Here is a 57,077-nt window from a genome sequence, read left to right as displayed (position 1 = left end):
GGCCGCGCCACATCCAGAACAACAGCCCAGGCACTGGCGCGTAGACGACAAAGACGATCCAGAGCATTTTTCGCTCCGCTCGCCGTTCACTACCGATGATGTTCCAGATCGCCCAGATTTCCAGGGCGATGACCACAGCGGCGACAATGATCCAGATCGTTCCGATTTCCATAAGCGTCCTCCCGTGAGCATGTAATGCTTTGGTCCCGCAGAGGGCGCAAGGGTTCATTCCGATTCAGCCCGTCTCAGGGCTTCGTCACCTGATCCAGCGCACTTTGCAGCGCCTTGGCATCGCTGAACTGCTGTTGTGCTACCACGCGATTGTGATCCAGTTGCAACCAGAGCACCTGGCCTTCCTGCCCAGGGTAACGGCTGGCGACTTCACCTTGACGATCAAGCATGACCCGGTAGCTGTAGTCACGCATGGCTGGAATGGCGAACAGCTTGCTGATTATAGATGGCATACGCTGGATATCCGCGACGAACACTGCCTGCCGCGCCTCCAGATACCCCTTGGGCTGCTCGGCGATGGCCGCCTTGACCAGCTTGGCGCCGTCCATGTCGCGGGCCACAAGCAGAATGCGCGTGTCGCCATCCAGAGTGTAGCTCTGGTCATGCTGATCCTGCAGGGTCCAGGGCGCGAGTTGATCGCCAACTGCAACGGCATTGGCCACGAGCGGCAGGCAGGCAAGTAACAGGGCGGCGGCGAGTTTCATCTGGATTACTCGGATTGACGGCCCGCCAGCATAGAGCATGTCGCCAATAACGACCTCAACTACCACCCCAGCGCCGCCTCTGTTGTCTTTGCCCGGCGCCGGCAGCACACTCACCGCGTCAGCCAGGAAGCGGAGCCGGCAGTGGCCACACCTCGTCAATTCAGCAAGAAGACCAGCACCAGCAACATGTTCCGGACCAAGTCCGCAGATGCCAGTGTGCAGAAGCCCTACCAGGTCGATTTCGTCTTGCTCGAACACTTCTCGATGGCCAGTTTCACCGTGGCCATGGACGTCCTGGTCACGGCCAACCTGCTGCGCGCCGACAGCTTCGGCTTCACCCCGCTGTCGCTGGATGGCGAACGCGTGCAAAGCGACCTGGGCCTAGAGCTGATCGCCACCGATCTGGATCCGGCAACCCTCAAACAGGCTGATCTGTTGATCATCTGCGGCGGTTTGCGCACTCCACTCAAGTACCCGGCGCTGGATCGGCTACTGCAGGATTGCAACCATCATGGCCTGGCCTTGGGCGGACTGTGGAACGGTGCGTGGTTTCTCGGGCGGGCCGGAGTTTTGAGTGACTATGGCTGCAGCGTTCACCCCGAACAGCGTGCCAGCCTGGCAGAGCGCAGCCCGCAAACGCGGATCACCCCGGCAAGCTTTACCCTTGACCGTGATCGACTGACAGCAGCCAGCCCCAATGGCGCGATGGAATTGATGCTTGGGCTGGTACGGCGCTTGTACGGTGACGCCCTGGCCGAAGGCGTCGAGGAGATTCTATCGTTTTCCGGGGCGCGCTATCGCCAGGTTGGACCTGGCGCGAAAAAATCCATGAGCCTGCACCTGCGCACCATTGTCGAACTGATGGAAAACAACCTCGAAGAGACCCTCAGCCTGGACCAGCTGGCCGCTTACAGTGACCGCTCGCGGCGCCAGATCGACCGCCTGTTCCAGGCGCAACTGGGCACCTCGCCGCGGCGCTACTACATGGAGCTGCGCATCACCAAGAGCCGGCGCCTGCTGCAATACTCGGACCTGTCGGTGATGGAAGTCGCCGTCGCCTGTGGGTTTGTCTCGGTGTCGCACTTCAGCAAGTGCTATGCAGCCTACTTTGGCTATCCGCCGTCGCGCGAGCAACGCCTGGGCGAATAGTCCGGTTCAGGCACGGATATAGCGCAGCACGACGTCGCCGATCATCTGTTTGTGGCGCTGCTTGACCTGGTCATCGGTCATGTCGATCTGGAAGATCTCGCTGAAGGTGTGCCGGTTGGAGACCCGGTAGAAGCAGAACGAGCTCATCAGCATGTGCAGGTCGATGACTTCGATACCCTCGCGGAACACGCCCTCGGCAACGCCGCGTTCGAGCGTGTGACCCAGTGTCTCCAGCACCACGCTGCTCATCTCGCGGATGACCGGTGATTGCTTGACGTATTCGCCATAGTGGATGTTTTCAGTCGAGACGATACGTACGAAGTCGACGTTGTGGTCGTGGTGGTCGAAGGTGAACTCCACCAGCCGGCGGATGGCCTGCTCTGGCGGCAAGGTCTCCAGATCAAGGCTGCGCTCGGTCTTGCGAATGTCGCCATAGAGCTTGACCAGGCACTCGACGTAGAGCTGCTCCTTGCTGCCGAAGTAGTAATAGATCATGCGCTTGGAGGTGGCAGTACGCTCGGCGATGGCGTCGACGCGGGCGCCGGCCAGGCCTTGCTGAACGAACTCGCCAATGGCGGCCTGGAGGATGTCCTCGCGGGTCTTCTCCGGGTTGTTCTTGCGCGATTTGCGCGCCCCTTCCAGGGCGGGCTCGCCGAGGCTGACTACGGAATCACTCATACCCACTCACAGGCTAATTATTGGAATTGGAGGGATTATCCGTGACTGCTGCGACGCAGGGAAGCGCGCAGATGGTCGCATTGGTCAGGTTTTGTGACAGGTGCGCCGGCCGCTGGGCCGGCGCTTGCCTTACAACACTGGTTTGCGTGCTGCCCCGCTGCGGGCCTTGGCCATGGCCGCCAGGCGAACCGCGACGTTGGCTGCGCCGTAACCGGCATACCCACCCTTGCGCTGGATGATTTCGAAGAAGAAACGCTCTTCGAACGGTTCGGTGTACACGTGGAACAGCTCGCCGCCTTGGGCGTCACGGTCGTACAGCACGTTGTAGTAGGCCAGCTCACTGAGGAACTCGTCGTCGAAATCAAACCGCGCAGCGAGATCGTCGTAGTAGTTCAGGGGGATTTCCAGCAGCGGCACACCGGCGTTTTTTGCCCGCGCCACTTCACTGAAGATGCCGGCACAGTCAAAGGCGATGTGGTGGACGCCCGAGCCACGATAGCTGGACAACGCGTGGGCAATCGCAGTGTTGCGGTTCTCCGAGATATTCAGCGGCAAGCGCAGGGTGCCACACTGGCTGCGCAAGGCACGGCTCTTGACCAGGCCGTAGGGGTCGGGCAAGACCACCTCGTCGTCGGCCTCGAAGTCGAACAGGCTCTTGTAGAACAGCACCCAGCTGTCCAGCGATTCGGCCGGCAGGGCCAGGGCCATGTGGTCGATGCGTTGCAGGCCACCACTGGCGCCGCTGGAGGCATCCAGACGGAAGTCGCTATCGTAGATGGTATGGCCGGCACCGGCCTGCTCGACCAGGTAGATCAGGCTGCCATCCGGCGCACGCACGGCCGGGATCTCGCGCTCGTTGGGCCCGACCAGGCCACGGAATGGCTGGCCACGGTAGGCGGTGGCACGCTGCAAGGCAGCCTGGCCGTCCTTGACCCGCAGTGCGGTGGCGCACAACGAAGGGCCATGGGCTTCGAAGAAGTTGTGCGCGAATGAATAGGGCTCAGCGTTGAGCACGATGTTGATATCGCCTTGGCGCAGCAGCCGGACACCCTTGCTGCGGTGTGCACCCGCCTCGACAAAGCCCAGGCGCTTGAGCCAACCACTCAGACGCGCCCCTACCGCTTCATCGACGGCAAACTCAAGGAACTCGACGCCGTCATAGGTACTGGCTGGCGCCGGGTCAAACAGTACCTCAGGCTCGATCGGCTGGGCCTCTCGCTGCAATTGCAGGCGAGTTTTTTCTTCCAGGTACAACAGCGAACGCAGGCCATCGGCAGCGTTCTGCCGGGTAGGTGCAGCGCGGAAGCCATCGTTGAAGATCTCCAGCGACAACGGCCCGCGGTAACCGGTCTGCAGAATCGGCGCGAGGAAACCGGCCAGGTCCATTTCGCCCTGCCCCGGGAAGCAGCGGAAGTGGCGACTCCACTCCAGCACGTCCATGGCCAGGATCGGCGCATCAGCCATTTGCACGAAGAAAATCTTGTCGCCCGGAATCTGCCGGATTGCACTAGGGTCGCCCTTGAGCGACAGGGTGTGGAAGCTGTCGAGGATCACCCCCAGCGCCGGGTGATCGGCCTGGCGTACCAGGTTCCAGACCTGCTGGTAGGTATTGACGTGACGGCCCCAGGCCAAGGCTTCGTAGCCAATGCGCAGGCCGCGGGCACCAGCATGTTCGGCCAGCAGGCGCAGGTCGTCGACCAGGATCTGCTCATCGCTCAGCGCGTCCGCCTGCACGTTGCTGCACACCAGCACCAAATCCGTTCCCAGCTCCTGCATCAGGTCGAACTTGCGCTCGGCGCGGTCGAGGTTTTTCTGCAGACGGTCGCGGCGGCAGCCTTCGAAGTCACGAAATGGCTGGAACAGGGTGATGGCGATGCCCAGATCGGCGCACATCTGGCGGATCTCGCGTGGGCTGCCGGCGTAATAGAGCAGGTCATTTTCGAAAATCTCGACGCCGTCAAAGCCGGCTGCGGCGATGGCTTCGAGTTTTTCTGGCAGAGTGCCGCTCAAGGACACGGTGGCAATCGAACGCTGCATGCTGGAGTTCCTTGTTATTTGAGAAGCGTCAGCCGAAAAACCCTTGCAGGTGCTTGGCAGAATCGATTATTCGCGGGTAAAGTCCTGCCATCAATGACTTTTGTACGAAACAGTTAGTTTTTGTTCGATTACCGAACAAAAGCGAATTTGGCGAATTGATTCGGTGCTCGAGCCTGGGCAACCATGAATCCAGTTACAGACCATTCGAACTCCTCACTGCCCTGCGAACGTTCAGCGGACCCTGTACCGACAAGCCCAGCGTCACGACATAATAAGTTCAATAACAAGAACAACGGAGACAACAATGGCTCACTCCAGCTCTCAAGCCAAGAAAGCGACCGCCAGTGGGTGGATAGGCTCGGCCCTCGAGTACTACGACTTTTTCATCTACGCCCAAGCCGCAGCACTGATCTTCCCGCAGATCTTCTTCCCGTCGATGGACCCGAAAATGGCCATCATCGCCTCGCTGGCGACTTACGGTGTCGGTTACCTGGCCCGTCCGGTGGGTGCCGTTGTCCTCGGTCACTGGGGTGATACCCGCGGCCGCAAAAACGTTCTGCTGCTGTGCATGTTCCTCATGGGTATCTCGACCATGGCCGTTGGCCTGCTGCCGACCTACCATGACATTGGCATCATTGCCCCGATCATTCTTGTGCTGCTGCGCCTGGTTCAGGGCTTTGCGGTCGCCGGTGAGATCTCCGGTGCCAGCTCGATGATCATGGAGCATGCGCCGTTCGGACGCCGAGGTTACTTCGCCAGCTTCACCCTGCAAGGGGTTCAGGCAGGTCAGGTACTGGCTGCGGCGGTGTTCCTGCCACTGGCCTACTTCATGCCAAGCGAAGCCTTCAATGAGTGGGGCTGGCGCATTCCGTTCCTGCTCAGCGCATTCGTCCTGGTAGCCGGTTTCATCATCCGTAGGGAAGTTCACGAGACCCCGGCCTTCGTCAAGGAAGAACAGAAAGACAAGATCGCCCGCTCGCCAGTCAAGGAAGCGTTCAAGTACAGCTGGAAGCACATGGTCCTGGTTATGTTCATGGCCCTGATGAACGTGATTCCAGTCGTTGCTACCGTGTTCGGTGCAGCCTATGCGGTGCAGCCGGCTTACGGCATCGGCTTCGACAAGAGCGTGTACCTGTGGATCCCGGTAGTCGGCAACATCGTCGCAGTGCTGGTGATCCCGTTCGTTGGCAACCTGTCTGACAAGATCGGCCGCCGTCCAACCATGATTGCTGGCTGCCTGGGCTCGGGCCTGCTGGCCTTCGGTTACCTGTATGCGATCAGCATCCAGAACGTGCCGCTGGCCTTCTGCGCATCGATCCTGATGTGGGGCATGGTTTACCAGGGCTACAACGCGGTATTCCCAAGCTTCTACCCAGAGCTGTTCCAAACCCGCTACCGCGTCTCGGCCATGGCTATCGCGCAGAACATCGGCACCATGTTCACTGCCATGCTGCCAGCGGTATTCGCTGCCATCGCGCCGCCAGGCTCGGAAAACATCTGGCTGGTGGTAGGTGGCTCGGCGTTCTTCATCACCTGCATCTGCGCCCTGGCTGCCTACGTGGCTCCCGAGACGCACCGTCTGGCGATGGAAGACCTCGGCAACCCGAACGCCAAACCGATGGACAAAGATACCTACGAAGCTACCCGCAAAGGCAGCCTCAACACTGCTGCAACTCAGTAAAAACTGCCTGGGGCTGCATGCAGCCCCAGCCGTTTCAAGCGCTGACCACCGCCTGCAAGTTGGCCCACAAGCGTTCGACATGCTCACGCTCGGTGGGCAGCGCCCCTACCGATACCCGCACCATCCACTGCCCTTCCAGCGTTGCCGGCGTGACGTACGCCAACCCCGAACCATTGAGTCGATCGGCCCAGGCCCGGGTATGCGCATCCAGCCCCGCACCTTCCAGCCCGTCCGGGCAATGACGAATACACAACGTCTGCAACTGCACCGGGGCCAGTACCTGCCAATCTTCTGCGGCCTCGACCTGAGCGGCCAGCCAGCGAGCGTTGTCCAGATCGCGGCGCAAGCGCTGCTGCAAGGCCTCCACCCCTTCGCTGCGCAGCATCAGCCATAGCTTCAGCGCACGGAAGCGCCGCCCCAGCGGAATGCCCCAGTCACGCAGGTTCTTCACCTCGCCGTCGACCGCCGACTGCAAGTAACTCGGGTTGGTACTCATCACCCGAATCAGGTGCTGCGGGTCGCGCACGTAGTAAATCGAGCAATCGAAGGCCACCCCCAGCCACTTGTGCGCGTTGACCACGACCGAGTCGGCCAGCTCGATACCGTCCCACATCCAGCGACACTCAGGCAGGATCATCGCCGAGCCAGCCATGGCCGAGTCGACATGCAGCCATAGTTGGTGCGCCTGGCTGATAGCGCCGATCGCTGCCAGCGGGTCCAGCGCAGTGGTGGTCGTGGTGCCGGTGGTGGCGACTATCGCGCACGGTTGATTACCCGCCGCCAGGTCAGCCTCGATGGCCGCCTGCAACGCCGCTGGCTGCATGGCGAATTGCTCGTCGGTGGCGATCAGGCGGATGTTCTCGCGACCGAACCCTGCCAGCAAAGCCGCTTTGTCCACCGAGCTGTGGGCGTGGGCGCTGGCATATACGATCAGCGGCTTGGGCTGGCCCTGCAAACCACCACGGGTCAGGGCAAAGTCACTGGCGCGCTCGCGCGCGCAGATCAACGCCACCAGGGTGCTGGTCGATGCAGTGTCCTGGATCACCCCGCTCCATTGGGTAGACAAACCCAGCAATTGTCGCAGCCAGTCGAGGGTGGTTTCTTCCAGCTCGCTCAGGGCCGGACTGGATTGCCAGGACAAGCCGAGCACGCCCAGGCCGGTACTGAGAAAGTCGCCCAAAACTGACGACAGGGTGCCGTTGGAGGGGAAGTAGCCATAGAAGTCTGGATGCTGCCAGTGCGACAGGCCGGGCATGACCAGCTTGTTGAAATCGTCGAGGATGGCTTCGAAGGGCTCGCCTTGATGCGGCGCAGCTACAGGCAAGGCGGCTTTCAAATAGCCGGGCTCGACCTGCGCCATGACCGGGCGCTCGGCGATGGTCTGGCGATAGTCGGCAATCAGGTCGATCAGTTGGTGGCCGTGTTGGCGAAATTGTTCGGGGGTCACGCGCGGGCTCCTTGCGGGCTGAGAATGGGCTGCTGTTGCTGCCGCCCAGTCTAGGCGCGTGGCCGTCGCGCAATAACCCCGCCTGGTGCATAGGTACTATGGCGAAGGCGCATGCCCGCCGTACACGCCGAACTGCGATTGGCGCCACACTTCATAGACCCGGTTGCGCAGCCAGCGGTGCTCGGCCGACGCCTGCAAGCGCTGATGCCAGACCACCCAGTAGCGCTGGCTGTGCTCGACAAAGGCCAATGGCCGCCAGGCCAGGCCGTGCAACCGGGCCAGCTGCCGAGCAATGTGCTCCGGCACCGTCACCAGCGCCTGGCTGTTGCCAACCACCTGTACGGTAGCCGAAAAGAACGGCAGCTCCAGGCTGATCCGGCGCTGCAAACCCTGTGCCCGCAGATGGCGATCAATGAAGCTGTCCTTGTCACCGCCGCCACTGATGCGCACATGCTTGAAGGCCAGATAATCATCCTGACTCAAAAGCTCACGGGCGGTCAGTGGGTGATCAGCGCGCATCAGGCATACGGCGCGGTCTTCGCCGAGCAGGCGGCCATGAAGGTTGGCCGGCGACTCGTCGAACAGCGTCGTGGCCAGATCGATCTCACCGCTGGCGAGCTGCGCATACTGCCCTGCCTGCCAGGTACGAAAATCCAGCGACACCCCTGGTGCCTCAACTTCAAGCGCCGCCACCAGCAACGGCAACATATGCTCTGCAACGTAATCCGACGCAGCCAGACAAAAGCGCCGCTCGCACCTCGCTGGGTCGAACGCAGCCGGCTCGCGCAGCGCCTGCAAGGCTTCGAGCACCTGGCGCAGCGGCTCGACCAGCGCCTCGGCATGCTCGCTGAGCACGTAACCACGGCCCTGACGGACCAGCAATGGATCATCGAACGCCTCGCGCAAGCTGGCCAACTGGCGGCTCAAAGCCGACTGGCTGACGCCCAGGCGCGCACCGGCATGGCTGAGGTTTTTCAGCTCAAGCAGGCAATCGAGGGTCCGAAGATGGGAGAGACTGAGCGAGGCGAAGACAGGATGCATGACGTACCACACAAAATCAGCGTTGCGCCGCGGAAGGGCCGCAGTGCGGCCCCATGCACTGATCAGTCAGTCAGGCCGACGTAGACGTTCTGCACGTCATCGTTGTCGTTGATCGCTTCGAGGAACGCTTCAACTTCAGCCAGTGCCTCGGCACTGAGGCTGGCAGCACTTACCGGGTTTTTCGGGGTGTAGCCGATTTTTGCCGAAATCACGGTAAAGCCCTGCGCTGGCAACGCCTTCTGTACAGCGTCGACGTCGGTCGTGTCGGTGATGAACAGGATCGCGCCCTCCTCTTCACCTTCTTCGAAGTCCTGCGCGCCGGCCTCGATGGCAGCCATTTCCGGATCGGCGTCAGCGCTGTCCGGGGTGGCTTCAATCAGGCCAACATGGTTGAAGTCCCAGGCGACCGAACCGCTGGCGCCCAACTGGCCCTTGCGGAACAGCACGCGGATCTGGGCGACGGTGCGGTTGACGTTGTCGGTCAGGCACTCGACGATCAGCGGCACCTGATGCGGCGCGAAGCCTTCGTAGCTGACGGCGGTGTACTGCACCGCGTCGCCATCCAGGCCTGCGCCCTTGCGGATCGCCCGTTCGAGTGTCTCGCGGGTCATCGAAGCCTTTTTGGCCTGTTCTATCGCCAGACGCAGACGCGAGTTGGAGTCAGGGTCGGCGCCGGATTTGGCAGCGATCTGAATTTCCTTGGCCAGCTTGCCCATGATCTTGCCTTTGGCATTGGCTGCGGTTTCTCTGTGCTTGGCTTTCCACTGTGCGCCCATGTCGACTCTCTACGTTTCAGCGGGCCGGTTCAGGAAGCGACCGGCCAAAGTGGCAGCAGTTTATACGGCCCTCGGCAAAAAATCTCGCGCCTGCACCGCCAGCCGGCACTGAGGCTTGATCAATATCAGCCTTTGTCGGCTTTGCCGGCGGCTGCGGCATACCTGGCCAGGCGCACGTCCAGCCGCCGCGGCCGCATGCCGCGGTCTTCTGCCCGCTCCTTGCGGCGGATCGCATCGCGCACCAGCAGCGAGCCCAGATAACGAATCGGCTCCGGCGGAAACTGCCCCAGCGGGCCTTTGACCAGCCCTGATCGGGTCCAGGGATTGTCCAGCCCCAAGGCCAGTGAAGAGAGAATCTGCCCGCCCATATGACACGGGCCGACGCCACTGCCTGAATAGCCGAAGCCGTAAAAGACATTGCCCTGCCCGTCCAACCGCCCGAAGAAGGGCAAGCCGGTTACCGAACGGTCCGACGGCCCGTTCCAGCTCGCCGCAATCGGCACCTCGGCCAGCGCCGGGAAGAAGTCGTTGAGCGTCTGGCGCAGCAGCGGCTGGTACGGCGAAGGCTGGTCAAACACCGGCAGCATGCGCCCGCCGTAGGCAAAGGTATTGCCGCCCTTGCCGAGCATCAGCCGGCCGTCGCTGGTGTTGTGGTAGTAATGCACGAAGATGCGCGAGTCGAGCACGCTGATGCCGCTGTCCAGGCCGATTTTATCGAGCAGCTCAGGGCACGGCTCGGTGATCACCATATCGCTGGAGACGATCGCCACGCTGCGCTCGAACTGCTGGAACGCCCGCGCCATCCAGGCATTGATGCCCAGCACCACTCGATCAGCACGGACCGTTGCATGAGCAGTGCGCACCTGTACCGGAGCGCCATGCTCAAGGCTGGTCATGGCCGTGCCTTCGTATATGCGCACCCCGCGCTGCAACGCAACGCGGCGCAAACCACGCACCAGCCGGCCCGGCTGCACTGTAGCGGCTGCCGGCGAGAACCAGCCTTCTAGATGGCGCGCAGAGCCCGCCCGCTGCTGCACCTGCTCAAGCGCCAGTCGCTCGAAAGAATTGATGCCCTGACGCGCCAAGGCGGCAATCACCGCATCGGTGCCGCCCAGTTGCGCGGCGTTGCTGGCGGTATACAGGGTGCCATCCATGCGGTAGTCGCAATAGATGCCGTTGGCTGCGCAATAGTCGCCGATGGCTGCAATACTGCGCTCCGATTCGCGCACCAGGCGCACCGCTTCGGCCGCGCCGAACAAGCGCTCGAGGGTGAAGTACTTGGCCGACCAGGACAACGCACAACCGCCGTTGCGGCCACTGGCCCCGGCGCCGCAGATATCGGCTTCGATCAGCACCACCTCCAGCTGCGGCGCCTGCTCCTTGATCATCAATGCCGTCCACAAGCCGGTATAACCACCACCGACGATGCAAACATCACAGCGGATGTCGGCGCTCAGCGGCGGGCACAGTGTGTCCTGCTCCTGATCCAGGGCTTGTTGCAGCCAGAAGGGTCTCATCGCTTGGGCTTTCCTTTAACTGCGCAGTGGCTTGATTGCCATGCTGGTGTTGGGGGCAACGTCGACCACCTGTTCGGCGGCGACCGGTCGGCTGTTCCAGTGCGGTAGCAGCACCAACGCGGAGAACAGCGCGCAGCCAGCAAACACGATAAATACCGTGACGCTGTCGAAGTAGCCCGGCAGCAAGCCGCCCAGCACCGCGCCCACCGAGCCGCAACCGTTGACGAAGCCTGCGGCGGTAGCACCGGCCTTGGCGCTGCCAAAGTCAATTGCAGCGGCGCCGCTGATCATTGAATCGGGGCCGTACAAGGTCAGGCCCATGACAAACAGCAGGCCCACCACCAGGGCAATGCTGCCGCTGTTCATCGCTGCCATGAACAACGCCAGGGTCACCGTCAACAGCAGCAGGCTGATCACGCAGGCGGGCATGCGCCGGGCCCCGAACAGCTTGTCCGACGCCAGCCCGATGATGATCGGCCCGAGCAGCCCGGCCAGCTCGAATGCGGTGGGAATGATTGCAGCACCCACCTTGCCCACCGACGGCATATGTTCAAACACGATCACCGGGCCCCAGAGCAAGATGGCGTAGCGCGCTGGCTTTAACAGAAAGTAGGCCAGGCCCAGTGTCAGCACCGTGCGATTACGCAGGATCTCACGCAGCGGTTGCCATACGCTGCACAGGTTTGGCCCTGGAGCCATGCTCTGCGGCTCTGGCTCGACCGCCGGCAGGCCGACGTCTTCAGGCTTGTTGCGTTGCAGAAAGAAGAACAACACCGCCACCAGTGCCACCACCACCGCACTGGAGAAAAACGCCGCGTGCCAGGTGCCGATCAAGGTATACGCCCACCAACCGGCAAACGGTGATGCCACCAGGCCGCCGAAGGCGTAGCACGAGCTCCATAGCCCCAACACCCGGCCACGCTGCGACGATGGGAAGAAGCTGCCAAGGTTCTTGCACAACCCCGCCCAACCGGTCGACTGCGCCAGGCCCTGAATCAACATGCAGGTGGCGAAGATCGGGAAGGTTGCGTAGCTGCCCATCACCACCGCCGCCGCCGCTGAAATCAGCAACCCGCCGAGCACTACCACGCGCGGCCCGAAACGGTCGGCAAGCATGCCCCAGGTGAACTGGCCGACTGCGTAGGCAGCCAGATAGATGGCATCGAGGTTGGCCATTGCCGCCTTGTCGAGCATGAAGCTTGGGTCTTCGCCGATGCCCAGCTTGGCCACCGAGAAGGCCTTGCGGGTGAAATAGAAGCCAGCGTAGGCCAGCCAGGTAATGGCGAAAATCTGGATACGCCACCGTTTGATGGTGGCAAGGGTTTGGTTCATGGGAGTCTGACCTCTCGCTCAAGTGTGCCGGCAGAATGTGAAAAAACGCCTGTCTTGTTGTTTTGAGTCGCACTACATGACGGTGGCCATCGTCGGGTCAGATAACAGGGCGGGCTGACATGACCGCGCCGCTGCTATGGCCACCAGCGCGCTGCGTCTTGCTGCGCACTGGAGCTGTCGATCATAGAAACAGTTACTGACTGATAACAAAAATCGATTTATCGTATTTCACACATAAGCTCAGCTTGTAAGTGGAGGCGGTATGTCGGTGTCTCAGGCACAGCTCAAGGCGTTTCATGCGGTCGCTCAACACGGTAGCTTCACGCGCGCGGCGCAAAAACTGTTTCTCACTCAGCCAGCAGTGTCCGACCAGGTGCGCAAGCTCGAAGAGCGCTTTGGCGTGCTGCTGTTTCATCGCAACAAACGCTCGGTGCAACTGACCGACCTCGGCGAGCGACTGCTGGGCGTGACCCAGCGCCTGTTCGCCTGCGAAGCCGAAGCCGTCGAGTTGCTACAGGATTCGCGTGCATTGCACACCGGCAGCCTGGTGTTGGCGGTGGATGCGCCGGTGCATGTGTTGCCGCAGATCGCCCGCTTCTGCCAGCGTTACCCCGGCATTCAGGTCAAGATCGAGACTGGCAACACCGATGAATCACTGGCGCGCCTGTTCAGCTACCAGGCCGACCTCGCCCTGCTCGGCCGCGATGTCGATGACGAGCGCCTGTACTGCGTGCCAATGCGCCGCGACCCGATGGTGGCGTTCGTGTCGCACAACCACCCCTGGGCCAGTCGCGCCTCGATCAGCCTGGCTGATCTGGACGACACGCCGCTGGTGCTGCGTGAACCAGGCTCGGTGACGCGGCAGACGCTGGAAGAGGAAATGCACCGGGCAGGGCTGCGCATCCGCGCGGCAATTCAGGTCGAAGGCCGCGAAGCTGCGCGCGAGGCGGTGGTAGTAGGGATTGGCGTTGGCGTGGTGTCGGCTGCCGAGTTTGGCGCCGACGCTCGGGTATGTGCGCTGCCGATCGTGGACTGCCAGCGGCATTTGACTGAAACACTGGTCTGCCTCAGCGAGCAACGTACCCGCCGGGTGGTAGCGACCTTTTTGCAGCTGGTCCAGGAGGAGCTTTGAGCCCTGCCTGCCTACCTGAGCTGGCGCTGGTTTCGCAGTTAGCGAGTAGCAACCACAAACAAGCGCGGGAACGGCAGCAGCAGCTTGCCGTCGCTGGACGGTGGGTAGTCATGCTCCATCGCCTGCAGATACAACTGCAGGAAGTCCGCCTGTTCTGCTTCGTTCAGACGATCCAGGTAAGGTCGCAGTGCCGAGCCTTTGAACCATTCAACCACCGCCTGCGCACCGCCGGCCAAGGGGTGATGGTAAGTCGTGCGCCAGACGTCGACGCGGCTGCACAGCGGGCTGAGCAAGTCGTAGTAGAACCCTGCGGTATGCCGCGGCGGCAGCGAGAAGTCAGCGAACTTGTCGGCCCATGGCCCGCGCTTGGCGATCTCGCGAATCTGTCGGTGGGCCGGTTCGTCGATGTTGTCCGGAGTCTGCACGGCAAGGCTGGCGCCTTCGCTGAGCTGGCGGACCAGGTGCGGATAAAGCGTGGCGTGCTCAGGGAGCCATTGCAGCGAAGCGTTGGCGAGGATCAAGTCCTGTGGTTCGGCTGCTTGCCAAATCGCGATGTCGGCAATCTTGCAGCTTACCCTCGGCACACTCAAACGCGGTCGTTTATTGGCCTTGTCGATCATGTCCGGATCACTGTCGAGCGCTGTCACCTGAGCGTCCGGGCAGCGTTGCAACAACACTTCGGTGGAGTTGCCCGGCCCACAGCCAAGGTCGGTAGCGTGACGCACGGGACGCGGCGGCACCGCCGCCAGCAGATCGCGCACGGGGCGGCTGCGTTCGTCTTCAAACAGCGAATATTGGTTGGCAGACCAGGCCATGGGCGGCTCCTGTAGGCGGCTGAGCGCCTAGCATAAGCCATGTCGAGGGCTTCGCGGTGAGACCCGCACAAACAAACGCGGCCGGCCCCTTGCGGGAACCGGCCGACATCATACAGCGCGTTGCTTAGTGCAGTTTTTTCGCCGAACGGATCTGGTGCACAACACCCATCGCCACCACCACACAGGCAGCAATACCGGTCGAAACCACCAGAATCTGGTAGTCAGGCATGAACGCCATGGTCACCAGCGCAGCAACGATAAACGCAATCACCAGGTAGGTCAGCCAAGGGAACAGCCACATCTGCAGGCGGATCTCCTTGCCTTCGGCAATCAACTTGCGGCGCATACGCAGCTGGGAGAAGGCGATCACCAGGTACACCAGCAAAGCGATCATGCCCGTGGTGTTCATCAAGGTGTCGAGCACGTCCTTGGGCCGCAGCGTCTCGCTGAAGTTGATCAGCGCGCACACCACTGCCACCGCGCACGAACCGACGATCGCGAACACCGGTACGCCAGTGCCGGCGCGGGTGATCTTGAAGAACGACGGCGCGTCGCCACGCTGAGCCAGCGAGAACAGCATGCGCGAGGCAGTGTAATGGCCCGAGATCAGGCAGCTGCTCACCGAGGTCAACACGACGAAGTTCATTAGCAGCTCGGCATATGGCACGCCCAGCAGTTCCAGCGTACGGCGATAAGCGCCATAGCCCGACTCACCCAGGTGCGGGTCATTCCACGGCACCAGGCAGACGATCAGGAAGATCGAGCCGACATAGAACAGGCACACCCGCCAGACCACCGAGTTGGTCGCCTTGACGATCTGCCCGGCCGGGTCTTTCGACTCGGAGGCAGCGATGGTCACGATCTCCGCACCGAGGAAGGCGAACATCACCCCAAGCAGCGCACCAATCACCGTGGTAAAGCCGTTCGGCATGAAGCCTTCGGCAGTCAGGTGAGTGATCCCGCGGACCTCACCGAACTGCCAGATATTCAACACCGCCGAGCCACACACGATCAGGAAGCAGACGATCGCGATCACCTTGATCAAGGCAAACCAGAACTCGAACTCGCCGTAGTGCTTGACGTTGAAGAAGTTGACGGTGATCAGCACCAGGGTCGTCGCCAGGACGAACACATTAGTGCTCACCCCCGGGAAGAAGCCGTGCAGGATCTTGCCCGCCACGTACGCTTCCCAGGCCATCAGGATGACCCAGTACCACCAGTACAACCAACCGATGGTGAAGCCTGCCCAACGGCCAATGGCACGGTCGGCGTAGGTCGAGAACGAGCCGGTGTCTGGCGAAGACGTCGCCATTTCACCGAGCATGCGCATGATCAGCACCACCAGGATGCCGCCAGCCAGATAAGCCAGCACCGCAGCTGGGCCGGCGCTGTGAATGACACTGCCGGAGCCGACGAACAGTGCGCCGCCGATGACCCCGGCGATCGACATCATCGTCAGGTGGCGCGACTTGAGCGAAGCATTCAGCTTGCTCTCCGGCGCCCCTTTTTCGGATGCGGTAGTTGTAGATGTTGCGTCCATCAGTTGTGTCCCCGTGCTTCTTTTTATCTAAGGAATTGCGTGAAACCCCGATGGCAAGCGGTTTCACCTGTACATCGATACTGATGCGCGCAGGCGCTGTGCGAGGGCACGAGCAGGCCTTCCGTGGCGGCCTGTGGCTCGCTCGAGGCGGGCCTCGAACGAACTGAAACAAAAGGTGTCTGGCGATCTCAGACACCTAATGTAAAAATGTCGCGCTGATAGAGCCATGCACAGTGGCATGAAAGTCGCACTGCACTGTACAGGCCGCCCATGCAATACACCGCGCGACACCCGGCAGATGCCCCGCGTCTGCACACCTGAAGGCACACCCATGCTCGTACTACATCCAGACTCCGCCACCCCGCTGGTCAACCAGATCATCGACGGCTTGCGCGAGTTGATCGACAGCCAGGCGCTCAAACCCGGTGCCAAGGTCCCGTCGATCCGCGCCTTTGCCGCCACCTACTCGGTGAGCACCTTCACCGTGGTCGAAGCGTACGACCGCCTGGTTGCGCAAGGGCTGCTGGTCAGCCGCGGCAACACCGGCTTCTTCGTCAATCGCGCGGCCAGCGAGCAACTCGACAGACCGGCCCACGGCGCCGACAACAGCCGGCCGTCGTTCAATGCCGAGTGGTACCTGCAGCAGATTTTCGAAACCCGTCAGTTGCCGTTCAAACCCGGCTGTGGCTGGCTGCCCAACGACTGGATGTACGAAGATGGCCTGCGCCGTGGCATGCGTCAGGTCGCCGGTAGCCCGTTGGAGCTGTCCGGCTATGGCGAGCCGATGGGCCTGCCGGAGCTGCGCACGCTGACCGCGCAGAACCTGCAGCAAGAGCTGTCGATCGTGGTCAACCCGGCGCAGCTGATGCTCACCCACGGCGCCAGCCAGGCGCTGGACCTGGCGGTACGCACGCTGGTGCGCCCCGGTGACGTAGTGTTGGTCGACGACCCGGGCTACCCCAACCTGATGAGCATTCTGCGGTTTCAGGGCGCTACCCTGATCGGCGTGCCGCGCACCCCGGCCGGCTACGACCTCGATCGCCTGGAGCAACTGCTCAGCGAACACCGCCCAAGTGTCTTCTTCACCCAGCCGCACCTGCACAGCCCGACCTGCTCGCGTACGCCGTTGCCGCAACTGCACCGCTTGCTGCAGCTGGCCAGCCAGCATGGCTTCCGGCTGGTGGAAAACAACTTGTACGCCGACATGATCGCGGAGCCGCAGCCGTGCCTGGCCAGCCTCGATCACCTGCAGCAAGTCGTATACGTCGGCAGCTATTCAAAAAGCATTTCGCCGAACGTGCGGGTTGGTTACCTGTTCGCCAACCCGGAACTGATGCAGCAGTTGCTGCGCCTGAAAATGCGCTCTGGGCTGACCACCTCCCAAGTGATGGAACGGGTGGTCTACGCGGCGATCATCGATGGCCGCTGGCGCAAGCACCTCAAACGCCTGCGCCAGCGCCTGGCCGAAGCACACCAAGAAGTGGGCCGGCATTTGCACCGGCTGGGCTTCGAGCTGTTCACCGAATCGGACGAAGGCATGTACGTCTGGGCGCGGCACCGGGCCATCCCGGACAGCGCGGCCCTGCTGGATGACGCGCTGGAGCAAGGCATCATGCTCGGCCCCGGGCAGTTGTTCATGGTCGACGCCCAGGCGACTGGGTGGATGCGCTTCAACGTCGCGTTCAGCACCGACCCGGCGATGTGGGAGCTGTTGGAGAAGATCCTGGTCAAGCAGGTGCGCCGCTCGGCCATCTAGTGCCAGCGACTGCAGGTGACGATACCCGCTGTGACAATCTGCCCACAGCGGGCAGTCACAAATGATAATGACTCGTAGTAATATTGCGCCCTGCCCCCACATCACGCGCGATAGCCAATGCCAGCTGAACAACCCACGCCCGCGCCGCGAGTGCTGGTGGTCGACGACCACCGCAAGATCCGCGACCCGCTGGCGACCTACCTGCGCCGCCATGGTTTCGAGGTGCGCACCGCCGCCGACGCGGCCGGACTCTGGCAATTGCTCAAGCAGCAGGCGTTCGACGTGGCCGTGCTCGACGTCATGCTGCCCGACGGCGATGGCTTCGAGCTGTGCCAGCAACTGCACCGGCGCTGCAACCTGCCGGTGATCCTGCTGACCGCCCGCGACACCACTGCAGACCGCATTCGCGGCCTCGACTTGGGCGCCGATGACTACCTGACCAAGCCGTTCGAGCCGCGTGAGCTGGTCGCGCGCCTGAACAGCGTGCTGCGCCGGCATCAGGCAACCCAAGCGCGACTCCACGCGGCGCCTGCTGCTACTCCCGCAGTTCGCCGCTATCGCTTCGCCGGTTGGCACTTCTGCGCCAGCAGCGCCTCGCTCAGCCGCGAAGGTGCCGAGTCAGTTCAGTTGAGCACCGCCGAGGGCAAGCTGCTGCAGGTGTTTCTGGCCCACCCGCATCGCAGCCTGACCCGGCAACGGCTGGTCGACCTGACGGCAGCGCACGACAGCGACATCAGCGAACGCGCCATCGACCGCCAGGTCAGCCGCCTGCGGCGCAAGCTCAGCCACGACGGGCAAACCGCCGAGCTGCTGCGCACCCTGTGGGGCAGCGGCTACTTGCTGGCCGCCGATGTCGAGCTTGAATAGCCTGCGCCGGCTGTGGCCGCAGCGCTTGCTGCACCAGTTACTGCTGCTGCTGTGCCTGGCGCTGCTGGCCTCGCACTTGATCGGCATCGTTCTGCTGCACCGCCACGGCAGCCTGCTTCATCCGCTGTCCCGGGCAGCCAGCCTGGAGCGCCTGGCAACTGCGTTCAACCTGGCACGCGACCTGCCCGCAGCGCAGGCCAACAGGATGCTGGCCAAGATGGCCAACCCGGAAACCCGCTTCTGGATCGCGGCAACCCCCGAGGTCAGTGCTTTCGCCGCTCGCTCTGAAGAACAGCGGCTGACCCGCGACCTGCGCCAGCGCCTGCAGCTATCCCCGCAACACTCGCTGATCGTGCAACTGGAGCGGGTCAACGGCACCGACGCCCGCGCTTATCCGTTCAGTCCTGGCGGTTGGGCGCCACTACGCTTGCGCAGCAGCCTGGCGCTGGGCAACGGCCAGTATCTGAATGCCGAGCAGCACCCCAGCGGAGCTTATCAGTGGGGCACTGTACTGGCTTACAGTTTGCCAATGACCACCCTGCCGGTCTTGCTGGTGATGATGTTCGGCTTTGCCCGCGTGCTGCGCCCGATCAAGGCCCTGGCCAAAGCCACCGAGCGGGTCAGCCGTGGTGAGTGGATTGCGCCGCTGCCGTTAACCGGCCCGCACGAAGCACGCGAGTTGACCCATGCTTTCAACACGATGCAGGCCAACCTGGCCCGGCATGTCGAAGGCCGCACCCGCTTGCTGGCAGCGATCAGCCATGACCTCAACACGCCGCTGACCGAATTGCGTTTGCAGGTTGAGCTGCTGGACCCCGGCGCCGCCCGCGACGACTTGCTGGAAAGCCTGGGCGAGCTGACGGCGATGGTCGGAGAAACTCTGGAGTTCGTGCGCGGCGATGCAGTGCAGGAGGCGACCTGTCAGTTGCGCCTGAACGACTTGCTTGACGAGCTGGACCGACGTTATCGCCTGCTTGGGCAACCGTTGACCTGGGATGTGCAGCAACAGGCCTGGCTAAGCTGCCGACCTTTGGCGCTCAAACGTGCCCTGACCAACCTGATCGACAACGCCTTGAAGCATGGCGGTGCGACCCACGTGACGCTCAGCCAGGCTGACGGCCAGGTGCGCCTGGAGATCACTGATCAAGGTCCGGGGCTGCCTGAGCAGTGGTTGGAAAAAGTCTTTGAACCCTTTGTCCAGCTCGGCCGCGGTGGTGCCGACGCCCGCAGCGGTGGCGGCCTCGGTCTGGGCTTGGCGATCGCCCGTGCCTGCATTCAGGCCCATGGCGGTGAACTGCTGTTGGAAAACAGCAAACCACGCGGGCTGTGCGCGCTGGTGCGGCTGCCGGTCGGCCAAGGCTGACAAGCGCAAACGCAAACCGGGCCGATGTACGGCCCCGTTTGCAACTGCTCTGATCAGAAGTTGTAGGTCGCGCCCATCCACAGCGTGCGGCCATAGTTCACCGTGCCGTAGGTCGCGTCGTCCAGACGCTTGTCGGTAATGTTGTTCAGCGAGGCATTCACAGTCAGCGCATGGGTCAGGTCATACGAGCCGCCGATGTCGGCAGTGGTGTAGCCGGGCGCCGATTCGGCAGTGATGGTGTTGCCTGTTTCTTCGCCGTAGTAGCTGAGCGCGGCCCAGGCTTGGGCACGGTCATTGACCTGCCATTCGCCGCGCAGGTTGGCTTTCTGTTTCGGCGTCAGGGCAAGCGGCGCACCGGCGTTGGCACCGGTCTTCTGCTCGGAGTCGGTGTAGCTGTAGTTGCCTTTGATCAGCAAGTCGGCGCGGATGTCCCACTGGCCGGTCAGCTCGACGCCACGAATAACAGCCTTGTCGACATTGACGCGGTCCATGACGATGTAGCCGTTCCAGCGCCGGTCGGTGGTTACGGTCGAGAGCTTGTCCTGAAAGTCGTTGTAGAAAAGCGTCACGCCTGCCGACAGGTCATTGCGGTTGGACCACAGCGCCGACACTTCGTAATTGGTGCTGGTCTCGGGCTTGAGGTCAGGGTTGCCGAGCATGACGAACCGGTTGCGGCGCAGGTAGGCGTAGCCTTCAACCACGGCGCGCAGCTCAGGGGTCTTGAAGCCGCGGGCAACGCCGCCTTTGAGCGTCCACTGATCCGTCGCGCGCCAGACCCCATACAGGCGTGGGCTGAAGTGGTTGCCGTATTCTTCGTGGTTGTCCAGCCGCAGCCCGCCGGTCAAGGCGAAGGTGTCGGTGACCGACCATTCGTTTTCGGCAAACAGCGCTTTTTGCTGGACCGAGAACTCGTAATCAACCTTGTCACCCAAGCCCTGGTTCCAGTCGGTAACCTGGTTTTTCTGCCATTGCAGGCCAACCGTGCTGACGTTGTAGGTGGTCGGCACGACCAACTTGGCGTCGAGCACGCGGTTGCGGATTTCAGGCTTGCGCCCGTAGATGTCGGTCTGGTCTGGCGTCGCCTTGCCTTCGCGGCTGGTGGTTTCCTGATAGAGAGCGACGTCAGAGGTAGCCCAGCCCCAGCGACCCTGGTGCGACAACGACCAATGATCACGGTTGTTCTCTTGCTCGCGGGTGGCCCAGTTGGCACTGACGCCATCACCGTTTTTCAGGCGCGTAACGCCGGCTTCGAGGAGGATGTCGTGGTCGATAGTGGGCGTGAAGGCCAGGCGGGTGGTCAGGTCGCGGTGATCGGCCTTGCTGTGGCCGTTGGTCTGTTCCAGGTCAGCATCGGCCTGGCGGTCCAGGTAGCGGCCCCAAACCTGCAGGCCAAGCAGGTCTTCCTTGAGCGGACCGCTCAAGTAGAAAGTGGTTTGCCCGGCGTCGCCCTCTGCGCTGTGCTGACGCGCCGAATAGTCGTAACCGATCGAGCCGCCCCACTCGGGCGAGACCTTGCGGGTAATGACGTTGATTACCCCCCCGATAGCGTCCGAGCCATACAGCGACGACATCGGCCCGCGCACCACTTCAATCCGCTCGATGGCGGCTGCTGGCGGAACAAAGCTCTGCTCGTAACCGGCGTTGCCGTTGACTCTTGATTCACGGGCGCTCTGGCGTTTGCCATCGACCAGAATCAAGGTGTAGTCGCCCGGCATGCCGCGCATCGAGATGTCGCTTTCGTTGGCGCCGCCGTTGACGGTAACACCCTCGACATCACGCACTGCGTCACCGAGGTCGCGGTTCGACTTGCGACGCAGGTCTTCGCCGTCGATGACGGTGATCGACGCGGGCGCGTCCTCAACCCGCTGCTCGAAGCCCGAGGCAGTCACAACCACATCTTCAAGGGTCAATGGGACGGGTTCTGGAGGGTTTGTCTGCGCGTGCGCGGCACCCGCCAGAAGTACGGCCAACGTGGAGGAACGGCTGAAAATACGACGTGGTGCGCGCATGCAAGTGACCTGTGGATTCCGCTGTAAAAGAGAATCCTAATCAGATGCATTGGCGCAAATGGGACAAAGTGTGACAGCCGCTCCCGGCGACCGCGACGCCAAAGGCAGCATCGAGGTAGCACAGCTATGGCTGCAGGCACCTCAAGCACGCTGACCAGCCGATCATTCGGCAGCCTGCAATCCCATCTGCCAGAAGTCCGCCTCAAGCCGTGAGGCCTGGGCAAAGATCGCCGCCAGCTCGGTGAAACGTGACTCGGTCATGCTCCGCGCGGCCAGCTCGTCCAAGTGCTTGCGGGCAGACGCCGCCACGTCTTGATAGGCCTCACCGGCATACTCGCCGATCCATTCGCGGTACGGATGCTCGTTCAGATCACCAATTGCGCCGGCCAGGCGCTGGCCGATTTCGGCGTAGCCGATCACGCACGGCGCCAGCGCAACGTGCAGTTCAAGCAGGTCGCCGGCGGCGCCGCAGTCAAGCACATAGCGGGTATAGGCCACGGTCGCCTGATGCTCGGGGGCAGCTTGAATGTCGGCTTGCGACAAGCCCCAGCGGGCGCACAGGCGCAGGTGCAGTTCAGTCTCGTCAAGAATCGCCGCAAGCCCGGCCTGCGCGGCGCGGATGTCACTTGGCAGGCGGCTCTTGTAGGCGGCCAGCGCCCAGGCGCGGGCGAACTGGATCAGGAACAGATAGTCCTGCACCAGATACTCGCGAAACGCCGCCTGACTGAGGGTGCCCGTCTGCATCTGCTGCAGGAAGTCATGCTCGACGTAGCTCGCCCATTGCGGCGCAGCGGCGGCCTTGAGCCGATCAAAAATATCCATGTCAGGCCTCGCCATCGTATACGGCATCGAAGAAGGCCAGTTCCAGCGCGACGGTGCGCAGGTAATAGTCGCGGCTGAGCTCGGCCTCCTTTGGCCCGACGCGGTCCAGTTCGGCTTGCAGGAACGCGACAAAATCCTCGAAGAACGGGTTGTCATGCAAGGTGATCCACTCAGCGTGGACGAAATGCTCGGGCAGTGGCTGCGGCGCCTTCTGCGCCCAGTCCAGGTACAACCCCTCGGCCACATTTAGCACCGCCAGCGCTGCCGCATAGGAGCGGCTTGCCGCCGCCTCGGCCATGACCGCCTTGAAGCCTGCAGTAGGCGCACTGTCGGCAGGCTCGTCGCGCTGCGCCGGGCTTACACCGAGGGCCTCGAATGCACGCAGGAAATAGGTATTTTCGTCACTCGAGATCATCCCGGCAAAACGGCCCAGACGCAGGCGCGCTTCAAAGGTATCGGCTGTGGCAATAGCCGCACCGAGCAGGGTCAGGAAGCTGTCGAGAAAGCGATGGTCCTGAACCAGGTAACGGACCATGACCGGATCCGCCAGGGAACCATCACATAGCTGCCGCACGAAGCGGTGGCCAACGGCAGCCGACCAGGTAGGTTCGCTCTGCTCGCGCAAATAATGGGTAAAACGTTCGCTCATGCTGCTGTCCTCTGGGAGGTGGCAGCGAGGCCAGGCGGGTGATGCATGGTGCGGCCTCGCAGTGAGGCCGGCGCAAAGGCAGGTCGGCTGTCCCATCCCTTCGCCGGCATGATCCGGATCAGGTGTTAAGGGTCACCGCGCTGCATCTCGCCAGCGGTTTCTCAGCCCGTCTCCGGGCTCCCCTTGGTAGCGCTCAGGTATACCGCAGTCGCAGGTCGGTTGTCACGGCACATTGGCTGCACGCCCCGCAACAGGTATGCTTGGCGAACATAGCCAATTGCTATCATTAAAGCCGTGCAGTGATCGCGCGCCAAGGAACCCGCTTTGCCCAGCAACCCCACGCGCCAGACCATCGCCCGCCAGTGGCAGCTGCTTAAATTGCTGCCTGACCGCCACCCGGGCATGAGTTCCAATCAGTTGCAGCAGGCCCTGCACCAGGTCGGCCATGGCACCAGCAAGCGCACGGTGGAACGTGATCTGAACGAGCTGACCGAGCTGTTTCCGGTGCGCTGCAACAGCAAGGGCACCCCGTATGGCTGGTACTGGCAGGCCGAGATCAGCACCGAGCTGCTGCAGCGGCCGCAGCCCAGCGATCGTGGCATGGCGCAACCGATCACCTTGCGTGCCTGGGTGACGCCGGGGCTGGCGCGGCAGTTGGCGGCGCAGCCGCTGTCGGACGACATGTTGCTGGAGCCGCTTGCCGAAGGCGACGCCAGGTTGGTGGCCACGGTTGCCTATGACCACGCCCTCATCAGCTGGCTGCTGGCACATGCCGGCTCGATCAAGGTCACTGCACCTGACAGCGTGCGTGAGGCCCTGCTCGAACGGCTGCGTCAAGCGCTGCTGTTGCACGACAGCGACTGAACCAGCGTCAAAATCTGTGCGCAAATTACCTCGATCTGCGATAAACGCCGCACAAATCATTGGCGCGAGCGCTAAACGTCACCGATCAAGTTGAATGAACTCCCTGCTATTCGCCCGCGTCCCCCGAATGAACGAAAACAATCCGGCCTGTGCCGGGGCTTTCATCATCGAGGGAAACGACCATGGACAAGACCGACCACAGCGCCTCATCGCCACCCGATAATAATCAGGATCACCTGCACACAATCGCCGACGAGGCTGGTGCCCTGCTCGGCGAGGCGAAGACGCAAGGTGCCGAGCAATTCGAGCACTACCGCGACACAGCTGCCGACCAGTTGGACTCGCTCCAGGAGGGTGCTCGTTCGGCGGCATCTGCGCTGAGAGACAACGACACGCTGGGTATCTCGCATTACCTCGGCCAGGCCGCGGAATGCATCGGCACCTTTGCCGAGCAGATCCGCCACGAGAGCGCCGAGGATCTGCTGCACAAAGGCACGCGGCTGGCACGCGACAACCCCGGGCTGTTCCTCGCCGGCAGTGTTGCCGTCGGCTTTGCCTTGTCGCGGTTCCTGCGCGCCAGCGGCCACCATGACACCACTTCGCCAACGCCCGCCCCCGCCTATGGCAGCAACGAGCCCTACCACAGCACCCCGCCCACCCCGGATCGCGCCAGCGATGTTTCCACGCACAAGCCCTACACCCCGGTCGACCCGATCGGCGTCGGTGCCGGTACCCCTGTGACCGCCAGCGCTCAGCAACGTGACCCGCTTGAAGGAGCCGAATGATGAACAACGACTCGTTCCACACCCCGCCTCCGGTGCAACCGGCCAGCGAAGATCCAGTCGGCATCGGCGGCCTGCTGCGCCAACTGATGCGTGAAGTGCCCGAGCTGTTCAGCAAAGAGCTGGCGTTGGCCAAAGCCGAGCTGACGCACAACCTCAACACCCTGAAGGCGGGCACTGCGGCAGTTGCCGCTGGCGCCATTGTGCTGCTGGCAGGCTTCATCATCCTGCTGCTGGCGGCGGTCTACGCGCTGGCAATGGTGGTTGAGCCATGGTTGGCGGCACTGATCGTCGGTGCGATCACGGTGATCATCGGCTTCATTATGCTGCAGTCGGGCAAGAAGCAGTTCGAGCCCGACCATCTAATGCCCGACCGCACCCTGCATGCCATGCAACAGGACAAGGACACGCTGAAGAGGAAACTGCCATGAGCACTTCTTTCGAACATGAAGCAGACAAAGACCCGGACCTGCTCGAGCAGGAGATAAACGCCAAGCGTGAGCACATCAGTGACCTGGTCGATGCTCTGGAACAGCGCCTGAGCCCCGGCCAATTGATGGATCAGGTGCTGGCGTACGGCAAGGGTAATGGCGGCGAGTTCTTTCATAATCTGGGCACCACGTTGAAGAACAACCCTGTACCAGCGACCCTGACCGCAGTGGGCATGGCTTGGCTGGCGATGAACCAGAACCGGCCGTTCAGCCCAGGGCCTGCACACACCGGGCCGGGCCTGGGGGATAAGCTGGGCGAGGCTGTCGGTGCGGTCAAAGGCGCGTTCGGACACGCTGGCGATGCCCTCCACGATGCCAAGCATACCGTGCAAGCCAAGGCACATGATCTGCGCGATTCGGTCGGTGGTTCAGCCGACAGCGTCCGCGACACGGCGCATCAGATGGGCGATCAAGCCACCGCTCTTAAGAACCAGTTCGACCATCTACTCAAGGAGCAACCGTTGGTAATGGCTGCACTGGGCATCGCCCTGGGCGCTGCGTTGGGCGCGGCGCTGCCGACTACGCGCAAGGAGGACCAGTTGATGGGCGAGCACAGCGACCGCTTGACCGACACGCTCAAGGCCAAGGGTGAGCAGGTCAAGGGAACTGTGACACAGACGGTGAAGGACAATACTGCGCCGGATCGGCACGAGCCTGCGCAGACTGACTTGTCGTCGGGGTTGGGTTTCCAGCGCTGAACAACACGGCGCTTGGTTTTAGGGCTGCTCAGCAGCCCTAAAACTCACAGCCAGAGCGTTAGCACCTGCCCAAACCTCCATGCCATAGGCTACTGTTCCCCCTTGCGCATCGTCCAAGCCAAGGAATCCCTATGCCGCATCGCCTGTTACTGCCGCTATTGCTGCTGTGCCCGCTCGCCTCTGCCGCCGATGCACCGCAAAAAGACGCCACCAGCTTCACCCGCCAAAGCAATCAACAATGGCTGCAGCGCCTCCCCTTCAACGACCGCGCCGATTTCGACGCCGCTCAGCGCGGCTTGATCGAGCGCTTCGATGGCCGCATCGACAATGCCGACAGCCAACCGGTGTGGGACTTGCAGCGCTACGCCTTCATCAACGGTGAAGCGCCTGCCACCATCAACCCAAGCCTGTGGCGCCAAGCCCAACTGAACGCCATCGCTGGCTTGTTCCAGGTCACCGAGGGCATCTATCAGGTACGTGGCCTGGACCTCGCCAACATGACCCTGGTCGAAGGCGACAGCGGCCTGATCGTGATCGACCCACTGCACTCGGTAGAAACCGCCCGCGCTGCCATGGAACTGTACTTCAAGCATCGCCCGCGCAAGCCTGTGCTGGCGGTGATCTACAGCAACCCGCAGGTGAGCAGCTATGGCGGAGTGCGCGGTGTGGTCGACACCGCCGAGGTCAAGGCCGGCAAGGTTCAGGTGCTGGCACCGCGCGGTTTCTATGCGCAGGCCATCAGCGAGAACGTGCTGGCGGGCCCAGCGATGCAGCGCCGCGCCGAATACTTGTATGGTAATGCCCTGCCCCGCGGGCCTCGCGGCCAGGTCGATGCAGGCCTGGGCAAAGATATATCCAGCAACGCCACGATCAGCCTGATCGCCCCCACGCGGGAGATAAGCAAAGCGGTCGAGACCGTGCGCATTGATGGTATCGACATCGAATTCCAGCTCACCTCAGGCCAGGACGCGCCGGCACAGATGAACCTCTGGCTGCCGCGCTTCAAGGCGCTGGTCATGGGCGAGAACGTCGCCCACAGTCAACTGAGCCTGCTCGACCTGCGTGGCGCGCCGGTGCGCGATGCCAGAAGCTGGTCGCGCTACCTCGACCAGGCCTTGGTGCGTTACGGTGAGCGGGCCGAGATCGTCCTCGGCCAGCATCACTGGCCAACCTGGAGCGGCGCGGCAGTGCGCGAGTACCTGGCCGACCAGCGTGACCTGTACGCCTATATCGATGGCCAGACGCTACGCCTGATCAATCAGGGCCTGACCCCGGACGCAATTGCCGCGCAACTCGCCACGCTGCCCCCGCGCCTGGCCAAGCGCTGGTACAGCCGCGATTACTACGGCTCGCTCAGCCTCAACGTGCGCGCGGTGTATCAACGCTACATGGGAAGCTACGACGGCAACCCCGCTACCCTCGACCCACTGCCACCGACCGACACCGGCCGGCGCTATGTCGAAGCCATGGGCGGCGCCAACCAGGTGCTGAGCCTTGCGCGCAAGGCATTTGCTTCAGGTGATTACCGCTGGGTCGCCGAGCTGACTCGGCAATTGATCTACGCCCAGCCCGGTAACAGCGCAGCACGTCAGCTGCAGGCCGATGCGTTCGAGCAACTCGGCTACCAGAGCGAGAACACCACCTGGCGCAATGCGTACCTGACTGGCGCGCAGGAGCTGCGCGACGGTGTTGCCGCAAGCCCTGCCCCCGGCAATGTCGATGACATGGTGCGGGCCCTGGCAGCGCCTCTGTTCTTCGATCTGCTCAGCGTGCGCCTCGATGCGCAAAAGGCAGCCGAGCAGGACCTGACCATCAACTGGCGCTTCACTGACCTGGGTGAAGATTATGCGCTGACCGTGCGCAACGGCGTGCTGACCCACCGCGACCGCACGCGCCACCGCCGTGCTGATGTCGAGGTCAGCATGAAAAAAGCCACACTCGATCGTATCGCTTTGAAGCAGACCGGCTTCGTCAAGGAGGTCACAGTGGGCGATATCAGCATCACCGGCGAGCGGATCAAGTTCCTGCGCCTGATGTCCGGGCTGGAAGATCCGCAGGGGCGCTTTGAGCTGGTCGCGCCTTAAGCGCGGCGCTGGGCCGTAGCCTGCTGGCTGCGGCTCAGGCATGCGTAGCCAAGGCCCAATACACCGATCGCCAGTGCACCGAGCAAGGCCAGCAGCAGTTGGCTGTAGCTGGCAATGGTGGCTGGCAGGCCGACGAACTCGCGGTAAGCGAGAATCTGCGCCTCGCCGTCAGCGTGGCGAATGCTCAGGCCGCCCTGTCGGATCTGCGAGTAATCCGAATCGAAGTACACCCATACCTTGCAGTCTTCGCGCCCGCCGATGGTGGCGATGTCGATCAGGTTGGTTGCCGCCTGTGGGATGATGTCGTTGCCGTCATCGTCGCGCACCTGCACCAGGCCCTTGGCCGGCAAGCGAATCTGGACGTTCTTGAGTGGCGCTTCGCGGGTGTTCTTCAGCTCTATTACCAAGCCGGTACGATGGTCGACCAGGCCTGCCTCGAACGGCTTGGCAAACAACGCCAGATACGGCGCCTGGGCCGCGTCCACCAGCTTGTCGACCTGCTGATTGCTCAACTGGCCCTGGCTGATATCGCTTATCTGCCCGTGCAAGCGCTCGTAGCGCAGCATGTCGTTGGCCGTGCTGATGCGCTCGCTGAACTGGCTTGGGTAGGTCAGGTAGGAGTAGGTAAGCCGCGCTTCCAGGGCTGGGTCCTGCTTGAATGCCAGATACACGCCGCCTGCACAGGCACCAGCGACCAGCAGGCCAACGAGGGCTTTACCGACTTTTTCCCAACTCACCTGGGCGTTTCCTTATATCGCTGTAGGGGCGATGCAAAATCGCCGGCCAAGCGTGCCACTGATCGCGCTCAGGGGCAAATGCGAATTAGACCGATCGCCAGCCATCGCCCACGCAGATAAGCCTGCCCGGGCGATGGTCTGGATCAAGCCAGGCGCTGCACCTGGGCCGGGGTGCGGCGCATCAGCACCTTGCCATTGCGCACTGAAACCAGTGCGTAACCCTGGCTGCGGACCATCTCGTAATCATCCGGCGCCGACAGCACCAGCAGATTCGCTGGCCGTCCGACCTCCAGCCCATAGCGCTCGCCAAGATTGAGGGTGCGCGCGCTGTTGTCGGTGATCAGGTCGAGCGAGCGCTGCAGGTCTTCGTAGCCGAGCATGTGGCAGATGTGCAAGCCGGCCTCGAGAATGCGCAGAATGTTGCCATTGCCCAGTGGGTACCACGGGTCGACGATCGAGTCCTGGCCAAAGCACACGTTCATCCCGGCGCGGTCGATTTCGGCGACACGGGTCAGGCCACGGCGTTTGGGGTAGGTGTCGAACCGGCCCTGCAGGTGGATGCTCTCGGTGGGGCAGGAAACAAAGTTGATGCCCGACATTTTCAGCAAGCGGAACAGCTTCGAGCAGTACGCGTTGTCATACGAACCCATTGCCGTGGTGTGGCTGGCGGTAACCCGCGCACCCATGCCGCGCACCCGCGCCTCCTCGGCCAGCACTTCAAGGAAGCGCGACTGCGGGTCGTCGGTCTCGTCACAATGTACATCGACCAGGCAACCGCTGCGCTCGGCCAGGTCCATTAGAAACTTGATCGACGACACGCCCTGATCACGGGTGTTCTCGAAGTGCGGGATACCGCCCACCACATCCGCGCCCATCGCTACCGCCTCGGTCATCAAGGCGCGACCATTGGCGTACGACTCGATGCCCTCCTGCGGAAACGCGACAATCTGCAGGTCGATCAGGTGGCGCATTTCTTCGCGGACTTCAATCATCGCCTTGAGTGCGGTCAGCTTGGGATCGGTGACGTCGACATGGGTACGAACATGCTGGATGCCGTGATCGACCAGCATGCCGATGGTCTTGCTGGCGCGGGTCTTCGTGTCTTCATGGGTATTGAGCTCTTTGCGCTCGGCCCAGCGCTCGATGCCCTCGAACAAGGTACCGCTCATGTTCCAGTTGGGCTCGCCAGCGGTGAGGGTGGCATCGAGGTGAATATGCGGCTCGATAAAGGGCGGCACCACCAGGTTGTGCTCGGCGTCGATATCACTGGCGTTATTCAGCGCCAGCGACCCGGTCTGCGCCTGGATCGCAGCGATGCGCTCGCCTTCGAGTTCGATGCGAAACAGCCCGTCCTTGCCACGCAGGCGCGCATTGAAGATGTTCATGGTTTTACTCCTTGCCCTGGGCTGCGGTCATGCGCCATATGAGCATAGCGACCGCAGCATTCATACGAAAAAGCGGATCATCGAGTGATTGCCCGCTCAGTTGTTCGATTCTGCCCATGCGTTGATTGATGGTATTACGGTGCAGGCCCAAGCGCGCGGCGGCCTGCAAGGCGTTACCGTTGGCGCCCAGCAGGGCATCGAGTGTGTGCAACAACGCATAAGGATGCTTGCGCCCGGTTTCGATCAGGCGACCGAGGGTCTGGCTGACGAAGCTGTCGATCAGGCCGCGGTCGCTGATCCCCTGCAACAGGCGCAGCACGCCCAGCTCGCTGAAGTCGCACAAGCCGCTGGCCGGGCGCAGGTGCTGGGCGACGTCGAGCGCCTGACGGGCTTCGTTGAGTGCCTGGCGATAGTGCGCGCAGTCCTCGGCCAGGCAGGACATGCCCAGATATACCCCGGCGTCACCGGCAATAACCCGCAACTGCTGATGCAACTGCGCCAACGCACCGCGCAGGTTCGGCACGTCAGGCAGCAATAGCACGAACAGATCGCCCGGCAACTGTGCCGTGACAGCGCCCGGCAGGGTGCGACACCATGCTTGCAGGCAGTCTTCCAGCGCTTGCTGGCTGGCCTGCCAGAGGCGCTCGGCTTGCTCCGGAGCATGGTGTTCGAATACCTCATCGCCTGCCAGCCGCAGCGCCACCAGCCGCCGCGGCTCGTCCAGCGCCAGCTGCAAGTGCGCGGCGCGTTGCCGGGCGATGGCCAGGCTTGGATAATCGCCGGTCAGCAATTGCCCGATGATGTCATCCCGCGAGCGGCGCGCTTGCGCCATCTGCACCAACGCCGTACCGATCAAATGGGTCACCACCACCATCTTCAGCGCGTAGGGCTGCTCGATCAAGCTCAGGCCCAGTTGCTCGGCGCGTTCGATCACCTTCGGCGGAATCTGCTGAATGAAGCTGCCGCCAGTGAGGATCACCAGACCGGCGACGCCCACCGCGTCGCCATCCTCGACCAGGCTCAGCAGATTGGCCTCGCCGCGCGGGTGATTGATGCCCGTCACGAACACCAATTCACCGCCCATCACCCATTCGGCAATACCCTCGTTCTCGGCCACATAGGGCCAGCGCACCCGCCGCTGCAGGTTGCGTTGGCCAGCGCGCACGGTCATCTGTGCGAGCCCGGGCAGGCGCAGAATTTCTTCCAATGCCAGGCTCACGGCTCGACCTGCGCCAGCTCCCGGCGCCGACCGCCAAGCTCGAGCAGAACGATGTAGCACAGAGCCGAAGCACCGATCCCCACCAACGGCGCGACCCACGGCGAGCAGTAGGCCAACAGCGCACCGATGGCGTAGGCAGTTAGCCCTTTGAGGTTGTAGCGTGGCAACTGAACCGAGGCCAGCGCCGGGTACTTGCCGCGGTGGCGGTACCAGAAATCAGCCATGATCACCCCGCCGACCGGCGGAATGATCGAACCCAGCAGCACCAGAAACGGGATCAGCAGCTCGTACATGCCGCCAATCGCCAGAAGGATGCCCAGCCCCGCCGCGACCAGAGTTGCCGTGCGCCGGCGTTCGCTGCGCAAGAGATGGCAGGCCGCTGCCGAGACGTTGTAGATGGTCGGCCCCTGGATGGTCCACAGGTTCAGGCAGAGCATGATCACTGCAGCGAACGACAAGCCCTGCAGGATCATCACCTCGACGATATCGGCCTGCTGATAGACCATCGCGCACCATGCTCCCGCCACCACCATCAAGCCATTGCCGAGCAGAAAACTGACCACACTGGCGGTTACCGCGACCCGCCCGCTGCGCGACAGGCGCGTCCAGTTGGTGGCTTGAGTCGCACCGCTGGCGAAGGTGCCGAAGACCATGGTCACCGCCGCCGAAAATGTCATCGCCTCATGCGGCACTACCGCAGCCAGGCCAGCAAAGCCACCGGCGTCGCCGGTAGCGATGTACATCGATACCAGCAACAGCACGAACATCAACGGCACCGACACCCGCGACAGCAGGTCCAGGCCCTTGAAACCAATGATCGCGGTAATGCTGAAACCAAGACCGAACAGCACCATCAGCGGCACAGTGAAGCCCTCGGCCAGGCCCAGGATCTTCACCAGCACGATCGCCACCGTCGCGGTGCCCCAGGCGTACCAGCCCAGCTCGGCGAAGCCCAGCAGGAAGTCAGATAGCCGGCTGCCCGCCTCGCCAAAACAAAAGCGCCCCATCAATACCGTGTTCAGCCCGCTGCGCGAGGCGATGAACGCTAGGCTGGCGGCGTACAACGCCAGCAGTGAGTTGCCGATGGTGGCGATCCACAGCATGTCGACGAAATTGAACGCCATGCCCAGCTTGCCGCCGGCGAACATGGTGCCGGTGAAGAAGGTGAAACTGAACAAAACCATGGCGATTGGCAGCAGGCCCTTGCGGGCTGACTGCGGGGCTTCGGATAACGGGAATTCGCTAGGGGCGCTCATCGATGCTGCTCCGGGTTATGGATGGAGCAGCTAGAGCAATATGCGGGCCGCTTCGAAGGGGCCGCTGATCTCGCAAAAAGCGTGCGTCTGCAACAATGATCACTGTGCAGTCAGCACACTTTATTCAACATGACGGCCTCAGGCGTGTGCTTTATGACTCATCCCGAGGCAACTCTGCACCATTCAGGCACATTGCTATGGGAAGTTGGGAAACGAGCGTTGTGCTGTCCAGCCATTACGAGATGATCTGGAACCAGCAGACCACCAGGGTCAGCAAGCTGGTTTCCGGGGCCTGAGTATTAGCCACGCTGGCGCCGCCAAGGGTAAATATTGTTTATCTACGATCGTCGATTGTCAGACGATAGCGACAACGGCAAGATGCCCGCCGAATTGCTCAAACAAGGAACGTCCCCGTGCAAACCTCAGCATCATCCCTGCCCTCAGCGGTAGCCCCTGCGCCGTCACGCTATAACGTCTTCAAGCGTCTTGGCATGCTGGCGCTGGCGCTCATCATCTACTTTGCCGCAAGTGTGCTGGTGGTCCTGCCAGACCCGTCCGCGCCGCTCACCAGCCAGAAGCTGATCAACTCGGTAGGCTACGCCGCGATCGGCCTGTTGGTGCTGCTGTGTTTGCAGTACCGCAAGCAAGGCCTCAGGCAGGTGATCCTCGGCCAGCGCTGGCGGCGCCCGTTGCTGTGCGGTCTGATCGCCATGGTCGGTGCCTACACGCTGTGCGCGCTGCTGATGCACCTTTTGCAGATACCTCGCGAAAGCTTCATGGTGCACTTCTATGACGGCCTTGGCCCGGCCCAGATCGCCCTGCTCTGCCTGACTCTGGTGCTGTTCCCGCCGGTCGCCGAAGAGCTGCTGTTCAGGCACTACGTGATGCGCGTATTTGCGCTGGACAGTGGCCGCTTCTGGCAGTGGACAGCGATCGTGATCAGCACGCTGGTGTTTGCTGCGCTGCACAACCAGTACGACAACCTGATCACCTTGGTAACGCTGGTTGCCGTCGGTTTGATCCTCGCCATCGCACGGGTAGCCAGCGGCGGTTTGCTGGTGCCGGTGCTACTGCATGCCGCGGCGGAGGTGGTGGCGATTTCGATCAATTATCTGCAGATGGATTGAGATAACTGGAGACTCATTGGGCACTAGCGCCGAGCAGCGTTTTCATTCGGCGCCGGGCGGAATCCCATCTTTGTTCTTGTCTTTGAGCCGAGCCTTCTCCTCTTCGGTGGAATGAGCAGGCACCTGGCTGTCTTGCTTGTCGTCTTTTGGATCGGTCATGGCAGTTTCCTCAGTGTGTGGACATTGGGCAGCCCACCTGCGGGGCAGTTCAGATTAAGCAGCACCCTGGCCAGCGCAAAATGATTGCTTTGTTCAAGTATCAGGCGTGCCTACTGCCGATCATGAGGCTCCTCGTTCTGGAGTCTTGTCATGATCCGTTTTCTGCGCACTGCCTACGCCCCGCTGTTTCTGTTCGGCTTTATCGCCACGGCTTGCTGGCTGGTTGCTCGCCAGGTTCCGCTGTGGGCATTGATACCACTGCTTGTACTGGCAATTATCGTCTCGTTCGGCATGGAAAGGTGGTTGCCATTCAAGGCCGAATGGAACCGCAACCAAGGCGACAGCCTGAGGGATTGCCTGCATGCACTGTGCAACGAGGGCCTCAATTGCCTGAGCCTGATGGCACTGCCCTGGTTCGCGCGCTGGCTGCCCGATCTGGGGCTATGGCCTGAGCAGTGGCCGTTCGTCGTACAAGTTATTGTGACGATCATCTTTGCCGACCTGGGCATCACGCTGATGCACTGGGCCAGCCACCGCAACAGATGGCTGTGGCGGCTGCACGCCGTGCACCACAGCCCGCAACGGCTGTATGGTTTCAATGGTTTGATGAAACATCCGCTGCATCAGTTGCTCGAGGCGCTGGCCGGGATCGGCCCGTTGCTGCTGCTGGGTTTGCCAGAAAACGTTGCAGGGCTGTTGGCGTTCGCAATCGCTATCCAGTTGCTGCTGCAGCACAGCAATGTCGACATCCGTGTCGGCTACCTGGATCGACTGTTCGCCTGGGCACCGGTGCATCGCTATCACCACATCAAGTACGGCCGCGCAGGTGACGTCAACTTCGCGCTGTTTTTCAGTTTCTGGGATCTATTGTTGGGCACGGCTTTCACTCGCAGCGGATGCGAGCTGCGGTCTAGCGACCTGGGGATTGGCTCACAACCCGACTATCCGAAGGCCTACCTGCAGCAGCTGGCCCAGCCCTTCAAGCGCCCGGCAAGCAAGCACCCGGAGCCACGCCTGCCGTGCCACCTGGGTGGTGTGCAGGCAGCAGACGCAGGTGCAAGTGACGCAGGTTCTGGCGGCCACTGATGCCGAACATGCTGCGCAGTGTTCGCGACAGGTGCGCAGAGTCGGCAAAGCCTGCCGCGTGAGCGGCCTCGGTCAACGAGCTGCCTTGCATGGCCAGCATCAAGGCCAGGCGCAGTCGCCGCCAGAGCACCATACGCCTGATCGAAACACCCAGCTGGCTGTCGAACAGCCGTTGTAGGTGACTCACTGAGGTATGCACATGACGAGCAAGCTCTGGCGCACTGAGTTTCTCCAGCAGGTGGTCATCCATCTGCCGCAATACCGCCTGCAAACGCTCTGGCAAAGGTTGCCGCCGAATAGACTGAACCGTGCGCGCCAGCGCGGCCAGCGAACTGTGGTCCGCTTCGGCGATGGCACGCAGGCTGGCGATTTCGAAAGAAGACGGCTCGGCATAGACAGCCAAGACCTCGGCATCGGTCACCTCGACTGCATGAGCCTGCATCGACTCGGTCCATTGCCACGGGCCGGGCTCGCCCGCCAGCAGCACGCTTAGGCACTGATGCGCGTAATGCCGGTGCGGGCTGGCGTGGCCGGTCAGGCCTTTGAATAACGCGAAGTCAGTGCCCAGCCACAGCTCGCCACGCCATGGCTGATTAGCTCTGATCGACTTCATTGCATTGCCCTCCGGATAGCGGCGCACCAGCACGCCGCGGTAGCCAGTCGGTATTGAGTCAGAAATCGACGGTCGCCGATAGCTGAACAGTGCGCGGAGCCCCAAGGCCAAGGCTGGACGTCTACGGCATGCCCCAGTAGGCCTTGTTGGTGAGGTTGGTCACGCTGCCGCGCAAGGTCACGGGATAGCTGGCCGCGGTTACGCTGCTCGCCACCAAAAGAGAAGACGTTGCTGACCGGGTCGGTATAGCTGCCTGGGCGTTCGATCTGGTACAGCGCCAAGGTATGGGTGAAGCTGCCCAGGTCGAGCTTCAGGCCGACTTCTTTCTGCTTGGATTTATAGGGGGCAAACACTTCGCCGGAATTGGCGCTGGTGATCGGCGCGACTGCGCCTTTGCTCAACCCCTCGATGTAGTTGGCGTACAGCGACAAGTCATCCGTTACTTTGACCAGCAACGCGACGGCGGGCGTCGTGGCGCTTTCGTCGTAACGCGAAGTGCGATCGCCGGTGACAACGCTGAAGGTGTCAGTCAGCACCTGCTGACGACGCACGCCGACGGTCAACTGCAACCGATCATCCAACACCGACAACGTATCGGCGACACCGTAGCTGGCCAGGCGATTTTCCAGATGTTGCACGGCCGGCCAGGACTCGTCGGCAGCCGCCCCCCAGACCGGATGGTAGATATTGGTGGTGACATTGGCACCCGGCACCGAGCGGCGGCCAAAGTCCTTTTGCTCGTCATCATAATGGGTGGCATTCACCGTCAGCTGATGACCGATACCGAAGGTCTCGAAGGTTGCGCGCAGGCCGGCTTCAGCAGATTTTTTCTCGAGCTGCATTTTCAGCTGGCCCGCTCGAACATTTCCGGTTGGGCTGCCTGCAGTGCGGTGCCTTCGATGTGGATGGCGGGCAGCACGGCAGCGCTGCCTTGCTGCTCCTGCTGCTGATTGTCTTGCGCAGCCAACGCCTGACTGCCCAGTACATCATCCGTCGCTCGGTGGCGACCGAGTCGATGCTGGCCAACATCGGACACCAGGCGCATATCGCCCAGGCTTACGTGCTCTCGCAAGACAGTGCACGCTGGCTGTTGGCGACTGTTGCGTTTCATTGTTTTGCAGTCGCGGATACGGTGTATTCGGCCACCAGCCTGGACCCGCTGCCAGGGGTCGATCAGGAGGCCGAGAAGCTTGAGATGGAGGCAGCACTGGTCCATGGAGTGCGCGCGCTGATCAATGGCGCAGTGGGAATGCTGGCGCAGGCCGGGGACGGCGTGTAGCTGCTCGCGTCTATCAACCGGCGATGCTACTCTGCAAATCTAAATCGTCGTCGCAGGACTGGCCCATGAGCTTCAACTGGCATTCAGGCCCCTTCAGTCGTTCCACTCCTTTGGACGATCAATACCGTAACACCCAAAAGGTCCGCCAGTTCCTGACCGCCGAATGCGGTGACGGCTTTAAGTTCGACCGTCCGTTCATGGCCTGGATCAAGAGCGGTGCTCCAGCAACGATGGGTGATGTCGCAGACGAATGGCTGCGTAGGAACCGCAGAGGCTAGCAAGCGACCAAGATTGCCTGAGCCTGAATCGATCCCCGCCAAGCCCACTGCCGAGTGGGCTTTTTCACGTCTGGGTGAAGGCCCGATCCCGCCTTCGACGAACATGCAGCGGCAACGCGCTTAGTAAAGTATTTGTCAGTTTTGTGTAAACAAAATTGGGTAATTACTTTTAAATGGTTCTCATTTGCGATACCGTCCGACCCCGATTGCGTTCTGCCTCTTGAATCCAACCGATCGACAAGGACTGTTCCACGATGCCACGCCCACCGTTCTGCCGTGCCCTGCTCACCCTGGCGCTGATCGCCGCAAGCCCTGTTCAGGCCGAAGAAACCCTCGAGCTAGAGCCGCTGCCTGCCACTGAACTGCAAGCTTCGTTCGTCACCGCTAGCGGCGGTGGCACTGATGTGCGCGATGCCCCGGCCAGCGTCAGTGTCATCACCCGCGAAGAGATCGAGCGCCAGCCGGTGTACGACCTCAACACCCTGCTGCGGCGTATCCCCGGCGTGACCGGCGGCTTTGGCCCGGTGGGCGAGCAATCGAAGATCAAGCTGCGCGGCCTGGACGACAAGTACACGCTGATTCTGGTGGACGGCAAACGCATCGGCAGCTCCGCCGACACCAACTACCGCCGCGACCTGGGCCGCCAGGACATCAACTGGATCTCGCCGAACATGATCGAGCGGATCGAGATCGTGCGCGGGCCGATGTCGTCGCTGTACGGCTCGGACGCCATGGGCGGCGTTATCAACATCATCACCCGCAAGGTCTCCCGTGAGTGGAGCGGCTCGCTCAACGCCAACACGACCATCCCGGAAGACTCCGACCGCGGCCAGACCAACCAGACCAGCGTCAACCTGTCTGGCCCGATCACAGAATCGCTGGGCCTGCGCCTGGGCGCCAACCTCACCCGGCGGGCGGCCGACGAAGTCGAACCGCGGGTCGATACCCTCGGCGACTTCGTCTACAACGACGGCGCTGGCGGGGCCAAGGACCACAGCGTAAACGCCCTGCTCAACTGGCAAGTCAACGACAACCATCAGCTGTCGTTCGAAGCCACCCAGGGCGTGGAGCGCTCCTGGTCATCGAAAAAAACCTTCGGCGACTGGGACGAAACCATTGGTGAAGGCTTTGGTGCTGCGCGCCTGACCCGAGATAGCTTCATCATCTCGCACAACGCGGACTGGGGCTTTGGCACCTCGCGCATCGACGCCTACCTGAACAAATTCAAGAACGACATCAGCTGGGGCAAGGCCAGCTCCGAGGAAAAGATCGTCGAAGGCAGCCTCAACATCCCGTTCGATCTGCTGATCAACCAGCGCCTCACCGTTGGCGGCCAATGGAAGCGCGAGCAACTGACCAACACCGATACGCTGGGTACCGTCCCCGTCGATTATCAGGGCAAGCCAGTCAGCGGTGCGGAACTTGAGGGCGACTACTCGGCGCTGTTCATCGAAGACGAACTGTTCCTGCTCGACAACCTCTCGCTGACCTTGGGCAACCGCTTCGACCACAGTGACGAATATGGCAACCACAACAGCCCGCGCGCCTACCTTGTCTACCACCCGCACCCGGACTGGACAGTTCGCGGCGGTGTGTCGCGAGGTTTCCGTGCGCCAAGCCTGAAAGAAGGCAGCGCCGGTGCGGCAACCAACTCCGGCGGTCGCGGCTGCACGTCGCTGCGGCCGCTGGGATACGTCACCGGCGAATGCTGGATGGCCGGCAATCCAAACCTGCGCCCGGAAATCAGCACCAACAAAGAAATCGGCGTGTCCTTTGACCACGACGGCTGGGAAGCAGGCCTCACCTACTTCCACACCGACTTCAAGGACAAGATCGAATACGCCCCGCTGGGCAACTTCCAGGGCCGCTGGTGGACCATGCTGGAGAACGCCGACAAAGCCCGCACTCGCGGCTGGGAAGGCAGTAGCAAAGTCCCGCTGTGGGAAAACGCCAGCTGGCGCACCAACGCCACCTACATGCTCGAAAGCCGCAACCTGTCGACCGGACGCGACCTGATCAGCGCGCCGAAACTGTCGCTGTTCAGCGCCATCGATTGGCAAATCAGCGATCGCATCGGCACCGAGCTGTCGGCGCAGCATGTTGGCAAGCAGCGCGGTTTGGGCACTGACTTCGTCAAGTCTTACACCACCTATGACTTGAGCGCCAACTGGGCGGCGACCAACTGGCTGTCACTCAATGCCGGCGTGCAGAACCTGCTCGATGAAGACCCGCGGGATGAGTCGACCAGCTTTTACGTGCCGGGTCGGGCGTACTTTGTCGGGATGACGACTTACTTCTGAAGATTGTCTGGACATCAGGCAAATCATTATAGGAGCGGCCTTGTGTCGCGAAAGGCTCGCGTAGCGAGCCCGGCGATATTGGTCGCGAAGCTGACCACTGGGGCCGCTGCGCAGCCCTTTCGCGACACAAGGCCGCTCCTACGGAAACCGCGTGATATCAAAGCCGGTCGCAGCATTTGCGGCGACGGCATGAGGCTAGATGCGCTGAGATTGGCCTGCTTGAGGTTAAAGGCGCTAGGAGTATGTTTGGGAAATGGACTACAGGCAAGCGGAAAAATCTGCCTTTGGACATGATTTGACGCGGCCTGAAACAGGTTTTATTGTCCGGTAATACGTTGTTTCCAAAAGCCTCTGAGGCACTGATGCTCCCTGACTCAGCATTCTATACAGCACGCGGAAGACGCATAGCGCGACTGCGTGGCAAAGTTGGGCTGTGCATGGTCGCAGCACTCTCCTTCCTCGCCGGCATGACTGACGCAGTCGGGTTCACCGCAACAGGTGATTTCGTATCCTTCATGAGCGGCAATACCACCCGCCTTGCCGTTTCAATTGGTGAGCGGGACTACAGCTCCATCCTCACCATCAGCACTCTGATCGGCGCGTTCATCGCTGGCAATGCCATCGGCGTGATCGTCACGCGCCTGGTCGGCCGCCGCTCCTGGCCATTGCTGCTCTGCGTAGGCGCCCTGCTCTGCCTGGCGGGCTTGATCTCGATAGCACTTTTCTCACTGGTGTGCACTGTCATAGCCATGGGCATGATCAATGCCGTGGTCGAGGAAGTAAATGGTTTGCCGATCGGGCTGACTTACGTCACCGGCGCCCTGTCACGCTTCGGCCGCGGGCTTGGCCGGTGGTTGATGGGTGAGCGCAAGCCAGGCTGGAGGGTGCAGCTTGTGCCTTGGGTTGGCATGCTGCTGGGAGCAATCGTCGGTGCCCTGCTGCAAGGGTATCTTGGTATCACAGCCTTTGTGATCAACGGGCTACTGGTGTTTGCACTCGCCGCGTCATCGCTAGCCATCCCACGTCGCTGGCAGCGCAACTACATGCCCAAGTAGCTATGGCGGGATACGCATCTGAACAGAATGCAGCCCATCACAATTGAGAATTGCTAGGGATACCTGATCCGTTTAATGCTTCCACTATTGAGGCTATAGGAGGAAGCCACATACAGCGTTACCACCTGAGCTCTCTCAGCGAGGAAGCCTTTGTAGTGGTCTACTAACCCCCGGACTGGTGACCAGATCCTACTCGATTTTGATTACTACCTTACCAAAGGCGCCTCTGGCCAAATGTTCGTACGCTTCGCGTGCTTGATCGAATGGATACACGTGGTCGATTACCGGGCGAATCTTGTGCTCATTCAAGAATTCGTTCATTCGATCAAATGACGAACGTGGAGCAACGGCTATGCCGCGAATCGTTGTTTGTCGGAAAATCATAGGCATCAGGTTCAGGGTAGAGGTTTGGCCTGTCAGAAAGCCGATCTGTGCGATACGTCCACCTACCTTTGTTGCAGCAATCGATTGATTGAGGCCGTCACCGCCTGCTACATCCAGCAGCAGATCCACTCCCTTGCCGTCAGTGAGCTTCATAACTTCCTCTGCCCATTCAGGGGTAGTGCGGTAATTCACACCAGCAACAGCGCCCAGTTTTTTTACAGCTTCCAGATTGTCATCACGGCTGGAGGTGACGATAACCTTGGCTCCCAAAGCCGTAGCAATTTGTGCTGCAAAAACAGAAACACCTCCAGATCCCTGAACCAAAACGGTTTGGCCGGTTTCGATCTGGCCATAATCGACGAGCGCATACCACGCCGTCAGAGCAGCAATTGGAAGGGTCGCTGCTTCCTCATCTGACATGTTGTCGGGGGCACCTACCGCGCTGTCTTCATGGATGATCATGTATTCCGCCAGACCACCAGGCAATGGCGATCCAAAGCAGTAGTTAGGCTCATCCGGCCCAGGCATGCCGTCCAACCAACGTGAGTAGAGGTGTGAGTTGACCCGGTCTCCGATAGCGAAGCGGCTGACACCATCACCAACTGCCACGACAGTCCCCGCCGCATCGCTGACGGGGATCAGTGGCTTGGGCACCAGGTGAGGTTCATAGATGCCGTCAACGATCGCCTTGTCCCGGAAATTGAGTGATACAGCGCCGACTTTAACCAGCAGTTCACCCGCTTGGGGCACGGGGGTTTCCGTTTCGCCCTGTACCAGATTATCCAAGCCGAAATCTTTCAGAAGCCACGCTTTCATTCTTTGTCTCCAACAATTTTGAATGTGCAGGTGAGGAAAGCTCCTCCCTTACGCTGAGGACATTGTTGAGGTTTCCCGGCTATAGATAAATGTGCAGAAACGAACAGGATTGTTATCCTGATCAGCAACAATCACCCAGTTAACAGGTTTCCGAGAAGAGACGTATGGAGCTTCTACAGTCGATGCAAGTATTCGCCAAGCTAGCGGAGTTGGGGAGCTTCACCAAAGTCGCTGAGGCAATGCAGGCCGGACGCCCGCACGTCACACGCACCATTCAGGATTTGGAAGCCTCGCTGGGTGTCCGTCTGTTCCAGCGCACTACGCGTAAAGTAAAACTGACCGCTGAGGGCGAGCGGTTTTACGAACGCGTCAAAGAGATTTTAGCAACCATCGCAGAAACCACTTCCATGTTCGACCGTAGTGGATCGACGCTGCGAGGTCGGCTTCGAATTGACATCCCAACTGCATTTTCCCAGCGCAGCTTCATGGAAAGCCTTAGGAGATTTACAGAGGCATTTCCCGAAATCGAGCTTGCGCTAGGCGTGACCGACCGTACAGTAGACCTGGTAGCCGAGGGCATCGACTGTGTATTACGAATTGGTGACCTCCCGGATTCAAGCATGGTGGCCAGAGAAATCGGCACCGCCATCATGGTGACCTGTGCGTCTCCAAGTTATCTCCAAGCCTGCGGCGCTCCCATAACCCTACAAGATCTAGCAGACCACCAATGTGTAAACTTCCTTTCCGGTCAAAATAACAGACCGCTGCCTTGGCACTTCTCGATAGACGGCAAAGATCGTCCACACACGCCTCATGGTGGAATCACTGTGAATGAGTCGAATGCCTACGTTCAGTGCGGTGTTGCAGGCTTCGGCATTGTTCAAGCTCCTGGCATTGCCGTTGAGACATTCCTCGCAAGCGGAGAACTGGTTGAAGTGCTCAGGGCGTTTCGTCCAAAGCCTCGCCTAGTATCCGTGCTTTATCCAAGCAGAACGCATCTTGCGCCTCAGGTCGACGCATTTGTGGATTGGCTGAAGGAAGATTTTCCTGTGCACCCCAGCTGGTTCACAGCGCACTGACCTTCGCTCATATGCTGACCCCGCATTAGAACTGGCTGGTGCAAGATGTGTTCGGCAGACGCTTACGACCAGTGATCGCAATATGGCAGCCGTGAGTTTCGCCAAAAGCTGTGGCGCTATCGCATGCGCCAGAGCATGAGCCGCCGAGGAAATCGCTGGGATAATGCGCCGATGGAGCGAGTTTCCGTAGCTTGGAGTCAGAGTGGATACCGACCACGGGTTACATGACCGGGCAGCAAGCTCAACGAGACATTAGCCAATACCTGATGAACCACTACAACTGGATCCGACCCCATCAATGCAACGGTGGACTGGCTCCGGCGAAAGCTGAAAAAAACTCTGCGCGCCGCAGGTGTAACTGAAGAGGATCAAAAGTCACTGCTCGGGCACAAGAACGGCAGCATCACCAGTCATTACTCCGACGCTGAGCTGGGCAAGCTGATTGAGGCTGCGAACATGGTATCAACTACCGACTCGCGTGGGCCGGTGCTGACGATCTTGAAAAGGGAAATTTGGATGATCCCCGAAAAAGTCCCAACACGCAGAAATGAAAAAGCCACCCTGAGGTGGCTAAGTCATTGGGATTATTTGGTCGGGACGGAGTGATTCGAACACTCGACCCCTTGCACCCCATGCATGACAAGCCTCGGTAACGGCTTGATTACAATGGATTTCCGGCCCTGCTTTCGCTGCAACGAGGCTCAACGCGTCCGGATGAATCCCAGCAAAGTCACTTCAAAAGTCACTGGCCTCTGCCAGCCTGCCTGCGGCGTTCTGCCGGCCTACCCTTCCTTTATATGGCTACACCGTCCGACACCACCACGACTGCGCATAAAGCACGCCGTCGACTTCCTCCACGCCATTGATGTTGATGCCGAGCTGGGCCATGCCATTAACCTTCGCATCGTGTAGCCGCGGGATGACATCGGCGCCGGGCGAATGAGTGAACACCCAGGCCTGCGTCGACACCCTGCCCAGCGGCGCGCTGTGGTGATCGCCGATGTGAATGTCTGCCTTCAGGGCCTGGATCTTCCCCAGCTGATCAGTCGGGATGGCCACGCCCAGCTTGCGCCGCCGGACGATCAGGAAATACATGACATCGGCCCATGGCTGCGCAGGCTGTAGGTGACCACGCCCCAGACGGAGAACTCGTCTCCCTCCATGATGAACCGCGGCGCATACCGGGGATTATCCGAGCGCAGCACGATCTGCCGGCCAACGTAGTCAAGCCGCTTGCAGACCGGCTCGCCGTTGACTGCCGCGATGACGATGTGTCCGGCCCGCGCATCGATCGCCTTGTCGACGATCACCACGTCCTTGTCGAAGATCCCGGCACCCTCCATGCTGTCGCCGTCGATCTTGACCAGGTATACATTGGGCGCGTGCACCTGCAGCAGTTCGTCGAGGGACGTGGCCTGCAGGTCTTCGGCGTATTCGAATGGGTTGGCGGCTGTCATGCTTGGCCCAATACTGTATATGGATACAGTATCGTAAAGCCGGGCAACGCCGCCTGCAATCACCGCCTGGCGGGCAACGATCAATGCGCGGGCGTGCCCTTGCCGCTCAGTGCTTTGAGCTGGTAGTCAGTAACCGCCTGGGCATGGGCATCGTAGATTTGCCGCAGCCGCTCTACCTCATGGGCTGGAGCGCCCATGTCCTTTGCCTCGTGATACCGCTTCAGCGCGGCCGTGACCTGCAAGTACATCTCGTGGTCAGGCATCAGCACGCCGCTTGGTTCCTTGCTCACGGATCATCCCTCAGCTGGGCGAGGCGAAATTATCCCGCCCGCGCCCCAGCCTACCGGCAAGCGCTAATGCCGGCTACCAGCTGCTTCTCGTAACCGATGCGCTGCCGCCGCTCCGCCAGCAGGGCTCGAACCTTCACCTCCAGGATGTCGCCCTTGCGCAGGCCGTCAGCTGCCCACGGCGGCACGGCAACCTGCGGCGCACGGCACGGCACCTGCACCGGAACCTCGACACGGACGTACTGGGTTTCAGGCTCAGACCGCCCCGCGCAGCCGGCCAGCACGCAAGCGACTGCGAGCACCCCCACCCCGTGCAGGAATTTGACTGCAATGGTCATAGGCCAAGCTCCTTGTCGATGATCGAAGTTGCTGCTGTGCACTGGTCACCCCCGGTCCGCTCCTGCTGCAGGCGGTTCGCCGCGGCGTAGTCGGTGTCGGCGCTGGCCTTGGCCGCGCCCACGGCTTGCTCGGCGGCAGCCTGGCGGTTGGCGGCGGCAAGCATCAGGTCGCCAATGGCCTTGCCCTGCTCCGTGGCCAGCCCGGCCAAGTTGTCGCGTGCGGCAGTGCACTGGGCGGTCTTGTCCTGCTGGTCATCCAGCAGCGGGCGGAAGTGGTGAGTTGCTGCCCAGGCACCCACGGCCATGCCCAGCAGGATCAGCAGGCCGGCCCCGGCGAGGCGCAGCGCCCAAGCATTCATGCCATCACCCGCACGGCAATGTCGTACAGCGCCTTGCGCTCAGCCGCGCCATGCGGCACGCGCCCAGGCTTGCCTGTGTTGATGATGCTGCCGATATCCTGAATGCGGCCGGCGTCGGCCAGCTCGTTGAGGCCGTGCGTCGCCCACCACCACGCAGCGGACTGGGCCGCGTGATCGGCCTGCTCGAGCAGTTCCGGCTGTTCCTCCAGTGGCAGCCCCAGCGCGGCGCCGGCGGCACGGTAGTTGTCGCGCCCGGTCAGCTGAATCAGGCCGCGCCCGCGGTACCGCCAGCCATCGCCCGACGACTCTGGGCCATTACCCATGCGGCCGCTGTAGACGCGGTTGGCGATCTTCTCCGGCTGACGGGCGTATGCCGGTGCGGTGTCAGCGGTGAACCGACTGGGCCAAGTTCGCACCAGTGCGTCGGCACTGTAGTTCAGGTTTTCCACCAGCACGCGCAGTTGCCCGGACTCGTGGCCGATCTGCGCCAGGAAGGCGGCGGCACGCAGCCGGCTGTCGATCTTCCAGCGCAGCATGGCGCGGTTGAGCGCAGGCAAAAAAATGCCCGCGACAGTGCGGGCCTTGGGCAGAACCTGCAGCAGCTGCTGCTCGGTGATGGGCATTCGGTTTCTCCAGACGTAAAAAACCCGCACTAAGCGGGTCTTTGTTTGGTCATATCTTTCAGATGGACTCAATCGCGTCGATAATGTTTTTCGCCATGATGGAGTGCCCTGCCTCATTGGGGTGTGCAAATCCGTCGATCACTGAAGCAGTTTCGACTTCATCGAATGGAGACAGGTTGTCGATGAAGTCGACCTGGTTCGCCTTGGCAACCTGGTCGACCATTCCGCGAACAACCTTCATGGTCATTACCGCCATGGCGTCTGCCTTCGATCCTTCCAAAACCGGGCCGGCAGACATGAGGATTACGTTCCCGCGAGGCTTGAGCTCATCCACCAAGCTCTGAAGTGAAGCATGGAATCTGGAGCCGTCCGGCGAAGCCGCCTTTTCGCCCCGGTCGTTGGTACCGAACTGTGCAATTATGAATTGGTCTCGCTCGGTTATGGCCGATGGGCCGTAGCGGCCGGAAAGGTTATACAGATTGTAAGTCCTAGCGGTCTGCCCGATAACGCCCTGATTTGTAAATCGCACAGTTTTGGGTATCTCCAGCCCGTCAATTTCCAGGGATCTTCTACCCGCTAAGCCCTTCGAATTGGTGCGAATTTCCACCTCTTTGTCTCGGACATAATCAAAAGCATGGGTGCGCCGCGCAACAGTCCCTGGAGCGGCTCTACCAGTAGCTCTGGTGCTGAATGTCCCAATCAGTCGGCCATCGACCAAAAGATCATAATTGTTGAACGCAATGGCGGAGGCTCGACGGTAGAGCACTGAAAACTGCTCCCCGGTGAACTTGAAGCGTATTGACTGAGGGCCAGAACCTTCCCCGGACAAATCAGTTAGCGTATAGGTCTTACCCGTCACGCTGTCATCTCGGTCAGACACGCTGACCGAATGGCCGGACCCGGTAGAATTCACCTGGAATGCACCACCTTCAGGGAAAACCTGAATGGTCCTAGTGTAGGTGACGGTGGACTCTCCCGATGGCGAAGCCTGCCAGTTGCTAACTACTGGGTCCGCTCCTGGCATGTACGTCTCTCCAACATATGCCCTGAACTTGTTCCAAAAGCTCGGTGTTGCCGACCAATCCCTCGGCGTGTCGAGTCGAGGTGTTCTCGGACTAACAGGCGCGTTCCCGGGGAGCGTTCTCCCCCACATGATGGAGTCACCAACTCCGACCACGCCAACAAACTGAACTAGCGGGTCCTGGAGAGATGACTTCAGCTTTGAAAGCTGCCCGCCATATGGCGAGAAACTGGGATGGTTCGCGCCGCTGGAACTCGAGTCTCCACAGCCGGAAACGAGCGCAGCTAGGAGCAATATGATGGCAATCTTTCGCATCGATTGAAGGGCCCGCATGGTGCAAAACGCCATTATACCCGACCATAACTACCCTAACGCTACCTACTGCGATTCAAGGGCGTTGATGATGTTCCTGGACATTACCGCATGACCCAGCGCATTAGGGTGAGTGGTCCCATCGAGGATCACCGATGGATCCACCGTATCGAATGCAGCAAGATTGTCGATGAACGCTAGGCTGTTTGACTTGGCTACCTTGCTCAGCACGCCACGAACATCACGCATCGTCATATACGCTGGGGCTGGCGGCTCTGTGCTGTCTGCCACCGGACCTGCGCACATCAGAATCACCTCTCCCAGCGCGGTGAGGCGAGTGATTATGGCTTGCATTGACCTTTCGAACTCAGCCCCTCCAGGTGGTACGCTGGTATCACCCCGATCATTGGTGCCGAACTGGCAGAAGATAAATTGATCGTAGGCCGTCACCGCTGTCGGACTGGAGTAGCTACCCGACAAGTTGTAGAGGTCGTACGTCCTCGCCGTTTGCCCAATAACACCTTGGTTCGTAAAGCGAACCGTCTTCGGGATCTCAATCCCTTCAATGTAGAGCCGACGAACGCCTGTCATGCCAGTGCTGTCGGTCCGAATTTCAATGACCTTATTGCGGACGTAGCCGAAGCTATGCAGCCGTCGGTTGTTGTCGCCCGAAACCACCCCATCTACCCCGTCCTGAGTCGAGAAGGAACCTTGATCGACACCGTTTACGAACAATCGATAGTTGATGAAGTCACCGGTGTTCGTCGCTCGAAATATGAACGTGAACTTGTCCCCGGTGAAGTTGAACTTGATGGACTGGTAGTTAGCGCCGCCCGGGGCTCCATCACTCAAGGTGTACATGAATCCGGTAGGGCTCGTAGCCCTCGCGGCGGAAGCCGAGGTCTGCGTGCTGCCGACCACTGTCAATGAGAACGGGCCATCCTTAGGGTAGATCGTGAGTGGCTTAACGTAGGTGGCTACCGACTCCCCGGACGGGCTCGCGGCCCAATTGGACAGGGTAAGCGCCGCCCCCTTCATGTACTGCCCGCCGATGTATCGACGGAGGTTATTCCAGAAGCTTGGAGAGGAAGCATTGTCCCTGGCGGTGTTCAACAGCTGGGTCTGGGGCGTAACGGAAGAGTTGTCAGGGAGCGTGCGTCCCCACAGAATCGAATCTCCAACTCCAGCGATACCAACAAACTGAACCAGGGGATTTCCAAGAGCCTCCTTGAGGCTTCGCAGTTGCCCGCCATAGGAGTTGAACTTCGGCGCGCTCGCGAGGAACTCATTGAAGAAGCCAGCAGGAAAAGTTGCATCCAAGATTTTGAATTTACCATTCACGTAATTGTTGCCACGTGGCGTAGAGTTAACCAGGTAGGTCTTCCCACCAAGATCCACAGTTCTTCCCTTGTGGACTACTTCAAAGGCAGCAAACGATGATGAATCATTTGTTGTGGCATTCCCCGCAGCGCCAAATGGTTTGTCCACTGGCGTCGGAATTTCCTCAAGCCGAACTTCCACTGTTCTTCCAGAATACTCGGAGAGGCCGCTCCCTCCTGCCGAAGCCAGTTGCTGCCGCAGCGCCGCATGCCCCACGCTTACGAAGTTGGGAGAATCGACCGCCCAGTTTCCTGTGGTTGTATATGGAAGCGATGCAGAGGCGGCAATCCGATAATACTCACCATCCTTCCTGATGATCTGGTTGCGGGTGGTTACGTTGATGCCAGCGGCATAGTCCCCAAGTGGCTGATACCCCGAAGATGCCAAAAACTGTTGAAACTGAGATTCTTTTTCAGCCTGGGCGATGTCGAATTGCGCTAAGCGATCCGCTTGGTCTTCGGTGAATTCCTGGTCTCGCAGTTGCTGAGATTGGTCGAACTCACGCTCCATACCCCGGATGGACTTACGGTTCTCGCCCGTCCTGTCAACCCAGGTATCAGCTTCACCGTTCGCGGCCTTATCAATGTTTCCAGCGTTGTCGAAAAGATCGAACGGGCTGCTGGAACCGTCCGGCTCAACTGGGTTTCCGGTGTTGTATCGCATGTTTTCTCCGGGCATGAAAAAGCCCGCTCAATGGCGGGTATGCTCGATAGGTTCCGGTCAGGCCGGCGGGAATTGATCGTCGTAGGTGTAAACGCGGTCGTCGTATGGCATTGCTTTCACCGCTACGTTTCCGTTGGCGGGGTCTGAACTGGTGATCAGTGCTGGGTATGCCCAGCGCGTGACGGGGCCGAACAGTATGTGAGGCGGCTCCAGCGGGCCGTCGACCACCGGCGTGAAGCCGAGGTCATCCACCTGCGCCGTGTAGTCGTCAATCCTGACCGCGGTGAATGGCCCGGCCAGTGTCCCGTCCAGCTTGCGGACGCCTAGCCGGTGCTCGCCGCCTGCGCTCCAGTCCAGCGGCTCGGAGGATCTGAGCAGAGTCCCGGCACCGGTAACCGCGAAGTCGAGCAGAATGGAGCTTTGGCAGCGCTTCGGCGTGTCGTCGGCAACCGCGGCGAACGTCAGATACCCGCTGTTGCGGCCATCCATCTCGGTTTCCCAGCTGTACACGTCCGTGCGGTACTTCTGGTGTCCGCGCCGCCGCATGCCGAAGCGCCAGGCTCGAGTCTCGTCGCTGAATCCGACTACCTTCACCCTCTCGACCTTCAGGCCCTCGTCGCCCGGCCAGCGGCACTCGACCGTCTCCCACGCCCACGTCGAACTGGAGAAGTACTCCACATCCACACCATCGAAGTCGTTTATCGACGGCATGGAGCCGTTGATCTTGAGCATCTTGGTCATGTTTTGCGGGGAGTATGTCTGCGTCTTTGGTCCGTACTCGACACTGAAGACTGAGCGTTTCTCGTCGCGCGCGGGGCGCAACAGTCCGTTGAACACGACGAGCTCACCGAAGCCGCAGGCAAGCGCATTGTTTACCATTTCCTTGACGGTGATCGACGAGTCCAGGGTCTCGTCGTACGTGTCGCCCCGCGCTGCGCAGGTGGCGTGGAAGGCAGCCCATTCAGGCAGGTCGAAGTCATCGTCGGTGTAACCGCGCGCCTTGAGCTGAGCAAGGCACCAGGGAACGATGTCCCGGGTAGGACCCTTCGGCAGCCAGACCCCTCCACTGAAGAGCGGCAGAATCCGGGTTGCCTCAAGGCTGACCTGGCTCTCAGACTGAGCCGAGAGGCGATCGCCGCCCCTTATGTCCAGCGCGATGACGGTGAGGCCGGGGTAGCTGGTGGGCGAATTCTGCATCCGTCCGCGCATGTCGTACCAGGTGATGTCGTCCCTCGCCTCATTGCTGTAGCTAGCCTCTCTTCTAACCCTCGCCTCTGCCCTCATCGGATATGGCAGGGTCGCGCGGTACGTGAATCCCTGGGCGTCCAAAGAGCCGCCAGTAGACACCTTGGTGAGGGTGGTCCAAGCTCCGGCCGTATCCATGTCGCGGTACTCGAGCGTGTGGTAGGCGGCCATTCCATAGATCTGTCCTTCCCGGCCCAGACCGCAGAGCCCGTTGGCGAAGAAGACGCTCCACTCCAGCTCGGTCACCTTCTCCCCCTCAGGGCAGCAAGCGAAGGGCCCGCGATATCCGCCGGTGAGGTTCGTCACGTCCAGGCTGATGATCCCGCTCACGGTCTGCATGGCGTTGAAGCCAGGCCAACCGGTGTCGGTCGAGCCCGATGAGGTCAGGCGTTCGACGGCCATCAGCGTGGTGCTGAAGGCAGTGATCCGGTATCGAAGGCCGCGCGGGCCAATCGAGGCCAGGCCCTGGCCAATGGTGAGGCCCACCACCGGCGCACCGCCGTCGTAGTTCAGCGTCATCTCTGCCAACTGCTCGGGCGAACCGCTGGTTGTGGCAGTACCCGTCACGCCAACCGGGGAAGCCCCGAGAATCGTTGACGCCCCAGAGGAAGAGACGGCCTGCCCTGCGAACGGGGATTGCTCAACGAATCGAACGCGCCCAGAGCTTTCCTCGGCGCGGATCGGTGTTGCCGACAGCTGGGTGTTGAGCGCCGATACCAGTCCAGCCAGGTTCGTGGTCGCGGCATTGAGCGTTACCGAGTAGTTCGTCGCGCCCCGGCTGATGGTGAAGACCAGCGGGGTGACGTTGAAGTCATACCGGGTCGGTGCGGCGGATCCAGTAAGGGTTGAAGCAGAACCAGGGCTGGCGGGTATTGCCGGGCTGTATGGCGTGTAGCTGTTGACCACGTACATCCCGGCGTTTGAGCCAGCGACTTCAATCAGCATGCCCACCGTCGGATTCAGCATCTCCAGCGGCCCACGCACGATGTCTCGACCCGCGCCGCCGTCCACCACGGTATAGGTGTAGGGGGCGATGACACGGATGATGATCCCACTGGTCCAGTCGCTGGGGAATTGGCCTGACCCCGTAGGCACGCTGATCGAGGAACCGTTGAACTGGTAGGCAGTGGCGCTGGAGGACCTGGTCAGGTTGCTTGCCAAGGTCAACTCAAGACCGGCTGAGCCGCTGGAGCTAGCGCCGACCTCGGGCACGTTGAACCAGTTGATGTGGGCGCTGTTGGCCGACAGATCTTCGCCAGGCTGGTAGATGGCGAAGGTCGCGTCGGCGCCAAGCGAGATGAGCGGCGTTTCACCGACTCTGACCTTGGATGCCGGGATGCTGTACTCACCCTCTCCCACGTACAGCAGCATCTCGACCCGCTGATCACGCGGGCCAAGGAATCGGCGGCGCGGCTGGGCCAGGTAGGACGGATAGGTGCGCTGATAGCCGGCGATCTGCCGGACAGCATCGCCCAGCTTCATCTTGTTTCCCTTGGCACTCGCCTCGGACAGGGGGTCGCCCTGCTGCGCGCCGACGTTGCTTGGCATGCCGGGCATCTTCGGCATGATCGCCTTGAGCACGGCCTTCGCGCCTGCGAACAGCGCATAGGTGATCGAGAACGGGTCGGTGCCTTTCGGCTCCATGTAGATCTGCAGCAAGTCGGACGGCTTGAAGCTGACCTTGTGCCACAGCGCCTGGTCGATCAGCTCATCATTCAGGACGACGCTGATCGGCGGGCTTTCGCGTCGCTCGTAGGACGGTGCCTGGCTCTTCAGCCACTCCTCGATCTTCTGTCGGCGGTCAGTCTTCCAGGTGCCCAAGGGCGCCGTGTCACTTAGCTTGTTCGGGTAGAACTCGATCACGGTAATACACCACCCTTGGGTAAGCGGCTTCGAACTCGCCGGTTGTCCGGAGGCAGGCGCCACCGGGGTTTGTGTCGATGACCTTGAGTCGGCCTTCGCTCATCACGACCACGCCCACATGCAGGCACAGCTCGCCGCGGAACACCGCAGCAATCGCCGCCGGCTCAGGCTGGCACTGCTCCATGCCCTGGCGCAGATCGTGGTAGGCGCTGGTGTTCTCGCGGATTCGGTCCTTTCCAACAGCGCCGAGGGTCGGCATCAAAGGCAGCCCGAACATCAGGTGTCGCACGGCGATGCACAGCCCCCAGCAATCGAAGGCAATAGGCCCCCGTGCACCCTCGCGATACGGGGCGCGCATGAATTTCTCGATCATGGTCAGATGTACTTCAGGCCGGGTGCCAGGGAGGCGGTGAGAATGCTGCGGATGCCGTTGGTGTTGAGCAGGTCAAAGAAGCCGCACGTCAGCTTGGCCACATCGTCCTCATACTCCCGGCTCAGCACCGTCATGCGGTAACGCTCCGCGGGGAACGAGAGGTCGGAGGCTAGGTATCGGCGGAAGGTGATGAAGATGCGATTGCCGGCTTCCTTGGCCGCCTCAACCACCTCCTGGACCTCGCCGGTGACGTTGTCCATGCCGATCACGATGTTCTGGAATCCGCTGTTGTCGTTCTTCGGCAGGGCCAGATCCATGGCCAGGGCGACGAAGGTGAGCGTCCTGCCGTCCTCCGTCACACAGGTTCGATCCTGGTAGCCGGAGCAGTAGAGGTGCGAGAACGTGCTGCCCTCCTCCCGCGCCTCGATAGTGTCGACCAGTTCGCCCTTCCCCGAGGCGTAGCATTCTTCGATCAGGCTCATGCTTCTGGCCACTCCCTATTCATCGCCAGGTCGATTACGTTCTTGTTGAACCAGTAATCTGGGAACTGCTCCCATCCACCGGGAATTAGTGGCCGTTCCTTAAGTTCGAGGATTGCCGAATACCTCCAGCGGCTGACCTGGGTGAGGTCAGGCCCCTGGTAGATCCCAGTGAAATGCGCCTGATAGGCCTTGAATCCGGCCGGCGTCTGCAGAGGCATCTCGAACCACTCCATGCCGTTCGACAGGGTCCGCGCATACCAGGCCTCGAAGAAACCAGCCTCCGCCTCGTCGAAGTTGAAGTTGAACTTCACCTCGGTCGGCACGTAGCTGTGCACCACCCTGTAACGCTTGCGACCCGTAACCATCGGGGTTGCACGCATGGGGTCGACCGTGCTGAGGCCGTACCCCTCTTGCAGGGGCAGTGGCAATTCTGCCGGGTACTGAATCATTGCCACTCCTCGTTATGATCCCTGTCGGACCAGTCCGTATGCGCTTTCAAGGGCTTGTGCCCGGTCGCCGCCGCCGAAGATGTCAGCCACGAAGGCATCAACCTGGGTGCTGCCGTCATCTCTGGTGCTTTGCTGAACGGTGCCGGCCCGGCTTTGGTCCTGAACCAGGTTCACATAGACGTTGGTCTGCTGCGCTGCGCCGGACTGTTCGCCCGAGCTGCTGATCTTGTTGACCGAGACGTTCTCGCCGGCAAAGGAAACCCGCTCATTCGAGTTGATTGCCTCGAGCAGCTCCCGGTTGCGGGACGTGGCCTTGGCGTTCACAACGAACTCGCCGTTGCTGAGCCGCGCCGGGATGCTGTCCGATGTTCCCGTGCCAGAGCCAGAGACGTATCCGCCAGTGCTGAAGCCTTTGATGAGCGCGAAAGCAGCCAGCAGCGCGCCGCCGCCAACCACGGCAGCAGCGCCGAACGAACCGATGGATGCGACCAGGGCGGCCGGCAGCCAAGCGGCCAGCGTTGTTCCTGCTGCAGCTGTCTGGGCTGCGGTGGTAGTTGCCGTTGCCGCAAGGCTGGATGCTGTAACTACACCGTCAGCGGCAACCTTGGCTGTAGCGACCGTCGCCGCCCCAGCGGTTTCTGCTGCGGTAACTGCTCCGGCCTGAGCAATCTGCTGGGCCGCAACTGCTGCCGAGGTCTGCCCAAACAGCAACTGCATCGTTTGGTTGATGGCCCACTGCGCGGCCATCTGGCCAAGCGAGTTGATGACGCTGCCGAGCAGGCTTCGCGTGACGTTGGTCACCGACTCCCCGAAGGTCTGACCCTCCAAGGCCATACTTTGGAAGGCGCTGCCTACGCTGGACTGGATGCTGCCGAATGCTCCCGTGAACAGCGCCTGAGTCTGCCCGGCCACGTTCGTCGCGCTGACCTGGAAGTTCTGCAGTGCCGCCGTCCAACCATTGATTGGGTTGAGCATCGCCTGATCCATCTGCGCCCAGCCAGCCGTCAGCGCGGCCTGCTGTTTCGGCAGGAACTCCTGAGTCAGCGAGATCTGCGCCTGCAGATCCTGCCGCTGCTTCTCCGTCGTGGCGTTGGCCAGTTCGGTGCGCAGCTGAAGGATGCGGTCATTGGTCTGCTGCTCGAGCTGCACGCGCTGCTGCATGCGCGCTGTCTGCTGGTCTCCCATGCCCACGCCGGCTGCTGCGACGCTGTACTCATTCCGCTGGCCGGCCAACTGCCGCTCAAGTTGCGCCCGGTACTGCTCGGCCTGGGTGAGGCCTTGTGCGCCCTTGATTGCTGCGGCGTAGTTGACTGAGGCCTGCGCCAGCGCCTTGCCGTATTCCTCCTGGCTGATTTTGCCTTTGCTCAAGGCTAGGTCGAGCTGGGTTTGCTCTTTGGTAAGCGTGCGGGCGGCCTGGGCGGCAGGGTCGTACTGGTTGTACAGGCGAGCGAAGGTGTTTTGAGCTTCAGCCACGCCGCGCTCATCTTGGCGAGGCGTCTTCGGCTTGGTTTTATCTGCGTACTTGCTTTCGATAGCCGCCACGCGCTTGGCGATCTCTTCTTCGCTCCTGCCGGCCTTCAGCCCAAGCTCGCGGGCCTCGGCTATTTCACTTCGCTTCTTGGACTCCTTGTCCAAGTACTCCAGCTGAGAGCTCGCCCAGCGGGCCGCTGCAGCGATTCGCCCCTGATTGGCATTCGTCTCGTCTGCCTCAGCCTTGGCTGCAGATGCAGCGGCATCGCGGCGCTCACCCAGAGTCTTTATCTGAGAGCGAAGAGCCTGGTTCGAGTTGTCGCCAAAGCTGAATAGGTTAGACAGCGCTCCGGTAAAGCCACCCTCTTTTCTCGTGTCCAAGATGCGCTGCGCGATCTCGATCTGCTTGTTGTCGTCAGGGAAGAGCTCTGCCTTGACCTTGGCGTAGGCGTTACTGATGGCAGTGCCGACATCGTCCCAATCGCGCTCAAGCTCTGACAGGGAGTCCCTGTACCGCTGAAGCCTTGTCTGCGCATTGGCGTTCAGTGACTCGCTCAACGAATCCAGCGCTTCCTGCTTCTTGCCCTGGCTTTCCAGCCCTGCAATGACTTCATACTGGGCCGCAGTCACCAGCCCGTACTGCTCGCTGATTTTCTGCGCCGCCTTGGTGGCGCTGTCTCCGAGCCCGCCGAACGACTTCGCCACATCATCTGCAGCTTGCCCGGTAAACTTGGCAACAGCTGACGATGCCTGAGCCAAATTTCTGAACTGGGTTTCACTGGAGCGACCGGATGCAGCAAGGGCAATTACGGCAGCCTTTGCCTCGGACAGATCACCAGTCACTTGGGCAGCTGATTTGGCGACTTGCGACAGTCCTTCTGTCGTCTGCCCTGAGTTAGCAGCGCCGGCGAACAGCGATTTATTGAAGGCGCTGACCTCTTTCTCTGCGTCGTAGAAGACCAGAGCGAGAACTCCAGCGGCGGCGGCTGCAACCGTGAACGGGTTGACAAGACCGATTATGTATCCACCCAAAGCCCGCGCCGCAGGACCAATGCCGCCGAACATGTCCTTGAGTTGGCCGCCCTGTTGAAGGAACACCTGGAGGGGCGCCTGGCCTGCCTGAAGGCTGACTACGATGTCAGTAAACTGAGCCGGAATCCCTCTCAATGAAGCCTGGTATGCCTTGGCCGACATCTCGGCCTTCTTCATTCCGTTTCCAGTTTCACCAAGGGCATCGCGCATGGTGTTTATGCGCTGCGTGTACTCTACAAAGGTTTCGCTCTCGACTATTCCGGCTTTCTTGAGCTTGGCCAACTTGTCCTGCATTTCATCCAGGCGGCCGAGCGCGGCAACGGTAGGGTTGATCTGTCCGAGCAGCTGCGAGAGCTCCTTTCTTTGCTCATCCAAGCTTGCCGACAAGCCCTCCGTGCTCTTTGATGCACCCTCGCCGGCTTTCTCTACGCCCTCCAGAGATTCTTTCAGGTCGTCCGCATTGCGCTTGGCGCCCCGCGAGTCGATCGTTACCGCCAGGCGGGATTCCTGCGCCATGTCATCCTCCGGCGTCAACGCCTCTTGGGTTTGTTTTTGGATTCAGCAGCGGCCTGGGCCTTCTCGTGCTGCTCATCCCAGTGCTTGCGGAACTGATCGTCGAGGGCGAAGACAGCGGCGTCGAACTCTTCGCGGCATATCGCTGATGGGTAGCGGCCGAGGTATTCCGTGATCGCCAGCGGCGCGAT

53 protein-coding genes, 2 pseudogenes and 1 riboswitch (2 of these 56 running past the window's edge) are annotated in these 57,077 nt (G+C 61.3%); of the genes and pseudogenes, 20 read left to right on the top strand and 35 right to left on the bottom strand.

Going from position 1 to position 57,077, the window contains the following annotated elements:
- Together FW789_RS04550 and FW789_RS04545 are read right to left on the bottom strand one after the other, a co-directional pair.
- Nucleotides 1-172 carry the 5' portion of a PLDc N-terminal domain-containing protein gene (locus FW789_RS04550; protein ID WP_101320321.1) on the bottom strand. 41 nt of this gene lie to the left of the window's left edge, so only the first 172 of its 213 coding nucleotides appear in the window; its start codon is at nt 170-172; the stop codon falls past the left edge of the window.
- A 73-nt stretch (nt 173-245) separates the two neighbouring features.
- A complete protein-coding gene (locus FW789_RS04545) occupies nt 246-716 on the bottom strand; it encodes an FAD/FMN-containing dehydrogenase (protein ID WP_207073137.1) in 471 nt (156 codons plus the stop codon).
- 141 nt (nt 717-857) lie between these two features.
- Between FW789_RS04545 and FW789_RS04540 the strand changes: the two genes are divergently transcribed.
- Nucleotides 858-1,865 (top strand): GlxA family transcriptional regulator, encoded by a 1,008-nt coding sequence (locus FW789_RS04540; protein ID WP_103437756.1) that lies wholly within the window; start codon nt 858-860, stop codon nt 1,863-1,865.
- Nucleotides 1,866-1,871: 6 nt separating this feature from the next.
- On the opposite strand, the gene FW789_RS04535 is transcribed toward FW789_RS04540, so the two are convergent.
- Nucleotides 1,872-2,543 (bottom strand): TetR/AcrR family transcriptional regulator, encoded by a 672-nt coding sequence (locus FW789_RS04535; protein ID WP_101320329.1) that lies wholly within the window; start codon nt 2,541-2,543, stop codon nt 1,872-1,874.
- A gap of 129 nt (nt 2,544-2,672) precedes the next feature.
- Nucleotides 2,673-4,580, bottom strand: coding sequence for a 3-dehydroshikimate dehydratase QuiC (gene quiC / locus FW789_RS04530; protein ID WP_446431032.1), 1,908 nt, complete (start codon nt 4,578-4,580; stop codon nt 2,673-2,675).
- 304 nt (nt 4,581-4,884) lie between these two features.
- Between quiC and FW789_RS04525 the strand changes: the two genes are divergently transcribed.
- On the top strand, nt 4,885-6,261 hold the full coding sequence (locus tag FW789_RS04525; protein WP_207073135.1) for an MFS transporter: 1,377 nt from the start codon (nt 4,885-4,887) through the stop codon (nt 6,259-6,261).
- 34 nt (nt 6,262-6,295) lie between these two features.
- Here the strand turns inward: FW789_RS04525 and FW789_RS04520 are convergent, their stop codons facing one another.
- From FW789_RS04520 to FW789_RS04500, 5 genes are all read right to left on the bottom strand, one after another.
- Nucleotides 6,296-7,708: a DOPA decarboxylase gene (locus FW789_RS04520; RefSeq protein ID WP_411562953.1), complete on the bottom strand. Its 1,413-nt coding sequence runs from the start codon at nt 7,706-7,708 to the stop codon at nt 6,296-6,298.
- Between the two features lie 96 nt (nt 7,709-7,804).
- Complete coding sequence (locus FW789_RS04515) at nt 7,805-8,749, bottom strand: LysR family transcriptional regulator (protein ID WP_207073133.1); 945 nt, start codon at nt 8,747-8,749, stop codon at nt 7,805-7,807.
- Nucleotides 8,750-8,811: 62 nt separating this feature from the next.
- Nucleotides 8,812-9,525 carry a YebC/PmpR family DNA-binding transcriptional regulator gene (locus tag FW789_RS04510; RefSeq protein ID WP_446431031.1) on the bottom strand — a complete coding sequence of 238 codons (714 nt, stop codon included), beginning with the start codon at nt 9,523-9,525 and terminating at the stop codon, nt 8,812-8,814.
- A gap of 125 nt (nt 9,526-9,650) precedes the next feature.
- A complete protein-coding gene (locus FW789_RS04505) occupies nt 9,651-11,042 on the bottom strand; it encodes an FAD-dependent oxidoreductase (RefSeq protein ID WP_411562952.1) in 1,392 nt (463 codons plus the stop codon).
- 15 nt (nt 11,043-11,057) lie between these two features.
- Nucleotides 11,058-12,374, bottom strand: coding sequence for an MFS transporter (locus FW789_RS04500; RefSeq protein ID WP_186699240.1), 1,317 nt, complete (start codon nt 12,372-12,374; stop codon nt 11,058-11,060).
- A gap of 262 nt (nt 12,375-12,636) precedes the next feature.
- On the opposite strand from FW789_RS04500, the gene FW789_RS04495 reads away from it, so the two are divergent.
- Nucleotides 12,637-13,506, top strand: a complete 870-nt coding sequence (locus FW789_RS04495) for a LysR substrate-binding domain-containing protein (RefSeq protein WP_101320347.1) — start codon at nt 12,637-12,639, stop codon at nt 13,504-13,506.
- Between the two features lie 38 nt (nt 13,507-13,544).
- Here FW789_RS04495 and tam read toward each other — a convergent pair whose 3' ends face one another.
- Entirely contained in the window at nt 13,545-14,321 is a 777-nt protein-coding gene (gene tam, locus FW789_RS04490; protein WP_340610127.1) for a trans-aconitate 2-methyltransferase, read from the bottom strand.
- 124 nt (nt 14,322-14,445) lie between these two features.
- The gene (locus tag FW789_RS04485; protein ID WP_103437766.1) at nt 14,446-15,861 is read right to left on the bottom strand and encodes an amino acid permease; all 1,416 of its coding nucleotides are present in this window, start codon (nt 15,859-15,861) and stop codon (nt 14,446-14,448) included.
- A gap of 331 nt (nt 15,862-16,192) precedes the next feature.
- On the opposite strand from FW789_RS04485, the gene FW789_RS04480 reads away from it, so the two are divergent.
- The 3 genes from FW789_RS04480 (at nt 16,193) to FW789_RS04470 (ending at nt 19,847) form a co-directional block, all read left to right on the top strand.
- Entirely contained in the window at nt 16,193-17,617 is a 1,425-nt protein-coding gene (locus tag FW789_RS04480; protein ID WP_103437767.1) for an aminotransferase-like domain-containing protein, read from the top strand.
- A 117-nt stretch (nt 17,618-17,734) separates the two neighbouring features.
- Nucleotides 17,735-18,484: a response regulator transcription factor gene (locus FW789_RS04475; protein ID WP_101320355.1), complete on the top strand. Its 750-nt coding sequence runs from the start codon at nt 17,735-17,737 to the stop codon at nt 18,482-18,484.
- 25 nt (nt 18,485-18,509) lie between these two features.
- Nucleotides 18,510-19,847: an ATP-binding protein gene (locus FW789_RS04470; protein WP_446431058.1), complete on the top strand. Its 1,338-nt coding sequence runs from the start codon at nt 18,510-18,512 to the stop codon at nt 19,845-19,847.
- A 53-nt stretch (nt 19,848-19,900) separates the two neighbouring features.
- On the opposite strand, the gene FW789_RS04465 is transcribed toward FW789_RS04470, so the two are convergent.
- From FW789_RS04465 to FW789_RS04455, 3 genes are all read right to left on the bottom strand, one after another.
- A complete protein-coding gene (locus tag FW789_RS04465; protein WP_446431030.1) occupies nt 19,901-21,856 on the bottom strand; it encodes a TonB-dependent receptor domain-containing protein in 1,956 nt (651 codons plus the stop codon).
- Nucleotides 21,857-22,018: 162 nt separating this feature from the next.
- On the bottom strand, nt 22,019-22,678 hold the full coding sequence (gene tenA / locus FW789_RS04460; RefSeq protein ID WP_207073128.1) for a thiaminase II: 660 nt from the start codon (nt 22,676-22,678) through the stop codon (nt 22,019-22,021).
- A 1-nt stretch (nt 22,679) separates the two neighbouring features.
- The gene (locus FW789_RS04455; protein ID WP_103437771.1) at nt 22,680-23,327 is read right to left on the bottom strand and encodes a TenA family protein; all 648 of its coding nucleotides are present in this window, start codon (nt 23,325-23,327) and stop codon (nt 22,680-22,682) included.
- A gap of 78 nt (nt 23,328-23,405) precedes the next feature.
- Nucleotides 23,406-23,521, bottom strand: a riboswitch (TPP riboswitch).
- Between the two features lie 130 nt (nt 23,522-23,651).
- Between FW789_RS04455 and FW789_RS04450 the strand changes: the two genes are divergently transcribed.
- From FW789_RS04450 to FW789_RS04430, 5 genes are all read left to right on the top strand, one after another.
- Complete coding sequence (locus FW789_RS04450; RefSeq protein ID WP_411562947.1) at nt 23,652-24,191, top strand: WYL domain-containing protein; 540 nt, start codon at nt 23,652-23,654, stop codon at nt 24,189-24,191.
- A gap of 182 nt (nt 24,192-24,373) precedes the next feature.
- Nucleotides 24,374-24,976, top strand: a complete 603-nt coding sequence (locus FW789_RS04445) for a hypothetical protein (protein ID WP_186699229.1) — start codon at nt 24,374-24,376, stop codon at nt 24,974-24,976.
- Nucleotides 24,973-25,404, top strand: coding sequence for a phage holin family protein (locus FW789_RS04440; protein WP_207073127.1), 432 nt, complete (start codon nt 24,973-24,975; stop codon nt 25,402-25,404). The genes FW789_RS04445 and FW789_RS04440 overlap by 4 nt, the downstream gene beginning before the upstream one ends.
- Nucleotides 25,401-26,162, top strand: coding sequence for a DUF3618 domain-containing protein (locus FW789_RS04435; RefSeq protein ID WP_340610144.1), 762 nt, complete (start codon nt 25,401-25,403; stop codon nt 26,160-26,162). Before FW789_RS04440 ends, FW789_RS04435 begins: the two co-directional genes overlap by 4 nt.
- Nucleotides 26,163-26,293: 131 nt before the next feature.
- The gene (locus FW789_RS04430) at nt 26,294-28,246 is read left to right on the top strand and encodes an alkyl/aryl-sulfatase (RefSeq protein WP_446431029.1); all 1,953 of its coding nucleotides are present in this window, start codon (nt 26,294-26,296) and stop codon (nt 28,244-28,246) included.
- On the opposite strand, the gene FW789_RS04425 is transcribed toward FW789_RS04430, so the two are convergent.
- The 4 genes from FW789_RS04425 to codB all read right to left on the bottom strand — a co-directional run bounded on the left by FW789_RS04425 (nt 28,243) and on the right by codB (nt 32,843).
- A complete protein-coding gene (locus FW789_RS04425; protein ID WP_103437774.1) occupies nt 28,243-28,983 on the bottom strand; it encodes a hypothetical protein in 741 nt (246 codons plus the stop codon). The two genes, FW789_RS04430 and FW789_RS04425, sit on opposite strands and share 4 nt — an antisense overlap.
- A gap of 143 nt (nt 28,984-29,126) precedes the next feature.
- Nucleotides 29,127-30,368, bottom strand: coding sequence for a cytosine deaminase (codA, locus tag FW789_RS04420; protein ID WP_340610148.1), 1,242 nt, complete (start codon nt 30,366-30,368; stop codon nt 29,127-29,129).
- A gap of 4 nt (nt 30,369-30,372) precedes the next feature.
- Nucleotides 30,373-31,587: a PucR family transcriptional regulator gene (locus FW789_RS04415; RefSeq protein ID WP_446431028.1), complete on the bottom strand. Its 1,215-nt coding sequence runs from the start codon at nt 31,585-31,587 to the stop codon at nt 30,373-30,375.
- Entirely contained in the window at nt 31,584-32,843 is a 1,260-nt protein-coding gene (codB, locus tag FW789_RS04410) for a cytosine permease (protein ID WP_446431027.1), read from the bottom strand. Before codB ends, FW789_RS04415 begins: the two co-directional genes overlap by 4 nt.
- Before the next feature lie 413 nt (nt 32,844-33,256).
- Here codB and FW789_RS04405 point away from each other — a divergent pair, with 413 nt between their 5' ends.
- Complete coding sequence (locus FW789_RS04405; RefSeq protein ID WP_446431026.1) at nt 33,257-33,970, top strand: CPBP family intramembrane glutamic endopeptidase; 714 nt, start codon at nt 33,257-33,259, stop codon at nt 33,968-33,970.
- A 309-nt stretch (nt 33,971-34,279) separates the two neighbouring features.
- Entirely contained in the window at nt 34,280-35,215 is a 936-nt protein-coding gene (locus FW789_RS04400) for a sterol desaturase family protein (protein WP_446431025.1), read from the top strand.
- Here the strand turns inward: FW789_RS04400 and FW789_RS04395 are convergent.
- The gene (locus tag FW789_RS04395; RefSeq protein ID WP_446431024.1) at nt 35,109-35,828 is read right to left on the bottom strand and encodes a helix-turn-helix transcriptional regulator; all 720 of its coding nucleotides are present in this window, start codon (nt 35,826-35,828) and stop codon (nt 35,109-35,111) included. The two genes, FW789_RS04400 and FW789_RS04395, sit on opposite strands and share 107 nt — an antisense overlap.
- Nucleotides 35,825-36,670: a TonB-dependent receptor domain-containing protein gene (locus tag FW789_RS04390; RefSeq protein ID WP_258035119.1), complete on the bottom strand. Its 846-nt coding sequence runs from the start codon at nt 36,668-36,670 to the stop codon at nt 35,825-35,827. The genes FW789_RS04395 and FW789_RS04390 overlap by 4 nt, the downstream gene beginning before the upstream one ends.
- Nucleotides 36,671-36,699: 29 nt before the next feature.
- Here FW789_RS04390 and FW789_RS04385 point away from each other — a divergent pair, with 29 nt between their 5' ends.
- The 4 genes from FW789_RS04385 to FW789_RS04370 all read left to right on the top strand — a co-directional run bounded on the left by FW789_RS04385 (nt 36,700) and on the right by FW789_RS04370 (nt 40,740).
- Nucleotides 36,700-37,107, top strand: coding sequence for a hypothetical protein (locus FW789_RS04385; RefSeq protein ID WP_446431023.1), 408 nt, complete (start codon nt 36,700-36,702; stop codon nt 37,105-37,107).
- A gap of 65 nt (nt 37,108-37,172) precedes the next feature.
- Entirely contained in the window at nt 37,173-37,385 is a 213-nt protein-coding gene (locus tag FW789_RS04380) for a DUF6434 domain-containing protein (protein WP_207073119.1), read from the top strand.
- A 254-nt stretch (nt 37,386-37,639) separates the two neighbouring features.
- Nucleotides 37,640-39,685 (top strand): TonB-dependent receptor domain-containing protein, encoded by a 2,046-nt coding sequence (locus FW789_RS04375; protein WP_186699210.1) that lies wholly within the window; start codon nt 37,640-37,642, stop codon nt 39,683-39,685.
- A 362-nt stretch (nt 39,686-40,047) separates the two neighbouring features.
- On the top strand, nt 40,048-40,740 hold the full coding sequence (locus FW789_RS04370; RefSeq protein WP_186699321.1) for a YoaK family protein: 693 nt from the start codon (nt 40,048-40,050) through the stop codon (nt 40,738-40,740).
- A 189-nt stretch (nt 40,741-40,929) separates the two neighbouring features.
- Here the strand turns inward: FW789_RS04370 and FW789_RS04365 are convergent, their stop codons facing one another.
- The gene (locus tag FW789_RS04365) at nt 40,930-41,940 is read right to left on the bottom strand and encodes a zinc-dependent alcohol dehydrogenase family protein (RefSeq protein ID WP_186699208.1); all 1,011 of its coding nucleotides are present in this window, start codon (nt 41,938-41,940) and stop codon (nt 40,930-40,932) included.
- Nucleotides 41,941-42,122: 182 nt separating this feature from the next.
- Here FW789_RS04365 and FW789_RS04360 point away from each other — a divergent pair, with 182 nt between their 5' ends.
- The 3 genes and pseudogenes from FW789_RS04360 to FW789_RS04350 form a co-directional block, all read left to right on the top strand.
- Nucleotides 42,123-43,019 (top strand): LysR substrate-binding domain-containing protein, encoded by an 897-nt coding sequence (locus tag FW789_RS04360; RefSeq protein WP_340610168.1) that lies wholly within the window; start codon nt 42,123-42,125, stop codon nt 43,017-43,019.
- A gap of 75 nt (nt 43,020-43,094) precedes the next feature.
- Nucleotides 43,095-43,381, top strand: a pseudogene (locus tag FW789_RS04355) (integrase core domain-containing protein); the annotation flags it as partial.
- Nucleotides 43,356-43,529: pseudogene (locus tag FW789_RS04350) on the top strand (tyrosine-type recombinase/integrase); the annotation flags it as partial. The pseudogenes FW789_RS04355 and FW789_RS04350, both read left to right, overlap by 26 nt.
- A 291-nt stretch (nt 43,530-43,820) precedes the next feature.
- Here the strand turns inward: FW789_RS04350 and FW789_RS04345 are convergent.
- From FW789_RS04345 to FW789_RS04280, 14 genes are all read right to left on the bottom strand, one after another.
- Nucleotides 43,821-44,114: a hypothetical protein gene (locus tag FW789_RS04345; protein ID WP_103437407.1), complete on the bottom strand. Its 294-nt coding sequence runs from the start codon at nt 44,112-44,114 to the stop codon at nt 43,821-43,823.
- The gene (locus tag FW789_RS04340; RefSeq protein WP_446431022.1) at nt 44,102-44,476 is read right to left on the bottom strand and encodes a LexA family protein; all 375 of its coding nucleotides are present in this window, start codon (nt 44,474-44,476) and stop codon (nt 44,102-44,104) included. Before FW789_RS04340 ends, FW789_RS04345 begins: the two co-directional genes overlap by 13 nt.
- Before the next feature lie 80 nt (nt 44,477-44,556).
- Complete coding sequence (locus FW789_RS04335; RefSeq protein ID WP_446431021.1) at nt 44,557-44,766, bottom strand: hypothetical protein; 210 nt, start codon at nt 44,764-44,766, stop codon at nt 44,557-44,559.
- A 50-nt stretch (nt 44,767-44,816) separates the two neighbouring features.
- Nucleotides 44,817-45,101 carry a hypothetical protein gene (locus FW789_RS04330; protein ID WP_446431020.1) on the bottom strand — a complete coding sequence of 95 codons (285 nt, stop codon included), beginning with the start codon at nt 45,099-45,101 and terminating at the stop codon, nt 44,817-44,819.
- Nucleotides 45,098-45,460, bottom strand: coding sequence for a hypothetical protein (locus tag FW789_RS04325; protein WP_446431019.1), 363 nt, complete (start codon nt 45,458-45,460; stop codon nt 45,098-45,100). The genes FW789_RS04330 and FW789_RS04325 overlap by 4 nt, the downstream gene beginning before the upstream one ends.
- The gene (locus FW789_RS04320; protein ID WP_446431018.1) at nt 45,457-46,083 is read right to left on the bottom strand and encodes a glycoside hydrolase family 19 protein; all 627 of its coding nucleotides are present in this window, start codon (nt 46,081-46,083) and stop codon (nt 45,457-45,459) included. Before FW789_RS04320 ends, FW789_RS04325 begins: the two co-directional genes overlap by 4 nt.
- A gap of 58 nt (nt 46,084-46,141) precedes the next feature.
- Nucleotides 46,142-47,107, bottom strand: coding sequence for a GDSL-type esterase/lipase family protein (locus FW789_RS04315; protein WP_446431017.1), 966 nt, complete (start codon nt 47,105-47,107; stop codon nt 46,142-46,144).
- 375 nt (nt 47,108-47,482) lie between these two features.
- Entirely contained in the window at nt 47,483-49,459 is a 1,977-nt protein-coding gene (locus tag FW789_RS04310; RefSeq protein WP_446431016.1) for an SGNH/GDSL hydrolase family protein, read from the bottom strand.
- A 57-nt stretch (nt 49,460-49,516) separates the two neighbouring features.
- Nucleotides 49,517-52,567: a host specificity factor TipJ family phage tail protein gene (locus FW789_RS04305; RefSeq protein ID WP_446431015.1), complete on the bottom strand. Its 3,051-nt coding sequence runs from the start codon at nt 52,565-52,567 to the stop codon at nt 49,517-49,519.
- Nucleotides 52,536-52,940: a hypothetical protein gene (locus FW789_RS04300; RefSeq protein ID WP_446431014.1), complete on the bottom strand. Its 405-nt coding sequence runs from the start codon at nt 52,938-52,940 to the stop codon at nt 52,536-52,538. The genes FW789_RS04305 and FW789_RS04300 overlap by 32 nt, the downstream gene beginning before the upstream one ends.
- A 2-nt stretch (nt 52,941-52,942) precedes the next feature.
- Nucleotides 52,943-53,422, bottom strand: a complete 480-nt coding sequence (locus FW789_RS04295) for a DUF1833 family protein (RefSeq protein ID WP_446431013.1) — start codon at nt 53,420-53,422, stop codon at nt 52,943-52,945.
- Nucleotides 53,419-53,871, bottom strand: a complete 453-nt coding sequence (locus FW789_RS04290; protein WP_446431012.1) for a transposase — start codon at nt 53,869-53,871, stop codon at nt 53,419-53,421. The genes FW789_RS04295 and FW789_RS04290 overlap by 4 nt, the downstream gene beginning before the upstream one ends.
- Nucleotides 53,872-53,883: 12 nt before the next feature.
- Nucleotides 53,884-56,889, bottom strand: coding sequence for a phage tail length tape measure family protein (locus FW789_RS04285; RefSeq protein WP_446431011.1), 3,006 nt, complete (start codon nt 56,887-56,889; stop codon nt 53,884-53,886).
- Nucleotides 56,890-56,903: 14 nt separating this feature from the next.
- Nucleotides 56,904-57,077: the 3' portion of a hypothetical protein gene (locus FW789_RS04280; RefSeq protein WP_446431010.1), read on the bottom strand. The gene runs 108 nt beyond the window's last position; only the last 174 of its 282 coding nucleotides appear in the window; the start codon falls outside the window, past its right edge — the gene reads right to left on this strand; the stop codon is at nt 56,904-56,906.

The sequence above is a fragment of the Pseudomonas sp. 1121_17 genome (assembly GCF_052850745.1).
Note: the sequence above shows the minus strand (reverse complement) of the source record. Positions and strands in the feature narration are given on the sequence as shown.

Coding starts and splice junctions, on each gene's coding strand:
- FW789_RS04525 (WP_207073135.1), top strand. CDS start 4,885: ATGGCTCACTCCAGCTCTCAAGCCAAGAAAGCGACCGCCAGTGGGTGG.
- FW789_RS04390 (WP_258035119.1), bottom strand. CDS start 36,670: ATGCAGCTCGAGAAAAAATCTGCTGAAGCCGGCCTGCGCGCAACCTTC.
- FW789_RS04295 (WP_446431013.1), bottom strand. CDS start 53,422: ATGAGCCTGATCGAAGAATGCTACGCCTCGGGGAAGGGCGAACTGGTC.
- FW789_RS04445 (WP_186699229.1), top strand. CDS start 24,374: ATGGACAAGACCGACCACAGCGCCTCATCGCCACCCGATAATAATCAG.
- FW789_RS04435 (WP_340610144.1), top strand. CDS start 25,401: ATGAGCACTTCTTTCGAACATGAAGCAGACAAAGACCCGGACCTGCTC.
- FW789_RS04485 (WP_103437766.1), bottom strand. CDS start 15,861: ATGGACGCAACATCTACAACTACCGCATCCGAAAAAGGGGCGCCGGAG.
- tenA (WP_207073128.1), bottom strand. CDS start 22,678: ATGGATATTTTTGATCGGCTCAAGGCCGCCGCTGCGCCGCAATGGGCG.
- FW789_RS04475 (WP_101320355.1), top strand. CDS start 17,735: ATGCCAGCTGAACAACCCACGCCCGCGCCGCGAGTGCTGGTGGTCGAC.
- tam (WP_340610127.1), bottom strand. CDS start 14,321: ATGGCCTGGTCTGCCAACCAATATTCGCTGTTTGAAGACGAACGCAGC.
- FW789_RS04455 (WP_103437771.1), bottom strand. CDS start 23,327: ATGAGCGAACGTTTTACCCATTATTTGCGCGAGCAGAGCGAACCTACC.
- FW789_RS04360 (WP_340610168.1), top strand. CDS start 42,123: ATGCAAGTATTCGCCAAGCTAGCGGAGTTGGGGAGCTTCACCAAAGTC.
- FW789_RS04285 (WP_446431011.1), bottom strand. CDS start 56,889: ATGGCGCAGGAATCCCGCCTGGCGGTAACGATCGACTCGCGGGGCGCC.
- FW789_RS04395 (WP_446431024.1), bottom strand. CDS start 35,828: ATGAAGTCGATCAGAGCTAATCAGCCATGGCGTGGCGAGCTGTGGCTG.
- FW789_RS04330 (WP_446431020.1), bottom strand. CDS start 45,101: ATGACCATTGCAGTCAAATTCCTGCACGGGGTGGGGGTGCTCGCAGTC.
- FW789_RS04515 (WP_207073133.1), bottom strand. CDS start 8,749: ATGCATCCTGTCTTCGCCTCGCTCAGTCTCTCCCATCTTCGGACCCTC.
- FW789_RS04505 (WP_411562952.1), bottom strand. CDS start 11,042: ATGAGACCCTTCTGGCTGCAACAAGCCCTGGATCAGGAGCAGGACACA.
- FW789_RS04315 (WP_446431017.1), bottom strand. CDS start 47,107: ATGCCAGGAGCGGACCCAGTAGTTAGCAACTGGCAGGCTTCGCCATCG.
- FW789_RS04430 (WP_446431029.1), top strand. CDS start 26,294: ATGCCGCATCGCCTGTTACTGCCGCTATTGCTGCTGTGCCCGCTCGCC.
- codA (WP_340610148.1), bottom strand. CDS start 30,368: ATGAACATCTTCAATGCGCGCCTGCGTGGCAAGGACGGGCTGTTTCGC.
- FW789_RS04290 (WP_446431012.1), bottom strand. CDS start 53,871: ATGATTCAGTACCCGGCAGAATTGCCACTGCCCCTGCAAGAGGGGTAC.
- FW789_RS04365 (WP_186699208.1), bottom strand. CDS start 41,940: ATGAAAGCGTGGCTTCTGAAAGATTTCGGCTTGGATAATCTGGTACAG.
- FW789_RS04500 (WP_186699240.1), bottom strand. CDS start 12,374: ATGAACCAAACCCTTGCCACCATCAAACGGTGGCGTATCCAGATTTTC.
- FW789_RS04400 (WP_446431025.1), top strand. CDS start 34,280: ATGATCCGTTTTCTGCGCACTGCCTACGCCCCGCTGTTTCTGTTCGGC.
- FW789_RS04370 (WP_186699321.1), top strand. CDS start 40,048: ATGCTCCCTGACTCAGCATTCTATACAGCACGCGGAAGACGCATAGCG.
- FW789_RS04465 (WP_446431030.1), bottom strand. CDS start 21,856: ATGCGCGCACCACGTCGTATTTTCAGCCGTTCCTCCACGTTGGCCGTA.
- FW789_RS04535 (WP_101320329.1), bottom strand. CDS start 2,543: ATGAGTGATTCCGTAGTCAGCCTCGGCGAGCCCGCCCTGGAAGGGGCG.
- FW789_RS04310 (WP_446431016.1), bottom strand. CDS start 49,459: ATGCGATACAACACCGGAAACCCAGTTGAGCCGGACGGTTCCAGCAGC.
- FW789_RS04545 (WP_207073137.1), bottom strand. CDS start 716: ATGAAACTCGCCGCCGCCCTGTTACTTGCCTGCCTGCCGCTCGTGGCC.
- codB (WP_446431027.1), bottom strand. CDS start 32,843: ATGAGCGCCCCTAGCGAATTCCCGTTATCCGAAGCCCCGCAGTCAGCC.
- FW789_RS04300 (WP_446431014.1), bottom strand. CDS start 52,940: ATGATCGAGAAATTCATGCGCGCCCCGTATCGCGAGGGTGCACGGGGG.
- FW789_RS04480 (WP_103437767.1), top strand. CDS start 16,193: ATGCTCGTACTACATCCAGACTCCGCCACCCCGCTGGTCAACCAGATC.
- FW789_RS04380 (WP_207073119.1), top strand. CDS start 37,173: ATGAGCTTCAACTGGCATTCAGGCCCCTTCAGTCGTTCCACTCCTTTG.
- FW789_RS04440 (WP_207073127.1), top strand. CDS start 24,973: ATGATGAACAACGACTCGTTCCACACCCCGCCTCCGGTGCAACCGGCC.
- FW789_RS04510 (WP_446431031.1), bottom strand. CDS start 9,525: ATGGGCGCACAGTGGAAAGCCAAGCACAGAGAAACCGCAGCCAATGCC.
- FW789_RS04340 (WP_446431022.1), bottom strand. CDS start 44,476: ATGACAGCCGCCAACCCATTCGAATACGCCGAAGACCTGCAGGCCACG.
- FW789_RS04320 (WP_446431018.1), bottom strand. CDS start 46,083: ATGCCCATCACCGAGCAGCAGCTGCTGCAGGTTCTGCCCAAGGCCCGC.
- FW789_RS04375 (WP_186699210.1), top strand. CDS start 37,640: ATGCCACGCCCACCGTTCTGCCGTGCCCTGCTCACCCTGGCGCTGATC.
- FW789_RS04345 (WP_103437407.1), bottom strand. CDS start 44,114: ATGTATTTCCTGATCGTCCGGCGGCGCAAGCTGGGCGTGGCCATCCCG.
- FW789_RS04325 (WP_446431019.1), bottom strand. CDS start 45,460: ATGAATGCTTGGGCGCTGCGCCTCGCCGGGGCCGGCCTGCTGATCCTG.
- quiC (WP_446431032.1), bottom strand. CDS start 4,580: ATGCAGCGTTCGATTGCCACCGTGTCCTTGAGCGGCACTCTGCCAGAA.
- FW789_RS04495 (WP_101320347.1), top strand. CDS start 12,637: ATGTCGGTGTCTCAGGCACAGCTCAAGGCGTTTCATGCGGTCGCTCAA.